The organism is Hahella sp. CCB-MM4, assembly GCF_002260525.1.
Classification (GTDB): Bacteria; Pseudomonadota; Gammaproteobacteria; order Pseudomonadales; family Oleiphilaceae; genus Hahella.
The window spans coordinates 173,015-227,134 of the sequence record NZ_MRYI01000008.1 but is presented as its reverse complement, the minus strand read 5'-3'; the positions used below and the strand labels follow the sequence as shown (position 1 = coordinate 227,134).

The following is a 54,120-nucleotide window of genomic DNA, read 5'->3' as shown; positions in this document are numbered from 1 at the left end:
TGTCTTTAGAGATTTGGCTGCCTCACGGGCAAATGCTTCTAATTCTTTCCGGTTCATTGTCTACCTATCCTTAACCCTGTAATAGGGTACTAGTGATAGGCAGATACACAAATTAAATTACAGTCTCCTGAAAATTGACTACTTTGACAATGACCGTAGCCTAACACTTGAATTACCGCCTACCATAGACTTCGATGGCGAGTATGTCTCAAACAGTATTACATTAAGGTGTACAGAAGTAGAGAAGGTCAGCTAATCATTCACACCAATGCGGCACATCATAGACATTTCTATCCTGATAATTTAACTCACCATAGCATCTGCCATTACTCTCATTTAAGTGCACATTTAGAACAACAGGGTCAGGTTTTACATTCTATTGAACCAAACATAAGACCTGACCCCAACAGCTTCACGACCTGCCTTAATTCCACTCAGGGACAATGTTATCCGCCTTTTTGATTGTATGTTTATTATAGAAAAGCACCGTATCGGCCGCCGCTGATGTCTTGGCAACACTGATGGCATATTTTCCGACAAGCGCTCCATCACCATGTATGGTATTTGACGGGATATAGAAAGCGTGTCCATGGGGTATATTAAAAGCAGTGAAGCTGAATGAATTCGCCGTATTCTGCTTCCCTATAATGATATAACCGCCGGATTCGCTTGATAGGGGTGCATGTATATGGGGGAAGTTATGCCTTTCAACAAAAAAGCCTCCTCCTCCATGCTCTTGCGTCAGGAAGTCTGCTCGGTAATTGTCTTTATAGTCATAGCTCATCAAAACGATGTCATATTCATCGGAAGTAATCGTAAACGTCTCATCGTTCTTGAGTAATGTAATGCCGTAGAACTTCACGTTCTCTTCATTGGCTATCACCGCAGGAATTTTAAAGTCGTCAGGAACCAAAATCGCTCCGAGCCCCGCAAAGACATTCGCATCACTACCCGCGATCACTTTAATCCCCGCCTCTTGTGCCTGCTCAGCGGTATACCAGCTTGCTTCCACGGTCACTCTATCCGGAGAAGCGCTGGGAACAATGCCAACGTCCTCCGTCAATGACAATTTCCATCGGGTTTCACCCGCATCGATGAAAGACATTCCTGAGAGAGTATCCAGCACAGCATCAGAAGGATCTTTCACCGAATACCGAGTAATAATATCGCTTCTAAAAACGATCTCCCGCTCTTCGGTCATTTTAAAGTGTGCGGGGACATGCTTGCATCTATTCATGTACTTCTCCTTGTGACAATAAAAACAGATATCGATGTTGGGTGGTGTCAGGAGGGAGTTGTTTGCATTCGGTATGCAAACACGCTATTTGACACAGTACCCAATACCCCTGCGAGGTCAGTGGTCAAATGAAATGTTTGAAGGTTAAGACACAGGCTTATATAGCGGTATATTGAACGCTTATGCTTTCTATCATTGGAACATCTGTGGAATCTCAGCTCCCGCGTAGCTGACAGCGGGAAAAGAAGTTTGATTGCCATCCTGTCTGCCCTATTCCATTTATTTTGCACTGGCTCATATTTCTTTTTAGCAGGTTTAGGTTATTAAGCAAGACAGTTGCTTTCGTTTTAAGACGGATGAAAAAGTGGAATGCAAGTCAGTCCTTTAAATTGACCGAATCCTCTAGATAGTCTTCTACATCGTAATTGACATATTCGTTGAATTTTTCCAACAATCCATGGAACTCAATTTCGGAAATCCCAAGAATTTCACCTCCGGCAACACCATTTATCAGTTTTTTCTTGTACAGCGAAACAGCAAGGAATTCCGCCATTTCCTTTTCGGTCAGTCCGGTTGTGGCAGCTATATCGTCGGGTATTTCAATTTTCACTTCTTACCTCCAAGTAAAATACATTCCGTGAGTTTAAGGTACCCTTCGATTGCCGGGCAGTAAACCCTTCTGAACTTTATCTAGCAGGAACAATACGGTAGCCCCCCTGTAGGGGCGAACCTATGTGTTCGCCCAGGTATCAACTCAGCAATTAAGGGCGGACACATAGGTCCGCCCCTACAACAGGTAACCTCCAAGGCACAAACGTAAGACCAGCCTTCGGATTGTCATGCAATATTTCGCTATCTCTTCCTTACGAAATACACACTCATATTTTTAGATCGAATCTGTATACCTCTAATACGACTTACAACAAGAATCGCCACAGCTAAAATAAGATTGCTGACAGTAAAGGCAATAATTATAAGGTACGCGAGCTCCCAGATTTGATAAAAAGCAGCTAACAATAGAACCGCCAGAAAAATATAAAATACAATTTCATGGGGTAACGCTAGCCGCCTATTTGCTCCTCTACAGATAAACAATACCTGACCAATTGACTGAAGAATCCCTAATAAAACACCACACTTGAACAGCCAAAATGCCCAATTAAATATAGCAGTTGGGCCCCATAACAATACCAAACTATAAATGCCACCTAATGTGATAGCTATATGCATAGGCCAGAGAACAACACCAATCGTTTTGCTCATTTCTTCTTTGTCTAGGCAATCACTAGTTGGTGGCTGATATGGATCAATCACTTTTTTATACTTCCATACGAGTTATTTTTGGCATAAAAAAAGCACTATAGGGTCAGGCGATAAATCTCACATTCGACCGTGTCAAATGTATGACCCACTCGAAAAAGTTCAAAGAGTATTCTCTTCACCTACTAAATCTCATCAAGCACACCATCTTCATTCAGGATTGGCTGTGCCCATTTGTAGAAATCTGATTTAACTTCGTCCCATGGCCAAACGCCATCAGTGGTGGGCCAGATTATCTGGAGCATTTCAAAATCATCTCCATGATGAAGCCACAATCCCCACCCAAAGAATTCATCAAAATGCTTTTTGGCGACTCTTACGAAACACACATCAAAATTTTCAAGAAACCCCGAATAATACTTACCCGGCTCAAACACTTCGCCCTCAAGTAGGCGATTTTTGTAGTTATTCGCCATGGAATGAGCCAACTCTGACTTCAACCCTAGAATCACAACATCGGGCTTATTCTGCTTCTTATTGATACCAATAGAGTAGGTAAATGATGGATCACCTTCACCTTCCATGACATTTAGAACATGGCATCCATATTCTTCAATATCATCAAGTGCTTTTTGGTCTCTCTCATCCATATCGATACTTCTCTTGAAATTCAGCATCCGCATTTTCGGGTGGATTGGATCACCACGGAATAGTAGTCCGGGGATATACCTTTCCCTCTAGATGCCCTTCTTCCTGATACCGTGTCAAATTGTATGGCCGGCCGCTGGAGAGCGGCTCCTAATTACGTTCTTCCTCATTTCTTTTCTGGGCTATCCATACAGGAACAACGCTGATGTTTATCTAAACCCTCGAAAAGCTCTTCATACTCGCCGCTTGCCTCAACAAGTGAATACATGGATCCAACACAACCGTTTTCAATCCCTTTGAGCAGGCAACGCTCAAACTCTTCCCCTTCATCATTCGATAGAAGCTCTGCCTGATAATGGTTCGCCTTAACCTCGTTGTAGGGACGCATTTTGTCTATAGCAAGTTGAAGGTCATCAAGTTCAATATCAGCAATAGCATCACTGAATGCTGCAAACATATTTATTAAAAATATTTCGATTATTAAAGGGTCGTCGGTACGCTTCAGTTCACTAAAGTCAAGGTTATATATGGCTTCATATATATCATCAGGGCTCATTTTAAATACTCCATTGCAAGTTACCAGCCTGCATAGTGTTAGCGATTGAACATATGTTCTAGTATTTCTAACAGCCGTATACAAGTCTATTCGAGTTCCCCCCTGGCACAAAACTTGTAACCCACACCCCAATACGACAATTTCTTGCCGCATCGCCGGCAATATCGCTCGAACAGTGAACAAACAGGAAGATAAACATGGGTCTTATTCGCACTCTCGTCGACTATGGCCAACAAGCTTACGATGGCCTGAAACCACCTGCTAAGACTGCAGATCAGCCGGCTCAATCGGCAGTTGAAGATATCAACTATCCGCAGATTAAATTGTCAGGTGAAGTTCAGACAGACCAGAAGCCCAAGCTTTCAGTGAAGGAATTCAGGCAGTCTCTGGGGCAAGACACTGCCTTTATTCAGATGACCATCAGGCAAAAGCTTGCCGAGTATGGAGCCAATCCGAGAGCCAATGTTCAGCTCTATCGGGATGATACCGGTGCAATCCGCTTGAACGGCAATCTGCCGGCGGAGACGGCTGCCAATATTGAGCAGGACATTAACCGCAATCCGGATTTCAAGCATCGTTATCTGCGTATCAGTCAGAATCAGCCGACGCTGGAATATATCCAGAACAACCTGAATATCCGCCAGACTTACGGTAGCAATAATAGTCTCTTTGATTCGTTGATTTCGGCGGACCCGGCCAATAATTCGCTGCAGGATCTGACGACCCGTTTTTCAAATCTGGGTAAAGGGCAACGTCAGGGGAATTATTCGGAGGCTGACGAAAAACCGGCGAAAGGCTTTTCGATTTCGGTATAAGGGGAGACAACTCCCCTACTTCCTTTTTGCGCGAGTTTTTCTCACACAATATTTTTCTTCTCTAGCGCTGACTCATTCCTGTCACCGCATTTTGAACCACTATCCATAGATAGCAGACCTACTCCTCAAACGGAGTGGCATCGCCAGCGCCCCGGCGCATGATGACCGGGACTTCTTCAGACAGGTTGATCACCGTGGTCGGTTCCATACCGCAGTAGCCGCCGTCAATTATCAGGTCTACTTGATGCTCCAGGGTTTCCCGAATGTCATAAGGGTCCGTCATGGGGAGTTCATCGCCAGGCAGAATCAGGGTCACACTCATGATGGGTTCGCCCAGCTCTCGCAACAGTTCGCGGCAAATTTCATTGTCCGGGACGCGAATACCAATTTGGCGGCGCTTGGGGTGCAATAAACGCCTGGGCACTTCTGAAGTGGCACTGAGAATAAAGGTGTAAGCGCCTGGTGTGGTGCTCTTGATCAGCCTGTATTCGGTATTGCCCACTTTAGCGTAGGTGGCCAGTTCGCTCAGGTCACTGCACACCAGCGTAAAGTTGTGTTTGTCGTCCAACCGGCGAATCGCTTTGATCTTTTCGGCGGCATTCTTTTCCCCGATGGCGCAACCGATGGCATAACCGGAATCCGTGGGATACACCACCACACCTCCTTTCCGGATGATTTCACAGGCTTGTTTGATAAGACGTGATTGGGGGTTTTCCGGGTGGATCTGGAAAAACTGGCTCATTTTTATTCGCTACGTTTTTTAGTGGTTATTTATAGAAGTCAGTGGTTGTTGCCAGGAGTGGATCAGGCACGTTTATCGTGCTTGCTTCCGCCCATACAGTTTGGAGAGGCAGGCGCGTTACCGGTTTCAACCCACTCGTCAGGTGTGTAAGTATGCAGCGCCAATGCATGGACACCATTTCGCATGAATTCTCCCAAGGCCCCATAGACCTTCTGGTGACGCTGCACTGAACGCAATCCTTCAAACTGATCGCTGACGAGTACGACTTTGAAATGGGTTTCAGAGTTGGGCGGCACACTGTGCATATGGCTTTCATTGACGACTTCCAGGTGAGAAGGCTGAAAATCATCATTCAAAGTATTTTCGATTGATTGCTGGATAGTCATGATTATCAAGATTGTCCTGTCTGTTTGATCCGCTGTGCCACAGCGATTGCTTTTTCTCGACTGCAGGTGAGTTTTTCTACTGCGGGCATGAATCCCGCCAAAGTACCGCCAGCCGGGATCAGATATGTCCATCATTGTAGACCACTGGCTCCCGCGGTGTCCCTATATTCCGCCATAAAACGCGGTATTTTCCCCGTCACAAAGCTTTGCAGTTCCTTACATAATGAAATTGCTTATTTATTGCTCTGGTAGTGAACTGTGTAATGGCGATAAAGTGTCTTCAAGTCAGGAGGGGGAAATTTTTCCCAAATTTGGCAAAAAAATAGCGAATACCAGTATTTGCTGCCACAATAAAATAATGAAAAACAACAATAACTTGTCTGTAATTCAGGCAATTGTTCATCCACTACTCAAATCTATAAACGACCATGATGAAGATAGCGCTCCTGGAAGACGACCCTAACCTGGCCGAACAACTGCTTGGCCATTTGAAAGACTCGGCAATTATGTGCAAACACTATAGCACCGGAAAAGACTTTCTCTATGCCGTCACCCATGACAGTTTTGATTTGTTGATCATGGACTGGCAGCTACCGGATATGGAGGGTATTGATGCCCTGAGAAAACTCCGTCAGCAGCTCGATTGGCCGATTCCCGTATTATTCCTGACTCAGCGTGAGGCTGAGGAAGACATTATCAATGCCCTGCAGGCAGGTGCCGATGACTATATGGTCAAACCGGCACGTCCGGGCGAACTGCTGGCAAGACTCCATGCACTGGTTCGCCGCAACAAGAAAGAAACCACGCAATCTGAAGAAGAGATCTACGGTCCGTTTCGCATCAACCATAAGAAACGCACCATCCATCTTAATGATGAACCCCTGACGCTCACTGACAAAGACTTTGAACTAACGGCATTTTTGTTTGAAAACAAAGGCCGCCTGTTATCCAGAAAATATCTGCTGGAGCGAGTCTGGGGAGTAAACAGCGATATTAACACTCGCACCGTTGATACCCATATGAGCCGTCTTCGCCGTAAGCTCGGGATCAAGCCGGAAAACGGTTTTCGCATCAAAACCATTTACCAACATGGATATCGACTGGAGGACGCGGATTAATGAAGGGATCGGTTCGCAGCTCCAGCCTGAGGATGGTTACCTCAGAGATTATCACTACACCAGGGACTATGGTTATATTAGGGGCTATGGTTATATCAGGGACTATCGTTACACCAAGGACTTTTCTTACACCAAGGACTAGGGTGTCAGCAGTACGACGACAATGAGTCGTCGGATGGGTAGTTTATGAAGCACTTATTTCATTCCCTGTTCTGTATCCTGCTCCTGTGGGCGACCTGTACTGCCCAGGCGGTCGAGCCACATCAGGACTGGGTGTACACTGCCCGTCCCAATGACACCCTGCAAACCATTGCAGAAAAATACCTGATGCCGGATCGCCACTGGGATGCCCTGGTGAGATACAACAAACTCGACGGCAGCGGTAGGTTAAAAGCCGGTACCCTGATCAATATTCCGGTAGCCTGGCTGAAGCACTACCCACAACCAGCCACCCTGATAGTGACTCACGGTGATGTCTGGCTGCGGCGTGCACATACCACCAACTATATTCCCGCGCTCCCCGGCAGCAAGCTGAATATCGGCGATGAGCTGAAAACACAGGAAGGTCAGGCACTGGTTAAGTTTGCCGATGGCAGTTCCCTGTCTGTCGCCTACCAATCCATTGTCATTTTCAACACCCTGACTCATTTCAGCGACACCGGCATGGTGGACACCCGTTTCCGGTTGCTTAAGGGCAGCATCGAAACCAATGTCACTCCGCGAAAAGGTCCGGCCGCCCGCTACGAGGTGACAACGCCCTCAGCCGTCGCGGCAGTCAGGGGGACTGCGTTCCGGATGAACGTCACGGCAACAGTGACGGTAACCGAAGTCACCAAAGGGGTGGTGGAAGTCTCCAACAACGTTACCTCCCGCAGGCTGACCAAAGGCCAGGGAGCCGTGGTGTCTGAATCCATCACCTTCGGGGATCTGCCATTGCTGCCGGCTCCGGATGTGAAGGCTCCGGCGACGATGTCAGAACTGCCGTTCCAGCTGACTTGGGCAGTTCTCGATGGTGCAGTAGCTTATCGGGTGGAGTTGTTCACGGATGATCCGGATACATTGCCCATCCTGGCAGAACGTATCGATTCTCCCAATATCGAGCTTCCCAGATTGAATAACGGGGAATACCGGCTTCGTATCCGTGGTATTGCGGCTGACGATCTGGAAGGCGTGGATACCGAAGTGAAATTCAGGGTGGAGCAAAAAGCGGCTCCAGCCAAATTATTACAGCCCCTTTCCGGTGCTTTTCTGGACATCCCTTCCCCAACATTCAGCTGGAAAGTTGAGGCTCCATACATGCTGAGCAGTCTGGAGATCTCACACGACCCGCAATTTACGGAGCTATATTCCCGCTCCCCTTTTTCCGCGACCGATAATACTCAGAGCGACAGGCCCCTATCCGCGGGAAAGTACTATTGGCGTGTTGTCACCCTGGTCGGGGGGGACAACTTCAACTATAGTCAGTCACGTCCTCTGACGATACAGGGGCGCCTGGATCCAACCGAAGTCATTGCCGTCAATTATCTGGAAGACCAGGCCAAGGTGTTCTGGAAAACCGTCCCCGACGCGCTGGGCTATCATGTTCAACTGGCAGAAGATGAATTGTTTACCCGTGTCATACGCGAATATGAGATTGATAAAACCTATGCCAATGTATTGCTTGAACCAGGCAAGACCTACTGGATACGAGTCAAAGGGCTCGGCGACGATTTACATGCATCAGAATTCGGACAGGCCCAGATTATTAAAATTCAATCGCGCTGACAGGAAAATCATCAAGGATGAGCGATAAGCCCTCCTCCAGACTCCATCCACACACCGGCAGCAGTCGCCAATTTCCCGTTTCAGAGCGCTATCTTTTTGCCGCAGTGCTGGTGGCCCTGTGTTACACCCTGCTGTTTACCGGTTGGACTCAGCGTCTGGATTACCTGATTTATGACGGCTTCCTTAAGCTACAGCCACTGAAGACTTCGACCTCCAGCGCTATTGTCGCCATTGACGAAAAAAGCCTGCGGGAGCTCGGCCGCTGGCCATGGGACCGCTCCATTCATGCCGACCTGATTACCAAGCTTCGTGGCGCCGGAGCCCGTGCCGTGGTCTTCGATATGCTGTTGACCGAACCCGGACCTCCCATTGCGGACCAACTCTTCAAAGTCTCCATGGAGGAGGCTGGGAACGTACTTCTCCCGTTACATATCGACTTTATTGGCTCCAGCGGCCGTCTGACAGAAATCCTTCCGGCCCAACCCTTTGTCGAGTCCGCAGCGGCCCTGGGGCATGCACAGATTGAACTGGATGCAGACGGCATTGCCCGTGGTCTTTATCTCTATCAGGGCTTGGGAGACACCTTCTGGCCAAGCCTGGCCCTGGCTACCTATGAGACGGTCACGGAAACCAAATATGACATCACCCACAATATCGAACATGCGTCGTCAGGCGGACAGTTTAATGTTCGTGAAGCCTACCGGCTGATTCCTTTTGTCGGACCTCCCGGGAGCTTTGCCACCCTGAGCTACAGCGACGTTCTGAACAGCGAACTGCCACCAGACTATTTTGCCGGACGGGTGGTGTTTGTCGGAGCGACAGCAGCCGGTCTGGGGGATTTTATCGCCACGCCGGTGTCGGGCAGCCTGTTCAATATGCCGGGCGTGGAAGTTCACGCCAATATCTATGAAGCATTGGTACAGCAGCATTTGGGTGCTTATGTTGAAATCGAATGGCAGTACCTGCTTTCTCTCAGCCTGGTTTTAATCGCGGTGCTCAGTTTCCCGCGGATTTCACCGGACCGGAATCTGCCCATGACCATCGCCCTGGCGTCTGGAGTGCTTGCTTTCAGCTATTTCCTGTTGACCGTGGATCATCAGTGGTTTCCGCCTTCAGCCGTTCTGGTCACCCTGCTGTTTGCCTACCCTTTCTGGAGTTGGCGACGTCTGTCGCGGCTGAATCGCTTCCTGCGCCAGGAGCTGGAAAGGCTGGCTCACGAGCCTCGGGTTCAGCGGGGCAGTTCCTATGACTCTCCCCAGCAATGGGCACAGCACCTGGCCCGGTTGATCAAGCCAGCCCGGTGGGAGTTCCAGGATCTCAAAGAGAACATGGAACCCAGTTTCATGGTGTACACCGCCCAGCACTATGCGGAAATCACTTTGCCGGTCAATGATCATGATCGGCCAATAGCACTCTATCTCAGACTGGAAAACAAACCGGCCCTGTTGACGGCTACTGTCGACTACGTCAAGCGCCTCTACCCGGCACTTTTGGAAGGCACGACCCTGCCCCGGCTTTCAAACGAGTTAGTTGACCGGCGCATTATGCAGGTGCATCGCGCCATCGCGGCCATGCAGGAAATGCGGGAGTTTATTTCCGATACCGTCTCCAATATGGCAGACGGCATCCTGGTAAGCGATGAATTCGGGCGTATCCTGTTCCTCAACAACCATGCTTTGCGATGGCTCAGTCCCGGTGCACAACCCGGGGAATTTATTGCCGAATACATGCCGGTGACCAATACCCTCTCTCCCGGCGATTGGGAGACTATTATCCGTCAGGTGATCATGCAGGATGAGAAGCATGCTGAAGAGTTGTATCTAAATGACTCCGCTGTGCTGGTCTCTCTGGTTCCTATCCGCTTCCGGCACCGTTTCAGTACCGGAATCATCATCAATTTCTCGGATATTACCGCCATTCACGAAGCCCAGCGCAAGCGACTGGAAACCATTAACTTCATATCCCATGATCTGCGGGCTCCATTGTCCTCACAGTTAGCGCTGCTGGACAATCTGCGCTCTACCCTGCCGGAGGAGTTTGCCCCGAAACTCGACACTGCCCAATCCCTGACGGAAAAAAGTCTCGCTATGTCGGAGCAGTTTCTGCAGCTGGCGCGCGTCGAGGCGGCAGATCATATTCATTTGTATGAGTGTGAACTATTGGACGTGGTGGACAATGCTGTTGATGCCATTACTCCACTCACCCAAAAGCAAAATATCCATATCCGGATTGTCGGCGAACAGGATTCTGTGCCCATCATCGGAAACGCCGAACTGCTGGAGAGAAGTATCCAGAATCTGCTGCAAAACGCAGTGAAATTCAGCCCCCAGAAATCAGAAATTGTTATCGAGATCAAAGTCGCCTCGGAATGTGCCTATGTGGCAGTGCATGACCAGGGGCCGGGCATCGCACCGGAGGAAATTCCGACGCTGTTCGATCCATATCGCCGAACTCGCAGCTCCGAACAACTGGGGGTCAGCGGTAGTGGTCTGGGTCTGCGCTTTGTCAAACTGGTCATGGATCGGCACGGAGGCGAGGTCAAGGTGGATAGCCGGCTCGGCCAGGGCACCAGTTTCACCCTGATTATTCCGCTTAAAACGGGCGAAATGGCTGACTCAGAGGATTGATCAGCACCGGCAGTTTACTCAGTTCTGGTTGTCTATCTTGCCCTTTCGCACTTACTTGCCTGTCGCTATCTATTTGCCAGATCTTAGCTATTTGCCAGATATTAGCTATTTGCCAGACATTATATATTTACCAGATATTATTCATTTGCCAGACAGCACTCACTTACCCGGCAGGGCTTACATTTCACAGTCTTTGACAGAACCTGTCTTCATTTCGTCCCTTCCCCCAACCATACTTTAAGTACACCTGATCGGATCTGAAAAGACAGACTTGAAAAGCCTATCAGGGATGTCAAAACCGAGCGCAATTGTGGAATTGCATTAACTTCAACCATTGAAAGGACGTCGAGGTTTCATTGTGAACGGAAGACCTGTGCTGCGATGGTCATACAATATGCAACACTTTTCTTTTCTGACACTTGCCTTTATCGGATTTGGATTCACGGTCCTCAGCACGGTATTCGTGCATAGGGATCATCCTGAGCAGACCACAATTTACGATTTCTCTGTACCGAGAGTCGAGCTTCAGCGTCAGTCCACCCAATATCTTGATACTGGCTGCGCCTCTTCAGACCGTTGTTTGCAGAGTCTGGTGGGAAGGCCTCTATTAAGCCAATATTTCCAAACCAATACCGACCAGGCTAACCTGGACGACATTTTCAAATAGGTCGCCCCTTCAGATATCCTCCAGAATAATCCGATAACGTGAATGACTGGAGCCTTCACGAGGAATCGGGAAGCCCCAGGTACATATACGATTCCAATTATTTATGGGCAATGGGTTTCTCAGTAAACAGATAATCCTTTAACTCTTTATCGAAGGTCGGGTCTTTCCGGCGAATCCACTCCAGGACCATAGCCGCATGTTCCTTTTCCTCATCCCGGTTATGGGCGAGGATGGCTTTCAACTCTTCATCCTTACAGGCATCCACGCGCTGGTTGTACCAGTCCACAGCCTCCAGTTCTTCCATCAGTGAAGTGATCGCTCTGTGCATATCGCGCGTTTCATCAGACAACTCATTAATCGGCTCATGGTAACCTTCGTTCGCCATTGGCTCCTCCGTTTACAGATTTCATTGTCTATGGTGTACTTTCCAATTAGGTGAACCCCGATGAGGACTACCCTGATATAAACAAACCAAAACAGGAACACCACAAAGATAAACACCTTTAGTATGAACAACCCCGGGGTGATTGCCAAACCAGGCCACCGGGAAACCTTCATACTGAAAAGCGCAGCAAAACTGAGCAGCTGAACTGAGAAGCAAAACAAAAACGATAAATCGGCCAACGGCCAATTGCAGGAGTATGTTGAGTCTTGCACGAGATACCCAAATACCGAATTCTCATCGTGGACGATGAGCAGGACATTCGCGAAGTCCTTGAGGACTGCCTGCAACAGGCAGGTTATCTGACCACAGCAGTGGCCACCGGAACAGAAATGTTCCAGGCCCTGGAACAGGATATTTCGCTGCTGATCATGGATTTACGACTAAAAGGCGAGGACGGCTTGATACTGGCCCGCCAGGTCAGAGAACAGAGCACTATCCCCATTATGATGCTGACCGGAAAAGGTGACGAGACCGACCGCATTCTCGGCCTGGAACTGGCTGCAGACGACTATCTGATGAAACCTTTCAATGTCCGCGAGCTGGTGGCCCGGGTTAATGCCCTGATTCGCCGCAGTACCCGACTATCTGCCAATGGAGGGGATTCTCCCGGCTCCGAGGTCACCCAGGAGCATGACTGCCTGATGTTCGGCAACTGGATTCTGGACCTGACCGCCAGAGAACTCAGACACCAGGGTGGCCAGATCATTGACCTGACCTTCGGGGAATTTGCGCTGCTGGAAGTATTGGCCAAACATCCCAAGCGGGTGTTTTCCCGGGAGGAACTGCTAGAACGAACCCGTGGAGACCAGACGGATGTCTTTGACCGAACCATCGACGTTCAGATCCTGCGCATCCGACGAAAAATAGAGCCCAATCCCAAAACCCCGATGTATATCCGCACGGAACGGGGCATTGGTTACATATTCAGCCAACCGGTGCAGAAGAATCGATGCTGAGGATCAAAACCCGCAGTATATGGACGCTGTTGGTACTGGCCCTCCTCACCCTGAGTATGGGGCTGGTGGGATGGCTCGTCACCCGCCAGACCGCCGATACGGTATATCGTTTTGAATCCCAGACCCTGCCTGAAATCAGCACGGCATTAAACCTGTCCGAGGGGGTCGCGCAACTGGCAGCCCTTTCCCCCTATGTCGCTGACGCTGCCAGACCTTTCCTGCTGCAGAATGAACGTACCCGTCTGGAGCAGAAATTCCATGAACTAAAACTGGTCGCCGCGAATATCAGAGACGACAATTTTCGCTCTGAACTCGAAGAACGTTTGAACCGGTTGTTCGGCTTCGTCAGCGAGCTGATCACTATCGTGGAAGATGAATTGTTTCTGCGGGAGGATGTACTGGCACTGCGTTTCGATATTGATGACCTGACGCTTGGTGTTTCTGCTGCTGACTCTACCGCCAACTCAGATCAAGAAAGTGCCCCCGATTCTGCCCTAATGGCCTTCGTCGGCACGCTGGATCACCTGACCCAACCGGATCAACTCCGGCTGGCCAATCCGAACGTCGTGGAATTTCAGGAAGCCCGATCAGCGTTGGCAGGGATAGACAATGCCACCGTATCCGCCAAGGCAGAGAACCTTTTAAAGACAGTCCATCTTTCCCATCAGCGACTATCGGAGTTTCGCCGTCGCAAGCCCTATCTGATTGCCTCCATCAGAGCACAATCGGAGGAGTTGACCGGCCAGGTCAATCTGTTTGTCGGGGATTTGCAAAAAAGCGTGGTCCGGCAGCGTGAGTCTGTGGCGGAAGCCGTCAACCAGGGCCAGGGCTGGATACTGCTGATGTCGCTGTTGATGCTGGGAGCCTTCATCTACAGCGCCAGATTCAACTACGGCGTAACCCGTGACCTGGAAGCCGTCACCCGGGACATGACAAAGCTTGCCGAAGGGAATACGGATACCCCTGAACCAACAATTGACCGGTCAGACGAGATTGGAGATCTGGCCCGTTCCTTCAGTGTGTTCCGCCGGGACGCACTGCAGATGAGAAAGGTCAGTCAGGACCTGAAAGCCCAGACCAAATTGCTGGAAACCGTGTTTAATCAAATCCATGACGGGCTCAGTGTATTCTCCCGGGATCAACGACTGATCGCCTGGAACCGACGTTATCTGGAGATTTTTGAACTCTCGCCGGACGAAGTGTATGCCAACATGGGTCTGTCTGAGGTGCAATCCATCATGTCCCGGCAACCGCATCGAAACCTGACGATAGACCGCCACCCCATTGATATGGAGGATCTCAATCTGGCTCGCCTGGAGTCCGCCCAGACCTTTGAGCGCCACTACGATTCCGGCAAGGTCATCGAGTTTCGCAGTCAACCCATGCCGGAGGGAGGCTTTGTCACGCTCTATCGTGACCTGACTGAAAGGCGCACCATGGAACAGCAGTTGATCCAATCTCAAAAAATGGAAGTTCTGGGACAACTGACCGGAGGTGTCGCCCACGATTTCAATAATCTGCTGGCCGCCATATTGGGTAGCTTACAGTTACTAAACCAGGGTCCGGAGCTTGAGGAAAATCAGCAGCGTCAGATTCAACGGGCACTTCGCGTCACCGAAAAAGGCGTTGCCCTGGTGCAACGTTTGCTGGCATTCAGCCGCAAACAGCAACTATATCCCGAAAGGACCAACGTGGATGAGTTACTGGAAGGCATGATGGATCTTATCGAATACAGTGTCGGCCAGAATATCGATGTCACTACAGACCTGCAGGCGGCAACCGGTGAAGTATTTGTCGACCCCTCACAATTGGAGAATGCCATCCTGAATCTGGCACTCAACAGCAGCGCTGCCATGCCCGAGGGTGGCAAGCTGATATTCCGCACCCGAATACTCCCGCAGGTAACAGAAGATAGGGGGCAATCCAGAAATGAACAAAGGAATGATCACGAACTTAAGAACGGAGATACGGTCAGTCTAACGGTTGAAGACACCGGAAGCGGAATTCCCAGAGATTTGCAGGAACGGATACTGGAACCTTTCTTTACAACCAAACCGGTAGGGAAAGGCAGTGGCCTGGGGCTCAGCATGGTATATGGCTTTGCCACCCAATCCGGGGGACATCTGGATATCGATTCTGCCCCCGGAAAGGGCACCCGGATATCACTGACTTTCCCTCTTGACCGACATATCACTGCGCCCATGCCTTCCGAACAGGATACCTTTCTGAGGGTTAATATCCCCTCCAATGCCCGCATTGCCGTGGTGGAGGACGATCCCGATGTACAGGCCACCATCGTGCAACAGTTGGAGACATTTGGCTTTTCAACGGACTGTTATGAACGTGCGGAAGATCTGTTGAAGGTGATGTTTGCCTCCTCCGATGGTGTATTCCCCCTACCCGATATGGTTATCACCGATATCAACCTGCAAGGCACCATGAGCGGTGTGGATTTGTTAGCCGAATGCCGACAGCGATTCCCCGATCTGATCGTAGTGTTAACTTCAGGCATGCCACGGGAAATCCTGGAAAGCCGTTATGGGTTAAAGGCCAATGATCCGCTTCTACCCAAACCAATATCTCAGGCAACGCTGAAGAAACTGTTCCAGCTATCTTAAGATCTTGCTTCGTCCTTACGCCTGGCGGCTTCATTTCCCCCACCTTCTACTTTATTAATCCTTGCCATTAGTTCTTACAATTACCCCTTGCCCCGCGCCACCTATTCATTTGATAAATAAAAGATTTATCAATTATTACAATTGTTACAGAGTTTCCTGTTTTATTGAAATTTCCCATTAGCAATCCGGTGAGATGCTGTCCTCAGCTCCTTAAAGGGCTTCAAAACACCGTATTCATGCAATTTGTATTCATGCAACTAGTGGAGAATAAAAATATGAAACTTGCTAAATACAGCTCAGCCTTGGCCTTGTGCACCGCACTGGCCTCACCTTTTTCACTGGCCGCAGATAAAGTAATTGTCGGCCTGATCACTAAAACCAATACCAATCCTTTCTTCGTCAAAATGAAAGAAGGCGCTCAACAGAAGGCCGCTGAGCTTGGCATGGACTTGAGAACCTTCGCTGGCCGCTACGACGGAGATAATGATTCCCAGGTTCAGGCGATCGAGAATCTGGTCGCCTCAGGCGCTAAAGGTATTCTGATTACCCCCAGTGACCCTGCCGGAGTGGTCCCAGCCATCGAAAAAGCCCGTAAAGCCGGTGTGCTGGTCATTGCATTGGATACACCGTTAAGCCCCGCGTCTGCTGCTGATGCAACATTTGCCACAGATAACTTCAAAGCCGGTGAATTAATCGGTCAATGGGCTCGCCAGCAGCTCGGTTCCAATGCCGATAAAGCCAAAATTGCCCTGCTTGATCTTAATGCCAGCGAAATCACCGTAGACGTGGCACGCAACCAGGGATTCCTCAAAGGATTCGGCATTGATTTGAAGGATCCCAATGATATTGGCGACGAAAGTGACCCTCGTATTGTCGGCAACGATGTCACGCTGGGATCTGAAGAAGGCGGCCGCCGTGCCATGGAAAACCTGATGCAGAAAGATCCTGGCGTCAATGTGGTTTACACCATCAACGAACCTGCCGCTGCAGGAGCTTACGAGGCCTTAAAAGCCTTCGGTATGGAAAAGGATGTGTTGATCGTTTCGGTTGATGGCGGTTGCCCAGGTGTCCGTAACGTTGAAGCCGGAGTCATCGGTGCAACCTCCATGCAGTTCCCTCTCAAAATGGCATCCATGGGTGTCGAAGCGGTGAAAAACTTTGCCGATAGCCACCAGAAGCCCTCTGCTACTCCCGGTCTGGATTTTGTGAATACCGGCGTTGAACTGATTACCAATCAGCCGTCCTCAGGCATCCCCTCCTCGTCTTCCAAAGACGGCCTGAACAAGTGCTGGGGTTAATCGCTTTTCCAGCGTAAACCGGCGCGGTGGTGGATATGCATCCCCTGCCGCGCCAACCAAACACTGCCTCCAAACCACTCAACAACACACGTGGCGGGACTTAACATGAGCGAGATACTCAAACCTACGCCGACCGGGAGCCAAATGCTGGACCATGAAAGGGTCGCCGACCAAGCTCAGGGCAATGTTGCCCGCTTTGATCAGCAACTCTCTCCCATCCAGCGTATCCACCGGATTCTGCACAGTAATCCTACCGCAGCCCCCATCATGGTACTGCTTCTGGCTATCGCGGCATTCAGCATCATTGTCGGCGACCGCTTTTTGCATCCATTCAATCTTTCCCTGGTGCTTCAACAGGTTACCATCATCGGTATTCTGGGGGTTGCCCAGACCTTGATCATCCTCACCGCGGGTATTGATCTCTCGGTCGGGGCCATCATGGTACTGACAACAGTGGTCATGGGACGCTTCGCAGTGGAATTCGGCATGCCTCCGGCGCTGGCCCTCCTGGCCGGTTTTGCCGTCGGCGCCCTGGCCGGTGCCATCAACGGCGCATTGGTCACCCGGCTTAAGCTACCGCCCTTTATCGTCACCCTGGGCACCTGGAATATCTTCTTTGCCCTGAACCTCTGGTATTCCAAGAGCGAGACTATCCGTTCACAGGAAATCGAAGCTGTTGCACCATTACTGCAGTGGACCGGACACACCGTAGAATTTCTCGGCGCGCGGCTCTCCTATGGTTCATTGATGATGGTCGGTCTCTTTGTCCTGATCTGGTATGCATTGAACTGGACCGCCTGGGGACGCCATGTCTATGCCACCGGGGATGATCCGGACGCTGCCAGACTGGCAGGCATCAGAACCGATCGTATCCTGCTCTCCGTGTACGTGGTGGCCGGTGTGGTATGTGCCTTTGCCGCCTGGGCACTGATCGGGCGAATCGGCTCCGTCAGCCCACAGGCCGGATATACCGCTAACCTGGACAGTATAACGGCAGTTGTTATAGGCGGAACCTCTCTGTTTGGGGGACGTGGGTCGATCTACGGCACCCTGATCGGTGCACTCGTAGTCGGCCTCTTCAGAAACGGCCTGGCTTTATCCGGCGTGGATGTGCTCTGGCAGGAATTCACCGTTGGAATGCTGATAATTGTCGCCGTCGGAATCGATCAATGGATCAGGAAGGTGTCATCATGAACAGATACGAACAAACCCCGGTACTTCAGGCTAAAGGTCTGGTGAAGCGCTACGGCCGTGTCACCGCCATCGACAACACCGATTTCGAACTGTATCCGGGAGAAATCCTGGCTGTGATCGGTGATAACGGCGCCGGAAAATCTTCCTTGATCAAGGCATTGTCTGGGGCTCTGGTGCCCGATGCGGGGGAAATCCTCGTCGATGGCAAAGCCACGCTCTTCAAGAACCCACTGGACGCCCGGTCTCAAGGCATTGAAACGGTTTACCAGAATCTGGCCGTGTCCCCAGCCCTGAATATTGCTGATAACCTCTATCTGGGCAGAGAGATCCGCAAGCCTGGAATATTAGGCCGTGTATTTCGCATGCTGGATAAGAAGAAAATGCACGAAGCGGCCCGCAATAAGATGTCCGAACTTGGGCTACTGACCATACAGAATATCGGCCAGGCCGTTGAGACCTTGTCCGGCGGACAACGCCAGGGTGTAGCTGTGGCCCGTACCGCCATGTTCGGCAGTCGCGTAGTGATTATGGACGAACCCACTGCGGCACTGGGCGTCAAAGAATCCCGCCGAGTGCTGAATCTGATTCGCCAGGTCCGGGATAAAGGCCTGCCGGTGGTCCTGATCAGCCACAACATGCCCCATGTGTTTGAAGTTGCTGATCGAATCCATATTCATCGCTTGGGCAAACGCATTGCCGTCATCAGCCCCAAAACCCATAGTATGTCTGATGCCGTTGCCATCATGACCGGGGCGATGGAACCGGACCAGCCAGGTAGTCTTCAGGCCTGATCGGAGTATGCTAACCTAAAGCCTGCGATGGGCTTGAATCACCCGAGATCAATCCGATACCTGACTGGAAACGGGTGTCGGATTTTTACAACCGCCTAAATATGGGATGCCGCTCTCTATGCGCTGGCTGTCATTACTCCTTTTACCGCTTCTGGTGGCTCTACTGCCAGTGGAACACGTCTCCGCAGACAAAGCTCAACAGCCTGCCCTGCAATCCGTAGGAGTCAGCGTGTCTGATCTGGGAAATCCTTTTTTTGTGCGGATTGCCGAAACCGTAAGGCAAAGGATACGGGACAAATTCGGCACCTCAGTCCGCATCATGGTGAAATCCAATGCCTATGACGAAGCCCGGCTGGAGCAACAGATTCAGGAATTCATCAAACTGAAAATGGACCTGATCATTTTGGTCGCGTCAGATCCCTATGCCATCGAACCTTATATCCGCCAGGCCCAACGCGCCGGGGTCAAAGTGGTTGCGGTTGATGTGAACGCTTCCGGTGCCGATGCCACCGTCACCACGGATAATGTCCAGGCGGGGGAAGTTGCCTGTGAGTACCTTGCCGATCAGCTCAACGGCAAGGGGGAAATTGTCATTATCAACGGCCCACCGGTTTCCTCAGTCGTCGAGCGCGTCGCCGGCTGTAAAGCCGTTCTGAACAACTATCCGGATATTTACCTGCTATCTGACTCCATTAGTGGCGGTGGAAGCTATGAAGGCGGTATGGAGGCCATGGCGCTGTTAATGGAAAGCTACCCCAATCTCAATGCGGTGTTTGCCATTAACGACCCTACGGCCTCTGGCGCGGCTGCCATGGCTCGTCAATCCGGTCGCGGCAACTTTATCATTGCTTCAGTGGACGGTGCGCCTGTCGCGGTCAACGCCCTGAAAGCCAAAGATCCGGTTTGGACCGCTTCGGCAGCCCAGTTCCCGGCCACCATGGCCAGTACAGCCGTGGATCTCGGCATCGAACTGGTTGCGGGTCATCAGCCGGCCCAAACCAAAATCCTGATCCCCACACAACTATTACGGGATAATAATGTCCACCTCTACCATGGTTGGGATTAACATACTCCCAGGCATTTGACAGAATTGCCCGTTTAAGAAGCTCATTCAGATTGGAGATACTATGCAACCTGTTCTTTGTTTTGGTGAGGCCCTGATTGATTGCCTCCAGACTGGACAGTCAGACGTTGATGGATTGTCGCTCCCTCAATTCACCCATTTCCCCGGTGGTGCGCCAGCGAACGTCGCCGTCGCGATTGCAAAGCTCGGGGGAGCAGCCTATTTTGCCGGGCAAGTCGGCAAAGATACCTTCGGAGACTTCCTGAAAGCCGCTCTGGAGCGTTATGGCGTACAAACGACCCAGTTGCATCAGCATCCCACAGCCCCCACCCCTCTGGCCTTTGTTCTGCTGGATGACGAGGGAGAGCGCAGTTTCAGTTTTTATCGTACAGATACCGCTGATCTCCTGTTTGATGCTTCGATGATTCAATGGGATCAGTACTCGCAGCCCGGAATTCTTCATTTGTGCTCCAATACCCTGACCGAAGACGGCATTTACCAGACCACTCTGGAAGTGGTCAACAAGGCCAGATCACTGGGTTGGAAAATCAGTTTTGATATTAATTTCCGTCAGAATCTCTGGGCGCATCCAGAGCAGGCACCGGATCGGGTTTCAGCCATCGTAAAACTTTCTGATGTGATAAAAGCCAGCGGTGAAGAACTGGAGCTGCTGTATCCAGACCAGGAACTGTCTTCACTGGTTAAGAGCTGGGTGGAAGACAGGCTGATCGTCATCACCGACGGAGGCAAGGCGGTAACGGGTTATTACGACGATACCGAGTGGACCATAGAGGTCCCCAAAGTCAAGGTGGTAGACACCACCAGCGCTGGTGACAGCTTCGTCGGAGGCCTGTTATTCAAGCTCTCTCAACTACCTGATTGGGACAATTCCGGGTTCATGGAAGCGGTAAATTTTGCCGTCCGTTGCGGGGCGATCACCGTGACCCGTCCTGGTGCATACCCTGCACTACCATGGGCCAATGAACTGGATTGAGATGGCGGTCAAAAAATACTCTTTTCATTTACCAAATTTGGTGTATGATGAATGTGGCCTGTGGATCAGACCTATTTATGCAACATTGAGCGCTGAACACTTCGCTACACCGCTTCATCCGAGATATCCAGCTTTTGTTGGGTATCGGTCAAACCAAATGGACGAATGTCCAACCGGGTTTGGGAAATGTAAGTCCGTTGTTCTGAAGTTTGTCATCCCTGCTTGTCTTCATAAGTATCTCTACCCTTCCGGCCAAAACACGCGTAAGCGTACGTAATATTTTGATATAGAAACTCAGGAAACATCATGTCCAAAGCAACTGGAACCGTTAAGTGGTTCAACGAAGACAAAGGTTACGGCTTTATCACTCAAGACAACGGCGGTGCAGACGTATTCGTTCACTTCCGTGCCATCGTAGGTGAAGGCTTCAGAAAACTGGCTGAAGGTCAAAAAGTATCTTTTGACATCGAACAAGGCCAGAAAGGCCCTCAAGCGGCTAACGTAGTAGCCGAGTAATACCCAACAGCAAACAGCTCTCCTTAAAAAGAGAGGATCTCCGGGTCCGGCTGTTTCTTTGCCCCAAAAAGCTGTGAGTGCGGGCACCAGAATTTCGCAGGGGAGGCTTTGTGCCTCCCCTTCTTCGTTTCAGCAAGCCAACCACTCCACGCAGTCAGCTCCCCAAGTTTGATTTAACCCTAACCACTCCTTTGGTTTCACGATAGCCACTCCATTGATTTTACGTTAGCGACTCTGCGGTTTTATCACGATCCTGTCATCTCTATTTCTGCAATAGCCGTATCAGCGCTGTCATAGCACGAGAGAGTTCACCAAGCGCTTCCTGATTATCGGCAATGACAATCCATTTATCCTTGTCCACCGGGTGCCATAACCAGCATTCCCGACGCTCAAAATTGCAGTCGCTCTGAACATAGGGGTCAACCCCAAAAACGGGCAGTCTTGACAGTGTATGGCTGGCATTACCTGATTTCGTATAATCCGTCTCCTGCACCACCAATTCATCCTTGCTGTTGGTACTGATACGGAATACCCGTCCCTCATTCTTATCCAGATGACGGATACGCCCGGAAACATAGACATTCTCTTTCAGAATACTGTTGATATGCTCCAGTACGGCTTTCTCGTCACTATTGGTGAGATACAGCTTTTTCAACTCGGCCAGGTACTGATCATTTTCACTTGTGACCACCTGACTCCAGTCGATTTCCGGCTTGTTAGCCGGTGTTGATTCGGCTCTTTCGGTATCGAGTTCCGTAATCATACGAAGAGCTTTTTCGTAATACTCTCCTTCACTTCCCGCTCGATTGACATACTCGACCAGAGCATCGCGGGCCGCTTCACGTTCTCCCGAGTTGGCATCGACCAGCCCCTTGAAATAGAAGTATTTCACTTCGGGATCGATCGCCAGTTCCCCAATCCTGTCCAAAGCGGATTTAGCTTTGCCGTAATCCATGGACTTGATGCTTTCATCCGCCACCAGCAGGAGCCGTTGCATTTCATGCTCGGGTGCCAGTGTTGCACTTACCGCCTGCCCTGCCGTCCCCAGCACCAGTATTTCTGCAAGCAATACTGCGAATATCCATTGCTTCATAACAACTACCTCATAGCTCAACAACCCTAGGGTCTGTTGACGTTTCATCAGACCTTAAGAATAGCGCCTAACCGGAAGAATCCAACCCCTCTTGTGAATTGGCCGTCAGACATGTAGAAAGATTAACAAAAGCCGGTCCTGATATGTCATTGAATCGTCATGCCTCTGACATAATCTGGAGTCCGCTGTTTCGGCTCTAACCCAAAATCAAGAAACGAACCAACGTAGCGGCGGAATATGTATCCTAAAATTCACTATCCTATTCAGGAACTGAATAAAATCCAGCAATTGATTGAGCTGGGAGGTCAGTTTGTCGAGCATGAGATACTGGAGACCGTCTATTTCAGGGGCTATCAGTTACCTCTCTACCTCCTGAAAGTTGGCTCAGCCACTCCAGACAAACCCGCACTGGCCCTCACCGGCGGAATTCATGGACTGGAAAAAATCGGTTCCCAGGTCATTCTGGCCTATCTCGAATCTTTGTTAAAGCAGCTCACATGGGACGAGTCCCTGCGGGAAGAGCTTAAACACGTTCAGCTTTATTTCCTGCCCGCGATTAATCCTGCCGGAATGATCCGTAAAACCCGCGCCAACGGCAATGGTGTCGATTTGATGCGTAATGCACCCATTGATGCAGAAACCCGGGTCCCCTGGCTGTTGGGTGGGCAGCGCTTCACCACCAGAATTCCCTGGTATCGCGGTGACCAAAACTATATGGAGCCAGAGGCCGTCGCACTGTGTAATTTTGTCCGGGAACGTCTTATGCCAGCGCCTTTCAGTATGGCCTTGGATTGCCATTCGGGATTTGGATTCAACGATCAGCTCTGGTTCCCCTATGCCTACAGTAAAGAGCCGATTCACCATCTGCCGGAGGTCTTTGCTCTACGCAATCTGTTGTTTGAGACCTACCCTAACCACGTTTACACCTTTGAGCCTCAATCTCAGGTGTATACCACCCACGGCGATCTCTGGGATTATCTCTATCTTGAGGCCCAGGAACGTCAACGGGTGTTCCTGCCTCTGACGATGGAGATGGGCTCCTGGCAGTGGATCAAAAAGAACCCCCGACAACTGGTACAACTGTTGGGCTTCTTTCATCCGATCCTGCCACATCGAATCCGCCGGGTACTCAGAAGGCACCTGACTTTCATCGATTTTCTCAAAAACGCGGTAAGGTCATTTCAGAATTGGGTTCCCAACCCTCAGCAAAGGGCTCACTATGAACTGGCAGCACTGGCACTGTGGTACGACCAGAACCCTGCCGGTGACGGAGACTGAACGGTATGCCTTCCGGTTCCAAAACCACTCTGGTACTGCTCAGGGGCTGGATGAGAGATCAGCGCCACTGGGAGACATTCCCCAAAGTCCTCTCGACGACATGTCATGAGAAAGGTCTGGATTATAAGCTGGCGATGGTGGATATACCGGGGAACGGCCATCGATGCCAGGAGCACACTCCCGCTTCCATTCCAGACATGTATCAACAATTGCAGGAAGAGTTGGGACACTCCACCCCATTAATCCTGATCGGCCTTTCCATGGGAGGAATGATAGCCCGTCAATGGGCGACACAGAATCCCGGGCAAGTCCATGGCCTGGTGCTGATCAATTCGAGCATGAGACCATTTGCCAGGCCATGGGAAAGACTTCAGCCAAAGGTCTGGCCCCAACTGCTCAAACACCTGGGCAAAAGTCTGCGGGAGCGGGAAAAGCTAATTATGGAACTGACTCTTTCACCCGAGAACAGATCCTCCGAGCGTCTTGAGACCTGGATTGACTGGAGTCACAAATACCCGATCTCCTATCACAATGCCTGCCGCCAGTTATACGCAGCAGCACGTTACAAATGTCCGACCACAGCGGCACCTGCATGCCCAACGCTGGTGATAGGCGGCAAGAATGATCAACTGGTCAATCCCGTGTGTTCAAAACGGATGGCTGACAGCTGGAATTGCGACTTTGTTCAGCTACCCGGAGGGCACGACCTTCCGGTTGAACATCCCGAAAGGCTGGCAAGACACATTGTCGACTGGCTGAAAAAGCTACCCTCCTGAGGGGGGGGCGGCATATTTCGCCATATTTGGTCACCACAATGACGGCCGCTGCCCTGTTGCCCCCATATTGCCCTGTTTAAATGGTCCTCACTAACCCAATCAAGTGAGGACAACATGATCAAACAAGACTTCTCCCCCAAACCGTTTTGGAAATTCGGCATCGCAGTCACCGCTATCTCCCTGATGACCGCCTGTGGCAGCCAGTCGCTGACAGAAACACCGGAATCCACTGCTTCCGAAAGCTACAGTGCGGCGGACAGCTACAGCATGGCAGATAGTTCAGAGTCCCAGAACACCCCGTCAGAGGCTTACGATGCCTCCTACCAGGAAGACGAAGATGAGCTGATCGGTTATGGGCTGACGACACCACCAAATGCGAATTCCAGCACAGAACCGAACCATTTCTCATCTGAATCGAGGGGTTCCGACGAAAACGACGCTTTACAGATAACCGATGGCAGCAATGAACAAAACACAACATCCCCGGGGTTTGAAGAGGACAAGGATATGACAGTATTAGTATTGGACGATACGGTAATGGCAGCACTTGAAGCTCAAACCAGGGGCAATTCAGACCAGGAGGTCGACAGACTGATGACCATCGAGCCACCACAGCCCCGGATTATCTATTACGGATTTGATCAATCCACACTTGATACCATGCAAAAGGCTGATATTCGCAAACATGCCGACTTTCTTGCGGTACACCCCAATTACCATATCCAGCTACATGGCCATACCGATAAACAGGGCTATCCCGCTTACAACGAAAAGCTGGCAAAGCAACGTGCTCAACGTGTCGCTGACGAGCTGATTGCTGCGGGTGTAAAGCCTGAGCAGATTGAAGTATTTGCCTGGGGTAGTCGTGATCCTCTGCTGAGTTCCGCACAGCATGACAAGAATCGTCGGGTGGAAATGATTTACCTGAGTGACCAGGTGGCTTTCGGCAACAGTGACACCAAACCTGCCAGCACGAACCAGGTGGTGGGCATTGCTAACTAAGCCGAACAGGATCGATATCTCTATCAGATATCGGTCCATTTTCCGGCCTTTTGTTTTCCCGGCCCTTTGTTTTCCCGGCCCTTTGTTTTCCGGGATCGCTAAATTAGGACTTCAAACTGGATATGCCCTACTGCTTTGGCATGGGCATCGGTTTTTCATAGTAGTAGCCCTGCAACAGAGTGATCCCCAGTTCCACCAGCATCTTGGCCTCTTCCTCATATTCGACACATTCCGCGATACAGGTCATTCCTTTAAGTCTTGCAATATTGACCAGTGACTCTATGACCACAGTGGCAATAGGATCATGCAAAATGGAGCGGACGAACTTGCCGTCCAGTTTCACGTAGTCCACCGGCAGCTGGCTCAAATAAGCGTAACTCGCGGTACCGCTACCAAAATCGTCCAGAGCAAACCGGTAGCCCAGGGAAGTAAAATGTTGAATGATCTCCCGGGTGCGACTCATGTCTTCCAGCGCCACACTCTCAGTCACCTCAAAGCATATTCGGTTTCGGTTGATGTTGTATGAATCCGCCCAGCTTTCCACATCGCCAAAGAAATTGTCGTCGTTGAAGGTCGCTCCACTGAGGTTAATGTTATAAATCTGACTGGTGGGAGGCAGCAGACAAATCTTCCTGAACAGGGTTTCCGTTACCCAGCGGTCGATGACAGGCATGTATCCAAAGCGCTCAGCAATCGGAATAAAACTTCCCGGGGCGATCACCTGTTCTCGTTGTGCCAGCCGAATCAGCACCTCTAATCCAAACACTGACTCCACGGAGCCATCAGCTTTGACCTGAAAAATTCCCTGCTGATAGAGCTGAAAGCTTCCCGACGAAATGGCGCTCTTGATCTGGGATATCCACTCAAGCTCTCCTTTGTAGCGGAGCATTTCCGAGTCTTCCGCACGGAATACACTGATTCGGTTTCTCCCTTTCTCCTTGGCCTTGTAACAAGCGATATCCGCTCTGGACAACACGGCTTGTTGAGAATAGTCATCACGATTGAAGTATGTGAGGCCGATGCTGCAGCCAAGGGAAAAACACAGATCTTCATGGCGGAATTGAAAGTCCGAAATAAAGCGATGAAGATCAGCCGCCAATCCTTCCGCCTCGGACTCGGTGCATCTTTCCACCATCAAAGCAAATTCGTCCCCTCCGAGCCGTGCAAGCAGCGCACTGGACCCTATCAGCTCCGCCAGTTCCAGTGCCAGAGCCTTGAGCATCAGATCCCCAACCTCATGGCCACAGGTATCGTTGATTAACTTGAACTGATCCAGATCGATATAGAAAAGTGCTCCCTGGGAGCGGGGACCATCCAGCAATGGACTTTCCGGGTCCTGTAATGATGAAAGTGCCTGTTTCAGTGCTTCATCCAGCGCACGCCGGTTGGGAAGATCGGTCAGCGGATCATGATTGGACTGGAACTCCAGCAGGCGTCTGACTTCAATATCCGCGGTAACGTCCCGTATAACAATGACCGCTCCTCCAGCCTTTTCCCCCTGGTCCGTCAACACCGGACATATCCTCAGCTCAAGAACACTGGTACGCGAATCCTCCCGTTCCAACTGACACAACTGATTCATTTCCTTGCGCTGCGCCACCATGTGATAGGCTTCGACCGGCCTGACCCTTTTTTCCGAATGATTCAGACTGTAAAACCGGAAATACCGGTCAAAGCTATGGCCCTCGATCTCTCTACCTTCCACTCCCAGGATTTTCTCAGCCATAAGGTTGGCAAACACTATGGCGCCGTAGTCATCCACTTTGACCACACCGTCCGAAATTGACTGCAAGGTGGTCTGCAACCGCCACTTATCACTGTCCAGAGACACCGTCATCTGACGATTGGATTCCATCATGACAGCCAGCATGTAGCCTGTGAGGCAGCAGGTGCCGACAAATGCCATCTTGAGACTCAGCAGAAAGTCCGTAGCTTCTCCACCCCAACCTTCGCCAAGCACCAGCACCGCCATTAATGCCAGACTGAGACTGGCGCCATGTTTCCCCATTCGGATGGATGAAAAGACCACATACGGCAGCAGCAGAAAGAAAAACATCCAACCGCGTCCGGGAAACCATAGATAGGCAAAGATGAAGAAAGCCACCAGCAAGCAAGTCAGTGACATCCAGCCCAGGAACAAATCCGGATTATTGGGTCGCTTATACCACCAGAACCATATGAGCGGCGTAATCAGCATCAGCCCGACAGAATCCCCCAGCCACCAGGTGATCCACACCGGACCGGAGTCTCCGACCGTCACCAGCCCTGACAGCATCAAACCCGCAAGTCCCACCGCAGCCGACGCGAGGGGCGCAACCATGCAGACAATACCAAAGAACTTCAGCACCTGGCCGATACTGTTGAAATCCTTGTCGATACGATTCAGTTGGATCAGCATCATGGCAGCGACAACTTCCGCCATCATACCGATGCCTCCGGTAAGGCCTGTCCAGAAAGGTTGATCCAACACCAGTGCCGCCAGAACCTCACCGACCAGCGTAACCGGCAGCCACCGCCAGCCACTGTACCAGACCATGGCCAGGGCCAGCCCGGCAGGAGGCCATAAAGGAGATACATCGCCGTATATGACTTTAACGAAAAGCCCCAGATGGGTTGCCAGGTGGTAGACGATTACCAGTAACGTGAATTGGAGAAAATATCGGCCCAATATGCACAACTCTCCATAAGATGCGACAAATTCAAATGGTGGCTTATGTTACAGAGCCTGCTGAATGGCGCTCAATCACGGCAGGACGCCACATGCCCGATGTCATATAAGTAATGACCTGAAGTCCTATAACTATAGCAGTTGAACGACAAATTGCTGGCGCAAGACGGGACAATGGACTATTTCTAAAAGACAGCTGCGAAACCAAGTTATGAATTATGGATACACAAAAGGCTGACAAATGAATTTCGATCAATATTTGACAATTCTGGCAAAAAACGACGGCTCCGACCTCTACCTCAGCACCGGCGCCCCTCCATGCGCCAAGTTCCACGGCAAACTGAAACCGATTGACAAGAATCCACTGCCGCCCGGAGAGATTAAATCTATTGCTGAATCCATCATGGATGAACAACAAAGGGAACAGTTCGAGGAAGAGCTTGAGATGAATCTCGCCTACAGCATCCCCAGTGTCGGGCGCTTCCGGGTCAACATATTCAAGCAACGAAATGAAATTTCCATCGTCGCCCGGAACATCGTCACGATCATTCCCAACGCGGATGATCTGGGACTTCCTCCAATACTCAAAGAAGTCATGATGTCGAAGCGGGGGCTGATTCTGTTTGTCGGGGCCACCGGCTCGGGTAAATCCACTTCATTGGCGGCCCTGATCGATCATCGCAATTCCAACAGCGGTGGCCACATCATCACCATTGAAGACCCGGTTGAATATATCCACAAACACAAGAAAAGCATCATCAACCAGCGGGAAGTGGGTGTGGACACCCGCAGCTATCATGCGGCACTGAAAAACACGTTGCGACAGGCTCCTGATGTTATCCTGATCGGGGAAATACGTGACCGGGAAACCATGGAACACGGGCTGGCCTTTGCCGAAACCGGCCATTTGTGTATTTCCACCCTACACGCCAACAACGCTAACCAGGCTCTGGACCGAATCATCAACTTCTTCCCGGAAGAACGCCGTCCCCAATTGTTGATGGACCTGGCACTCAATTTGAGAGCCTTTGTCTCCCAACGCCTGATCCCTACAGTGGATGGTAAACGCGCGGCCGCCATTGAGATTCTGCTGGGAACCCCCACCATCAGCGAATTGATACTGCGTGGCGAGATAGAAAGCATCAAGGAAGCAATGCAGAAGTCAGAAAACCTGGGTATGCAGACGTTTGATACAGCACTCTTCAAACTGGTACAGGAAGGACGGATCAGCGAAGAGGAAGCACTGCGTAACGCGGACTCGGCCAACAACCTGCGCCTGAGGTTGAAACTGCATGGCAAGCAGCAGGAGACAGCTCCAGCAGCCAGCGCCCCGCCTTCGCAGGAGGAAGCTCCCGCACCAGCGCCGGCTCCGGCGCCCAGCAAGCCTTTGTCAGGTTTATCCCTGAGTCTGCAGGATATCGAAGAAGACGAAGACGATAACGAAAACAATATATAAAACAGGAAGTATCCATGAAACCTCTGAGTCCGGTAGACCAGGTATTTCTCTGGTTGGAAAAACGTCAGCAGCCCATGCACGTGGGTGGGTTGCATATTTTCAGTTTCCCCGAAGGCGCCGGGAATAAATACATGACGGAACTGGCCGAAATCATGCGCGCCTACACAGATCCCCAGCCCCCCTTCAACCAGAAGCTGCACTTTAAACTGGGACAATACTATTGGGAAACGGATAAGCAGTTCGACCTGGAGCACCACTTTCGCCACGAGGCCCTGCCAAAGCCCGGCCGCATCAGAGAGCTGCTGTCCCACGTATCAGCGGAGCACAGTAACCTGATGGACAGGGAGCGGCCTTTATGGGAAACCCACCTGATTGAGGGTATTCGCGGCCGTCGCTTTGCTTTCTATCATAAAGCCCATCACTGCATGGTGGATGGGATCGCTGCGATGAGAATGACCTTGAAGTCCTACTCTTTCGATCCCGAGCGTTCAGATATGCCACCGATCTGGGCGATGAAATCAGACAAACGGCCACGCAATGAGGTCACACCGGGTGATACGATTCAGAGCATTGCGCATTTTCTGGAAGGCGCCGGAAAGCAGATCGCCACCATCCCCACCCTTGCCCGTGAAATGACCAAAGCCATGGCGAAGTCGCGCAAGAGTGATGAATTCGTCTCTATTTTTAATGCCCCCCAATGTGTTCTCAACCAGAAAATCACCGGTTCCAGGCGCTTTGCAGCCCAGTCTTACCCGATTGAACGGATTCGGGCCATAGGAAAAGTGTTCAAGGCGACCCTCAATGACGTGGTTCTGGCGGTATGCGGAAGTGCACTGAGGAATTACCTGATCAGCCTGCAGGAACTGCCCGATCGCCCGCTGATTGCGATGGTGCCCATGTCCATACGCAAGGATGACAGTGATAGCGGCAACCAGGTCGCCATGATCCTGGCCAATTTGGGCACCCATCTGGCCGACCCGACTCATCGGCTTGAAGTCATCAAGCATTCTGTCTCGGAAGCCAAACAGCGCTTCAAACAGATGAGCCAGGAGGAGGCAGTCAACTATACGGCGCTAACGCTGGCACCAACGGGCATTAACATGCTGACTGGTCTGGCTCCCAAGTGGCAGGCATTCAATGTCATCATTTCCAATGTTCCCGGGCCCGACAAACCCATGTATTGGAACGGCGCCAAGCTTGAGGGATTGTATCCGGTATCCATCCCTGTTGACCGGGTTGCTCTTAATATTACCTTACTGAGCTATGTGGATAATCTGGAATTCGGACTAACCGCCTGCCGACGTACCCTACCGTCAATGCAAAGGCTGCTGGACTATCTGGAAAGCGGTATCAAGGAATTGGAAATCGCAGCCGGGATCTAGCCGCGTGCCGAAAGGCGTGGGAAACACGCCTATTCTCTGGGTATATCGCCTGGGGTATCGATATCCAACAATACGCCGGCATCGCCGACCGGCTGCCTGATCACGCTATCGGCATAACGCTCAAGTAACGACCGGGCTCCCCGGTCGCCTTGCAGTGTCTGAATGGCCTTAAAGAATGAATGACCAAAAATGACGGGATGTCCTGCTCTGGCAAGACCGTCCGCCTCCTGATACTCCGGCAGAATAATATTTCCGGCATCAGCCACTGATGCCAGCCTCTTCAAAGTTGAAACATCGATAAATGGCATATCTGCCAGAACAATTCCAGCCCAATTCCAGGATACGACCTGAGTAATCCCCCAAGCGAGGCTATGCCCCATACCCTGCTGAGCCTGGGGGGCAATACCATATTCCAGTCCCTTGCGTTCCAGTATTTCATAGACTTCAGGGGTATCTTGCCGGCACACGGCAAACACTGGAATGCCAGTGGCTACAAGATGATCCAGTGTCTGCTCCAGTAGTATCCGGCCGTTATCCAGCCGCGCCAGAAGTTTATTGCTTCCGAAACGGCTCGATTGACCGGCACAGAGTATCAGCCATCCCATGGCTGCTTCAGCTCAACACAATTGGCAGTTTACGAATACGCTTACCTGTCGCCCTGAATACGGCATTGGCAACGGCTGGAGCGATTGGAGGTACACCAGGCTCCCCGATACCGCTACTGGATTCCTGGCTGGGAACGATAACGACCTCGATTTCAGGTGTTTCATTCATCCTCATGACCCGGTAATCGTGGAAGTTGGATTGCTGCACCTCTCCGTCCTGGAAGGAGATCTGCCCATACAGGGCCGCTGACAGACCAAATATCACGGCACTCTCCACCTGCGCTTCCACCATATCCGGATTCACCACCTGACCACAGTCAACCGCACATACCACTTTATGAACCTGGATTTGATTGTTCTTAACAGACAACTCCACAATCTGGGCCGCATGGGTCATAAAGCTTTCATGGACAGCCACTCCCCGGAACACACCCTTGGCAGGAGGCTTGCTCCAGTCTATCTTTGCTGCAGCAGCTTTCAGAACCCCGACGTCTCTGGGTCGATCGGCCAGCAGTTTCAATCTGAAAGCGACCTCATCCCCACCACTCTGGAGAGCCAGCTCATCAATAAATGACTCAACAGCAAAGGCCGTATGGGAATGTCCGACCGAACGCCAGAAGCTGACCGGAATCCCGGCATCAGCCTGAGCGTGGGAAACCTCGATATTGGGGATCACATAAGGCAACTCTACGGCACCTTCTGTTGGTGACGAGTCCGCTGTCGTTAACGCCGCCAGTTTTGCGCCAACCTTCACCATGAACTGCGGCGCCCAGCCTGGAACAATCGCTCCAGCGGCATCCTTGGCATAGTGATCGAGGATCCGAGGACAGGCAATTTCGTGTTTCCAGGCGGAAACCTGGTTGTTTTCATCCAATGCCGCGGTAAGGCGGTGAAGCGCTGCCGGACGAAATACACCATGCCGCGTGTCTTCTTCCCGGGACCAGATCAGTTTGACCGGTCGGTCGATATGAACCGCGATGGATACGGCTTCCGCCACAAATTCCTGGGTCAGACGACGGCCGAATCCACCACCGATAAAGGTAGAGTGAACCTGGATATCCGACATCCCGAGTCCGCTCTCCCGTTTTGCCACCGCGCGTGCGATATCCGGAACCTGGGTAGAAGCGTAGACATCACAACGTCCGTCGCGAACCCAAGCCGTACAGTTCATGGGCTCCATGGGAGAATGACTGAGAAACGGGGCATGGTATTCAGCCGTGAGTGTTTTAGTCGCCTGCGTGATCGCCAGTGCAACATCACCTTCCTCCCGCTCCTTTGAGCCCCCCTTCTCCAACGCTTCTGCATATAGGGAAAATACATCGTCATCCGATGGTTTACCGATGTCTCCAGCCTCAAAAACCGTTTTCAGCTTGAGCTGGGCCTGCCGGGCCTGCCAGTATTGTTCCGCTATAACGGCAACTCCACGCGGCACCTGAACGACTTTGATCACTCCCGGCATGGCAGCGGCATCCGAGGCATCGAATGACTTCACCACACCACCCACCATGGGCGGGCGGCTGATCACGGCATATACCATTCCCGGTAACTGGGTATCGATACCAAACTCTGCAGTACCAAAACTTTTCGCTTTGGCATCCAGCCGTTTGTTGTATTTGCCGATATATTTGAACTGACCCGCAACTTTCAATGGAACACTGTCCGGCATTTTCTGATGTCCGGCCAATTCAGCCAGTTCACCGTAGGCCATCGAACGCCCCTGCCCGTCCAGACACTTTCCGTCCCGAGTCTGAACATCACTTGCCGAGACTTCCCATACCTGAGCAGCCGCCGCAACCAGCATGGCACGTCCGACGGCCCCGGCCTCACGAATCAGAGGGCTCATCACGCGCATACTGCTACTGCCGCCAGTCATCTGCAGGCCGTATTCCGGATGCTTGTAGGCTTCATCAACCGGCGCAAATACCACCTCGATGGACTCAGGATTCACATCCAGTTCTTCAGCCAGCAGAGTGCACATACCGGTATAGGTACCCTGGCCCATTTCCACACGGTCCAAAGTAAAAATCACGCGATTGTCGGTGGTAATCTCCAACCAGGCATTCGGTCGCAGCGAATCTTCCTTACTTCCGGCAGGAACAGAAGCGCACCCCGGCAGATTCAGGGCTATCATCAAGCCACCCGCTGCGGAGGTGGATACTTTAAAGAAATCCCGACGGTTAAGAGAAACCTGGTTCAAAGCCTTGTCTGTCTGCATCATATTCTCCATCGTCTTCACCTATCTTTGCGCCAGAGCATCAGGGCCTTGTGCCGGAGCATCAGGGCCTTGTGTCGGACCATAAGAGCCTTGAGCCGGGGCTTGAGAGCTTTGAACGGGGTTCTGCACAGTGACCTGAGAGGTCGGAGAAAACTCGACAACTGATGCCTGGAGATTTTCGGCAGCCACCTTGATCGCTTTCTTAATTCGGGGATAGGTGCCGCAACGACAGATGTTACCGGACATGGCATTCACGATATCGCTGTCGGAAGGATTTGGATTCTGCGCCAGCAACGCACTGGCGGACATCAACTGGCCGGACTGGCAATAACCACATTGAGGAACATTCAGGTCCTGCCAGGCCTGTTGCAACGTATGAGGATTCTGTTCATCACCGATGCCTTCTATAGTCGTGATTTCCATCCCTACGACGGAACTCACCGGCGTGATACATGAACGGATCGCAACACCGTTCTGATGCACGGTACAGGCACCACACAGTCCCATGCCGCAACCGAATTTGGTGCCCGTCATTTTGAGTTCTTCACGAATAACCCACAGTAACGGGGTTTCGGGTGATACATTCACTTCCCGTTCTGTGCCATTAATTTTTATTTTCATCATTGATCCTCAGCATTCCAGGCCAGCTGCCAGTGGACGACATGTCGAGCCATACTAACTGACCACCGGTCACCTGTCTAGCAATCACCTGACTGCCCTCCAACGGTCTGGCTGTTAACGGCCAGGCCATCAACAAGGAGTACGCCGAGGATCAATGTCCGGTTATGCGGATAACCTCATAACCGGTTCAGCCCTTTCTGGGTTTAGTCGGCAACCGGCAGTCCGGGAACCGGGAACACAAACTCAGATTCCACAGGAAAATGGTCCGAGAGATCCCAGCTTCCCCAGTGCTCTGAAGTCACCAGACGCGGAACCCGTAACCGGTTATAGCTGTATAGGGGTGCCAGATGCTGGTTGGAGTAAAGCACATAGTCCAGAAATTCGTTGTAAACATCATCCGCATATACGTTGACCAGACCGGCATAACTGTAAGGATACTCACCCAAGGCTTCCGGCTCTGAGGCATCCAGAATGCTCAGCATGTCTTCTCTTTCTGCGGGAAAATGAATTCTGTCCACGTTGAAATCCCCGGCCATTAATACCGGTTCACCCGCCGGAATATTCTTACTGTCCACAAAACGCTTCATCTGCGCCAATTGATCCATCCTGACAGCAATATCCTCACTGGTGGTGTAGGCATGAGTGTGGGTACCAAACAGATGATAAATCTGTCCGCCTTTATTGATTTTCGCGTAGTTGATCCCTTTGGAAGCAAAGCAGCCATCGTTGCGGCAGGCATCATATACTTGAGTGTCCTGCTCCAGCACCGGCCAGCGGCTGGCAATGAAAGACCCACCGGTCAGAATCTTACCCAGCTTGAAAGGGATTTCCGTCAGATAGGGATACTCTTCCTGCAGACGATCCCGGAATTCCGCCGTCAGAATAGGATCAAACACCTCCTGGAATACGACGGCATCATAGCCTTTCATAAGATCAGAAATACCATGGAGACGGTCATGGGTGTTCTTGGCTATCAAACCGGGAAGTAACGCCCAGGTGTTGTAGGTAAGCACTTTGAAGTTATTGGATACCGGTTCCCGCTGAGTCGGCTGCCAATCGTTGTTGATCACATAGTAGATGTCATCCCCAGAGGTTCTTGCCACCTGGGAACGGAATGCCAGGGTTGAGGGCTGGTCTTCAAATGCCATGGGAATATTGTGAATGTCCCGGTCGTAATACCAGGGATCAGACTCAGCCGTGAGCCACATCTTCGAGAAATTCCAGGTACCTTCCAACTTCTGTCTCAACACCACGTTTCCGGTAGGGCCACTGACAACCGAATCAAAATAGTAGGTCTTGCCCCACTTGATCCCTTCGTCCCGGTTAAAACGTAAAAACTTTACTGTCGCTAGCGGAGCCACTTCATAAGCCAACTGCTCCCACTCATTCCCTTCCACCACATTATCGTGCCCACTTTGTGTGACATCGATAGTCAGCGTATCCATCGTGCTGTTGGTGAGATAAATATAGGATTCAGCCTGCGCCTGCCCGATCAGCAGCACAGACAGCATAAACACAGCGAATATTTTCATTCAGATCTCCTGAGGCTTTAATTATTGTTGTTGCGCAGAAGAATGTTACAGAATGTAAATACGCGTTTTCGGAACAAACTCACATATTGAACGGCGTTCATTTAACTCTGTTCAACTTTGTGAAAACAATCGCTAAGATCACTCCGGGTATGGACAAGTAAAAGACAATCAATAAGCAGGACGACTCAGACAAAATGACATCATTTCCCCCTTCACCACTCATCACAAGTGGTCAACCTCGTACCGGCAGACTGAGCCAACCGGTCAGCGCAATTAACTACCTGGACTTCGACTTTCGCAATGCCATGGATAAGCCCTACCCTTCCTGGCGTCGAAAAATGCGTTTTAACCAGTTTCATTTCTTTGGCATTACCGCACCGACACTCTATGTAGGCATGGCCATTGTGGACTTGAAATGGGCAGCCAATGCCTTCGTCTATGTTTCTGACACGGTTTCCGGGGAATATCAGGAATACAGTTTTATTGCGCCATTCGGTCTAAAAACCAGTATCGGGCTGACGCCGGAACAGAACGACTCCCGTTTTGAAAACCGCCAGGCCGCCTTCACCTTCAAGAGCGATAACCATGGGCACTTCGTGAGAGTAAGAGTTAAGGGAAAGTTGGACCTGGAGGCTCAATTGGATTTTCCCAACCCTCATACTCCTCTGAGACTTTGCTGTCCGGCAGGCTATAACGGTTGGGTTTTCACACAGAAATCGGCAGGCCTGGAGGTCACAGGAACATTGAAAACCGGTGGTCAGAGCATCGATCTTCAGGAGAGAGGGTGCCGAGGTTCATCTGATTATTCCTGCGGCTTTATGCGTCGGGAAACCGTATGGAAGTGGACCTGTATCAACGGATCAGATCAATACAATAATCCGGTGGGACTTAACCTGGCCAATGGCGTGAATGAAACCGGTATGACGGAAAATACACTCTGGCACCGCGGCCAGACCATCACTCTCCCGCCGGTCCAATATCACTTCTCCAGAAGCAGGACGGACAGCGACTGGGTGGTGTGCTCTGAAGACGGGTCAATCAATCTCACATTCAGCCCGTTGGGGAAACGAACCAGTAAAGAGAACTTCCTGCTGATCGCCTCAAATTTCAGGCAGTATTTCGGGCTCTATTCAGGAACACTGCAACTGGCCTCCGGCGAGGTGCTGGAACTCTCTGCCCAGCCCGGTTTCGCCGAGGACCATTATGCAAAGTGGTAACGAGTTACCATTAATAAAAGTGGTGACTAGTTACTTTTAGTGATAGTGGCTAGTTACAGGTGATTAGTTACTATTAATTGTGGTTAGTTACCACCGACTAATTGTGGTTAGTTATCACCGACTAATTGTGGCTAGTTATCACCGACTAAGAGTGGTTAGTTACCACCAACGGGCGGAATCACATCAGATCCGTCAGTGCGCCGCCAGATAACCTTGGGAGGCGACGCCTTGATCTGGCCGTTGGTATTCCAGATTTCCTTGGGTTCGTTACGATCCGGGCTGTCCTTCCAGATTTCAGGGCCTTGATAGCTGCCGTCAGAGGCGCAACCGGCCAATACCAATGCTGAAGTGAATATTACAGTTGAGGCTTTCGCTATCAGTATTTTCTTCATTGATTCAGTATCCAAACCATTAAATTATTCAATTATCAGTACACAAAATGACAAGTCAGGCCGCCTACCTCAATCCGAAACGCTCGCGGTTATTCTGTTTTTCTTCATCGCTCTTACGCAACAGAATATAAACGGCACCGGTTCCACCATGGTGTTTCTGGGCAGTATGGAAAGCCAGAACCTCGTCAAACTCAGGCAGCCATTTATTCACGTAGGTTTTAATCACAGCTTCCTGATTCTGGTTGCGGTCACCTTTTCCGTGCAGGATCATCACCGTGCGAAGACCGTATTTCAGACAGTCCTTAATAAACTGAAAGACTTCTCTGCGGGCTTCGTCCACGGTTTTACGGTGAAGATCAAGACGGGCTTCGATCTGGTATTGCCCCAGCCTCAGCTTACGGTATACACCATGCTGAACACCATCTTTCTTGTACTCCAGTACATCGTTACTTTTAAGCAACTCGATATGTTCATCTGTTGCCAGGAAATTTAAATCCAGCAACTTATGTCGGATTGCCGACTGGCGCCGGGCAATCTGCCCCGGGGTTTCTTCACGGGATTTCTTAACATCCGCCTGATTATGGGGGGCCAGTGGTTTCACATCCGACATTTCGGAAGTAAAACTATCGTCGGGTTTATCGGGCACGGGTCACCTCACTTCATTCCCCGGTATTCTATCGAACCCGTTATGGAAAAGCAGCGATAAGGCGCTTAAAAATCAGTAATTGAACCAACCCGTGCAAATTTCAGGCACTGAGAGGTTTCTCTTCCAGGTTGACCAATGCCACTTGATTACGTCCCCCCTGTTTAGCCTTGTACAGCGCCTTGTCCGCCGCCCCCAGCAGACGCTCGACCGGTTCCCCGGCTTGCGGAATACCGTAACCGATACCCACACTGATGGTCAGTTCAATAGACACCCCTTCCGCATCAACAGGCTTGGCAGCCACCGCCTTGCGCAGCCGCTCACCAACCTGAATGGCTCCCTCCTCATCCGTATCGGCCAGAATAATGGCAAACTCTTCCCCACCATATCGGGCAATGCAATCAGTCGGGCGCTTGATCTGATTTTCCAGAACCCGGGCCAGCGACTTCAGGCATTCATCTCCCGCCAGATGACCATAGGTATCGTTAATATTCTTGAAGTGATCCGCATCCAACAGTATCAGCACCAAAGACTCCCGATTACGCTTGGCCCTCGACCACTCCACCGCAAGCGTCTCATCAAAGTGACGCCGGTTGCGCACCTGGGTCAAGCCATCAATGGTATTGAGCATTTTCAACTTGGCGTTGGCCGCAGACAGTTCTTCAAGCGCACTCTGGAGTTCCAACGTGCGGGTTCTGACATTCTCTTCCAACCTTTGATTAGCATCGTTCTGCATTTCGAGAGCCCGCTCCTGCACCTCCCGCAGCTTGATTTCATTGATCAGTGCTTCTTCCTGGGCGATCAACCGTTGCCGCCGTTCTTCATTCATCCGGTCGGCCACGGCAAAGGACAGCAGTATCACCTCGATAGCCGCCCCCAGCTCCGGACCATATTCAATCAGATTGGTTCGCGGCAATAACCCCAATTTGGCCATCAAAGCAACAAACATTCCGATCAGGAACACTGTCCAGGCAAAGGTATAAAACTTCCCTGCCTTCAAGCCCCTTTTCCAGCCATTAAGCCCAAACAGGAACATCACCACACAACCTGCAGCGGCGGTAAGAATCCCTGTCACGACACTGATCGAATAGGGAATGACAAAACTCAGCAAGCTCTGGATCAGGCCCGCAACCAAAATAAAATAGAAACCGGACTGAACCAGCCGTCCAGCCTCCCGGAGCATAAGAAAATATCGGGCAAACAGTGCTCCCAGGGAGACCGCCATTCCAGCAAAGAACATCAGGCTTCGCTCATTCCAAAAGGGCGATTCCTGCCAGAGAAATTGATAACTGTAACCACGCAACGCCAGTTGTGTCATCGCCAGACAGCAGACATAGGCCGCGTAATAGAAAAAGACCGGATCCCGGCTACTGATAAACAGCATCAGGTTATAGATGGCGATCGTGATCATGATGGCAGCGAAAAAGGTATGCAGCGTCAACAAGTCCTGATTGGCTTTCTCATGCGCGGTCCGATTCCAGATATTGAGAGGAACCTGCAGTGACCCGTCGGTCTGCACCCGAAACATCACCCTGAGCGTCTGACCGGCTTCCAAAGGAACCGGAAACAGGAAGTTACGGTTATAAACGGGACGTTCGGAGAAATAGTAATGATCTCCGGTGATATAGGTCTGCTTGATGGTATCCCGATCAACCACATAGAAGTCGATGCCATCCAGCAAGGCATACGCGATTTCTACCAATATTGTCTGATCAACGGGACTCACCACGTCAAAGGTAAACCAGAAAGGACGGGGGTTTATTCCGAAATTGGGTGTGTCCTCGTTGACCTGGGTCCAGCCACCTTGACGAAAGTCGTCCAGAGCCTCACGAAGCCGGGCGGTTTCATCCAACCGGCTGGTGTAGTACCACTGGGTCCCCGGTGATATGGGGAAATTGTCACCGGCGATCACGACCGGCGAGGCCGAAACATTTACCGAAATCAGCCAGCACAATACCGCCACACATCGAATGACTGCCTGTAATTGTTCGAATAACCGTAGTTGAACAAATGACCGTAGTTGAAAAAATGACCGTAGTTGAGCAAGTGGCTGTAATTGAACAAGCGACTGTAATTGAACAAACGAAAGCAATCGCGGATGGTCCCGCCAGGAAGACCGAAGACTCAACCACAACAAATGCCGCCGGTTGACCCGCTGAAGATTCTTACTCATGCAGCTGGTTGTTTCCCTGAGTGAAGACATTATTCATAGTCATTACATCAAACGGCATCCGATCTGGTTTTTAGCCGTCACCCACCATAAAGACTAGAACATATGACATAGAAAGACAGATAGGAATATAGGGTATCTAAGTGGCAAAAGAAGTCTGAGGAATATGACACACTTTTACGTTACCACTTGGTCTTGCGAGGTTATTGTCAGATGATCCGGATACTCAAAGTATCTTATGGAGCACGATCCGCTAAGGATTAGGGACTTGCAGAAAAGTCAGGCTATAGAGTAACTGAAGGGATCTGACCGTCGGTAATAGTTACGCTGACGTCGGAAAGCTTTACCCCGTCAAGCTCCCTGATGAAGGCCTGACTGGCCTTGCCCAGCACACCACGTAACCGGCATGAGGACCGTATGGGGCAATAAATACCGTCACAGTCGATTGCCGCCAGGCAAGGCTCCATATCCCTGACGACATCTCCGACGCTGATGCTCTCTGGAGAGCGTGCCAGACTGATACCCCCCTGTTTGCCGCGAGTGGATACCAGATATCCCATCTGAGTAAGTTTCTGGCTGACTTTGTTCAAATGATGAAGATTCATTTCGAAGGATTCAGCCAGATAGCTTAAGGCGACTTTCTCCTGAACCGGTCGGCCGGCCAAATATATGAGCGTGCGCAGGGCATAATCGGTAAATCGGGTTAATTGCATATGTTTCCATGCCTGATGCCGGCGTTCTTTTCTCTCATCAACATTCGAATCAACGCTCGACGCCGGGCACCTTCATCCTATAGCTCTCTGTGACATGCCAGCATGTCACACATTAGTAGATCCCTGTGGCATGCCTGCATGTCACACATTGGTAGCTCCCTGGGGCAGCCTGCATGTCACACATTCGCCGGCGCTTCAAAAGCATCGGCGAGAATGGCATTCATCGATGCTCCCTGCAGAAAACATTTCTTCTGCAGTTTTCGCACGGTATCGGGTGCTCCGCACAGGAAGACCCTCCAGTCCTTCAGATCCGCATGCCGTGTACTGACCACTTCAATAACGTCCCCTTCCAGCATGCCGGGTTTGGCACGCCGACGGACAACCGGCCGAAAATGCAGTTGCGGAAATGTGTAGGCAAGTTCCGTCAGCTCCTTCACCAGATACAATCCGGATGGATCGCCGGCGGCGGCATACAGATATATTGGATAGGTATGGCCGTTACCCAACGCTTCTTTCAATACGCCGTATATCGGGCTCAGCCCCGTTCCCGTTGCGACCAGCAGTAAAGGATGGCTGAGGCAATCAGGAGTATAAAAGCACTGTCCGCGAGGTTGGCTGATCAGGCATTCCTGACCGTTGACCAGCGTTTCATCCAACCATTCGCTGATAATTCCCCCTGCACGTTTGCGGATATGAAGCTCAATATAACCATCCCGTTGCGGATGGCTGGCAATGGAAAAGCTCCGGCCTTCAGTATCACTGCGCCACAAGGTCGTATACTGGCCAGGAAACCAGTCGATTTCCGACTGCAGACGAACCCGAAGAATATCCTTGGTCAGTCGGGTTTTGTCCAGCAGCCGGGCTTTGACCCGTGCGGATTCCAGAGGCAGGGACAAATCCATGTCAGATATCGGATAACACTGACAGGCAAGAAATAGGTTCTGGGCTTTTTGCGTTTCCGTCAGCCCTACCTGAGCCTTAGCCGGGACATCCCCGGTCTCAGCACGCATCATGCAGGCATGACACACCCCTGCACGACAACTGCTCGGAACAGGCTGGGCAGACTGCTCCATCGCCTCAAGAAGACTCTGATTTTCAGCGACTTCGATCTCCCTGCCCGCCATTCTGACTCGTGTCATCTTCATTTCTCCCGATTACTTCCTAGGTTTTCCTGTGGCTTCCTATACCGTCCTATGACTTCCTATACCGTCCTATGACTTCCGAGTTGTGAACCAACCGCCTGTGTGTATCAATAGAAGAAGATGACTAGCGGTTCAGAACGTCATTCCGGACACTTTCAGCAATGCCGGCAATCTGGGCAATGTCCTCGTCAGCCACTCCCAATTCCTTCAAAGTAGCTCCGAGATTTTCAATCACTGCATCCACATGAATGTCGTTCAAACCTTTAAGGTTCTTGTGTGCCTCACGCATGTCCTTGCCTGAATAGCTGTTCGGACCGCCAAACACCATAGTCAGGAAAGCTTTCTGTTTTTGTGCCTGTGCCGCCATATCCACACCATCGAAATACTCACTGATGCGGTCATCCGCCAGTACTTTGCGATAGAAAATGTCAACGGCTGCGTCAACGGCGGGAGCCCCGCCCAGTTTTTCGTACAAACTCATCCCAGTCTCTCCATTATTCGCGATAGTGTTTCTTCAATATGATTTAGCGTTGTCTGACAGCCTCGTGACAGGCTGCGATTTATTGCATTTCATTTACCAGTTTACATATTGGTCAATAGCAGGTTCCGGGCCATCCATGATTTCTCCTTTTATTTCATAAGTTTGCTTTATCACGCCTATTGCTGGGGACCTTGACAGTATAGGTGAACGCACCAACTTGATCCTCCATAGAACACAACGTTTTACAAGTCGCACCATCATGGTTAACCGACAATAGGCCGAATCCCCCCTAGCCTTCAGGCATCCTTCTCCGCTAATATCTGAGCAGCACCAACCCTCCTATTCATTAAAACCAACCCATCCTTCCGACCCCTTTTGCAGATATGGAAAGTTTGCAGAAATGGAGAAAGGGTGTGTCCGTTGCAGAAATGGAAGAAAGGGGTGTGCCCGATTATTTGCACACAACTTGAGCGACACATGATCCAGTACGAAATCATTCGATCAGCAAGACGAAAAACGGTCGTCATCGAGGTTCACCGGGACCAGAGCGTCAAGGTCCGGGCACCATTGAAAGTGAGTGAACGAGAGATTGAGCGGTTGATCAAGCAGAAAAGCCAATGGATCAACCACCAGCAGCTAAGGCAAGCCTGCCTGCCGCAAAAAGAAACTCCTCCAGGGTTTGAGGACGGCAGTGCGCATTATTTCCTCGGCCAGGAATATCCTCTACGCTGGACCCCGGGAGTCTTCAGAAGCTCCCTGATTGATGGGGAACTCTGCATCCCCTTCCCTGATCGAAAGTCTGAGACGCATGCTGAGCACCACGTCAAACACTGGTATCGCCAGCAAGCCCATAAACTCTTTTCCGAAAGAATCGATCACTGGATGCAGCAGATGGACCATTGGGGCGTTGCACGCCCGGAACTGAAGCTTCGGTTCATGAAGCGCTATTGGGGGAGCTGCAGCAGCAAGGGCGTTATCACCTTAAACGTCCACCTTCTCAAGGTGCCCATGCCTCTGCTGGATTATGTGGTCACCCATGAACTCAGCCATTTGAAGGAAATGAACCACAGCCCTGCATTTTATACCTGGCAGGCGTCACTGGTACCAGACTGGAAGCAACGACGGGAAGAGTTAAAAACCTGGGAGTGCAGAGTTCTGCTATAACGCCTCTGCACTCTCGAACAACTCTACACTCTCGAACAACTCTACACTCTGGAACAGCTCTACCTCCTGGAACAACTTTGCACTCTGGAACATCTCTGCATTCAGATGATCCCACGAGATACCCCGGCGATCGTCATGACCTGAATGATCACATGCCCCAAATGATGACATAACCATACGATCAATAGCTGTATTGAAGCGTTTTGCGTGCAGTCTGCTCAACCGGAACAATGCCCTGTCCGGGGATATTAGCCACCATCCTGATAAACCGGTTCTGCACTTCCCTATAGGGCAACAGAGTGGCAGGATCCAGCAAGATTTCAGTTTTACCTTCGATCATGGCCTCCACGTCCTCCGGCATATCTGTATCGCTATTCTCACGTAACCCCTGAGTCATCTTATGGGCTTTTTCCAGAATCGTTTCAGCCGCCGCTTCCAGATCTCCGCTATATTCCTGCTCAATACGGAAGCAGTCTTTGTCGCCACACTTTTCCCATCCCAGGTAACGGGTGACTGTTTCAAATTCAACCGTATCGCCGGTGGGTAATTGAAACGGTGAAACCTTGGTTTCTTCCGAGCCGATTTCAACCGTCTTACCCGCCAGGCCTCCAAAGCGGCCGTTCCATTCCGTCATTTCCTTCGCTTTGAGTCTCTCCGCAGACACCGCTCGTGCAATCTTCTCAAGTACCTGCTCCGGGATCTTGTCCTTCAGCTCATCAAGCACTCCTTCGAATCCCACGACATCCTGTATTTTTCCATCCTGATTAATCCGATATTCAAGTGATCTTTTCAATGTGGCACTAATCAGAGGATTCCCAACTTTTCTGCCGTTTCTGAACAAACTCAGATCCGAAACATCATGAAATTCAGACCAACCCGCTTCATTTTTTTTGATAGTGACCGCTTTTCTGAGTTTCATTTCCTCAGTCAGGATTTGAGACTTCCCAGAGGCTTGAGCTTCTTTTTTCTGGACGGCTTCCAGTTTGACTTCATAAGTCAGACCGTCGGGAGGATTGTAGGTAAAGGTCACTGTGTCTTCAGCCAGAACGGCAGAGGAAACAAGACAACAGAGTGTTACAGGAAGCAGACCCGTGCGTCTGGAAAATAGGGAAAACATGGCAGTTCCTTAGAAAATTATCGATGCATTTCGCCACAAGATTGTCGGTCAAGATTACTAAAACCCTACAATTCTCACCAGCAATTCAGGGTATGGTGACTAAACTTGATACAATATTCACTTAATTACAGCGCAATATGGCGGAAGACAAAAGAAACAGTCCGAGGATAAAAGCGTCGTTCCAGGTGGAGTTGACTCATCCTGAGTTCGGCACAATCAAAACCAAAACCCGCGATATCTCGGAAAATGGTGCTTTTGTCATTGTTAATGAAGAGCAGACGCCGGAACTTCACATGCGGGTGAGTATCCGTGTGCTTGGACTGCCCGGCGAACCAGGCGCCCCTGTGGAAAGCGAAGTTGTAAGAATAGAACACGAGGGTGTGGGTGTTAAATTTATTCAGGACGACCAGGAAGAACTCGAAGACGATATGGACGATGAATTCCTGATTTGAACCTCCCCTTGAACTCCCCTGTTACTCGGCTTCTTTATCATCCTTTTTCTTCTCTTTCTTCACCTTTAATTTCTTGACCTTGTACCCTGTTCCCGGCCAGGCCGCGTCAATTTCTGCCGCCTGTTGCTTGGCGGTAAATTCTTCCCACAGAATGCCGTTACTGTCCTTATCACAAGTAAACTGTGGAACATCGTCCATTTCCCAGCCAATATGCCGTAATTTGCCGACATCACCCGGTGATGCTTTACGTATGGAGAAGTTGAGTTCTTTTGTGCGCCACAGGGCATATTGACCATCCACCACAACGTCTGCGGCCTGCCCAATGCGTTCATTGTATTCCTCGACAGAGGCATTAACGTCCTGAACAGCGATTGCCAGATGAAAAATGCGGCCCATATTTAACTAACCCTTTGCTTGTGCTTATATTTGAGATTCTACAGGAGCCTCTGTCACCTGCCTTTCCCGGGGTCACAAGACTAGGCTCTGAAGCTACTAAACTCAATAGGTCATATTTCTTATACGGCACCATTTCATCTTAGACAGTGAACTTTGTCTACAACCAAAGGTGAATAGGATTCATCCGCCACCGGGGCAAGAATGGGTCAAAAAAGAGTCAGGCGATGATAGAAAAAAAACAAACATCCGGCGACATGGCGACCAGTAAGGCCGAGATCCCGGCAGTAGCCGGTGACAAAGCGGATTCCGTCCCCAGGAACATTCGTGCTTTGATCGATGCTCTGCGCCAGTACCCGCCCTTCAATCAGATGGACGACAGGGAACTCATAACACTGCTGGAAAAGTCCACCGTGGAGTATTTCCCTGCAAACACCATTATTCTGTCCCCGGAAGACGGCGTACCATCGCGTTTCTATATTGTAAAAAAAGGGCATATCGCCGGGGAACGACTCATGTCGCGGAACGGGGATGTTCATCCGACGTTCGACATCGGTCCCGGAGCCTGTTTTCCGATCGCCGCACTTTTAGGCGAACGCCCTACCCGGACAGTCCATAAAGCCTTAGAAGATACCTTCTGCATTTCCTGCGATAAGGAACACTTCACTCATATCGTTTCCACCAGTAGAGTGTTCAGGGACTTTTGTCTGCGTGGCATCAGCGGATTGCTGGAACAGGTTAACCGCCATGTACAGGCTCAGGCCCAGTTTAATCTGGGTGATGAATATTCACTTGAGACTCCCTTACAGGATTATCTGCACCGGGAAGTCATTTCCTGCTCCCCCGACACCAGTGTACGTCAGGCGGTAAAAATCATGGATGACCGGGGAATCGGCTCCATGGTGATCACCGACCCGATGATGACCCCTCTGGGTATCTTTACCCTGAGAGATCTAAGACACCTTGTGGCCAATCCCGATGCCCGGCTGGATGCGCCAATATCCGAGGTAATGAATCGGGACCCGATATCTTTACCATCATCTGCCACCGCTTTTGATGCCGCCCTGGTGATGGCCAAGCATCATTTCGCCCATGTGCTTATCGCTGATGATGCCCGGCTGAAAGGCGTTGTCTCGGAGCGGGATCTGTTCTCTTTGCAGCGGGTAAATCTTGTTCATGTCGCCCGTACACTGGCCAATGCTCCCAGTGTGGAAAGCCTGGCAGAGATGCAATCGGATGTCGCCCTGTTGATTCAGACCATGATCGCCCATGGCGCCAGCGCCGAACAGATCAATCGTATCGTTTCCCTGCTGAATGATTACACCACTCGACAGGTCATCAGACTGGCAGTGAAAAAGATCAAACACCCTGACGTGGAATTTGCCTGGCTAACGTTCGGTAGTGCCGGACGTCGCGAACAGACGCTACTCACTGATCAGGATAACGGCATCATTTTCAAAGCCGCTGATCCGGAAGAAGCAGAACAGATCAGAGCCGGACTGCTACCTCTGGCCCAACAGATCAACCAGGATCTCGACCGCTGTGGTTTTACCCTGTGTCAGGGCAACATCATGGCCAGCAATCCGAAGCTTTGTCTCAGCATGGATGAATGGAATCTCTGGTTTAACCAATTCATTGATGCCGCCACTCCACAGAACGTCCTGAATTCCTGCATTTTCTTTGACCTACGCACCCAATGGGGACCGGAACATCTGGCAGAAGACATGTTCACAAATGTCCGGCAGCGTATCAAACAGAACTCCATCTTCCAGAAAATGCTGGCAGGTGCTGCCTTGGAAAGCCGCCCTCCGTTAGGTTTGTTCAAGGGGTTTGTCACCAGGAAAGAAAACGGCCAGGAAGGAGTGGATTTAAAAACCCAGGGGCTCACGCCATTTGTCGATGCAGCGAGAGTTCTGTGTCTGGCACATGGCCTCAAGCCCACCAACACCCTGCATCGGCTACGGCAACTGGTGCGGGCTAACGTGGTGGAAGAAAAGGATGCCGACGCATGGGAAGAGGCTTACAGCTTTATCCAGTTATTGCGGTTACGGCACCATTTAGCCCAAAAAAGTCACGGTAAGGCGCTATCCAACCTCGTGGATCCTGACGATCTGAATCAATTGGATGAGAGAATTCTTAAAGAAGCCTTCCGGCAAGCCCAACGATTACAACGAAAACTGGCCTGGAATTTCCAGCTTTAGGCACGATGGCACATGATATCTTACTTCCAGCCCCTGGCATTTCAATTCAACACGGACCGACAATCAGGCAATCGCATGCAAAACATCACCAGTAAATGGCCTCCTCCAGAGGCATCAACAATATTGAACCAGATTCGATGGGTTGTGGTGGATGTGGAAACCACCGGACTGAATATTCGCAAAGACCGCGTGATTGCCATTGGAGCCGTTGAAATCGATCAGATGAAAATCAACCTCAAGCAATCTTTTGAACGGGTGTTTGACCCCGGTGTAGACCTGGAACACGAGAATGTTCTGATACATGGACTTTCCCCTCAGGAACTGCAGCAGGGGACCACGCCGGAACAGGGTCTTAAGGATTTTCTGGATTTTGCTGCCGGTTCTCCCCTGCTCGCTTTTCATGCCCCGTTCGATAAACATATGCTGGAAAAGGAGAGTAAACAGTGGCTGGGGGTCAGTGCCAGATTACCCTGCTACGATGTGGCGGATTTTTGTCTGGCCCTGTTCCCGGACCTGAGCAAACAGTTGCGAGGACTCGATGCATGGCTGGAACATTTTGGGCTGGAAGCTTCCGAGCGCCACCATGCCACCTGTGATGCGATGGCAACGGCAGAGCTCGCGTTGATTTGTCTGCAAAAGGCTTACAGTGAAGGCATTGATACCTGGGGACAACTTATCGATAGAATCAGCACTGCCACCAAGCTTCACAGAAGCCGACATACGTTTTAGCTGTTCTGGCAATTCCTTTAGTTGTAAAGGCAAGTCCTTTAGCCGTTCAGGTTCCCTTTCTCCGTAACGAATAAAAAAGCCCTCCTGGAAGGAGGGCTAACACAACCATCTGAATGGAAGAGACGAAAAAGATGTCATCCGTTCGCAAGGAACAAAAATACGGCTATCCGTTTGAAAGTACAGTTATCTGTTTGAAAGAAAGTGACTGCCGGGTCATCCCCAGGCGAGGTTGAGCACTTTCAGCACTTCATCAAAGTCCGCCTCGGCGGGATTGAACATGATAGAACCGTCATCCAGCGCCATATCGGCAATTCTGGCCAGTTGATCACGCCCGACCTTACCGGTTTCTTCCAGAGTTCTCGGTAGTTTGCAGCGCTCGTATAGTTCATCACGAAGATCCCTGATGGTCTCAATAGCCTTCTCCGCCCTTTGTCCTTCAGGGGTTCTGGCATAAACCTCAGCACCGGCCAAAGGCAACAGGAGCTCTGACAAAGCTTCCCGGCTCTTATCTTTGGACAGGTTATATTCCAGTACATACGGCAGGAACAGACTCATACACAAACCGTGTGGTAAATGACAGATTGCACCCAGAGCATGTCCCAATGAGTGAACCAGCCCTACCATACTGTTGGAGAATGCAATGCCGGCCATCGTAGACGCCTGGGCCAATTCCAGACGACCTTCCACGTCTTTGGGGTTATCCATCACGTTCAGCAGGTTATCGCTGATTTTACGGATCGCGGATAGCGCGTAAGCATCACTGAGCGGGTTCTTCGCCAGGCAGGTGAATGCTTCCGTCGCATGAGTCAGGGCATCCATCGCGGTGGCAGCGGTAATATGCGGAGGCAACGTCAACGTCATACGTGGATCAATAATGGCCGCATTCGGCAATAAAAATGGCGATCCGAAAGGTAGCTTCACCCCCTTGGATTTGTCGGCAATGATGGCGACAGAGGTAACTTCAGATCCGGTCCCGGCAGTAGTGGGCACCACAAAAAACGGCTTAAGTGGACGCTTTAAAACACCGGCTCCGGAATACTTGGCAATATCATCTCCGCCTTCAGATACCAGGACATTCACCCCTTTACTGGTATCAATCACCGAGCCGCCACCCACGGCAATAATGGAATCCGCTCCGCTGTTGCGATACAGCTCGGCAATCTCTTTGACCACTTCGGTTGATGAATCGGGAGGAACATCGTCAAACACCGCGACCATCGCAACTCCGCTTTCGTCACATGCGGTTGTCACATAATCTGTCAGGCCTGCGCCACGCACCCCCTTATCCGTAATCAGCAAGGGCCTGGATGCACCAAGAGCACTCAATTCAAAAGGGATGTGCTCCAGAGCGGCTTCTCCGGCAATAACCTTCACCGGACAGAAGAATTCATAAAAACCTTTACTCATGCGAATTTCACCTGTTGCGAGATAAAGTTAGTGGCCACGCGCAGATAGATTCTGGCTCCATGAAGCACCTTTTCCGGCAAAGGAATATGCGGATATTCCTTGATCGCCAGTTCCGCCACCAGTTTGGGCAGAATGTAGGCTTCCAGACGATTCAAAGCCCGGGTCATGCGTATGGCAAAGGAAATGTCTCCATCCACAATCATCCGGTCGTTGGCAAACGCCTGCGCCGTACTCTCCTGGAATGACAGAATGCGGAAAGCGTGTTCCAGGTGTTTGATATAGATCGTGAGATCAGGTTTTTCAGTGGGGATATCGTCCAAAAATTCCAGGCTGTTGTCCGCCGTTTTGCGAAGCGCAAATCCGGGCCCGTTGGGCAACACCTGCATGGAAAACACAAAGCCTTCGGGAAATGCGCTGGAGATTTTCTGAATTTCCTCGTCCTGCTCGGAAATCGCCTGCAGTGCACGCCCGACAACCTGCATCATGGTAGTGACATAGAGACGCTTTGACTGACTCATCGCCAACGTCTTGATTTGCTGTAACGACATAACCGCCCGACACCTTCTCAATGATGTTGAAGACACATTCTTATAGATTTTTGTACTGCTGCTCTATTCATTGCGGCCGGGAACTGATCCCGAAGCTCAAGGAGCTGGTTTAAGACTGACACCCTCGCAATTAGAGTTTTTACTCTATTCCCTAAATTTCATCGAGTCAAGAGACTCATTTCTCACTGGCTGCAATGTCTGATCCAATAATCCTTCGTCTGTTCATCGGCAGGGAAAAAGTGCTCTATGCGAATGCTCTGAGCCGTCACATCCAAAGGAGTACCAATGGTGGCGATCGTAGAAAACATATTCAGTCGCGTATCTCCAAGGCGCAAACTGAATGAGACTACCGGTTTATCCAGATTTTCCACCCGGTGTTGCTTCCAGTCTGATGGAATTCCCGGAAGCTCAAGCGCCTGCTTCAACAGCAGGTTCTCCCTGTCCCGATAGGGTCCGGAAAGGTGTTCCTGGTAAATCCTTTGCAGCATATGGCGGGCCAGTTGGTCCCAATCTTCCACAAAAGGTTTCAAGCTGTTTTCATCCAGAAAAGCAAGCAGCACATTAGGGCGTTCAGCAATCTTTCCGCCAAGTGCCACCATTGCCTGAATCAGGTAAAACTGGGCCGCATTGCCATTGACCAGGTTGTAGTTCTGGTCAAAGACCATGGCAGGATAAGGCATGTGCGAGACCAACATATGGTCGAGCGCCTCTTTCACCATTCTCATTTCCGGGGCATACAGGTCCTGCTGGGTAAACACCTGGCTAAACCCCGCAGCAGACAGCAGACGGTTGGTTCCCGCCAGATCAGCACCGAGCACCTGGGCCAGGTGTAGCACCATCTGCTGGCTGGGCATGGATCTTCCCGTTTCCAGAAAGCTGATATGTTTCGAGGACACGTTGGATTCCAACGAAAAATCCAACTGACTGAATCGCTGGGCGACCCTCATCTCACGCAATAAAGTTCCAAACGCACTCACATGATCCTCCGTTTATCAGAAAAACCGATCTGACTTCATCCGCCTGTTGCTCCGGCTTCCCAATATTAACCTCAAACACCGTCATCTATTCCATTACCTGACAGGTAATTGCGGCCGCTACCTGTATTGCCGTTTGATGATAGGCACACAGCAGTAGTGACAATCAAATCATTCGTAGACAGACAACACAGTCGTAGACAAAGCAGAAGACAAATATAAGGAACTGAAAATGAAAAATAGCGGACAATTACTGGAAATCAGCCTTGTTTCGAGATCAGAAAAACCATCTGATCATTTGAGCAGAATCCTGATGTTTGATGGGGCATTATCCCTGTTGCTGGCAGTTGACCTGATGCTGTTCTCAGATCTTGTGGCCGGGCTGATGGGCTCAGTGCAAGCCAATATCTATTTCGCATTGGGCGTTGCATTGGCGATTTGGTCTGTCGATCTTTTTCTACTGGCGGCAAATGAGCGCTTCAGAAGCCGGTTTACTCATCTGACCGTCTGGGCCGACTGGATTTGGGTAGCCGCCACCCTGGCGGTGATTATGGCATTCAACGATCTCTGGACGGGATTCGGAATCGCTACCCTGACAGCCATAGGGGTTCTGGTAGCAGGTATTGCCCTGATGAAAACCCGGGCACTTCAGCAACTCGCCGGGAACGACGGATAAAACCCCAGAAAAAAGACAAAAAAAAGCACAGTATCCTTACTGTGCTTTCCGGTGTTAGGACGCTTCCTTTATGCCAATTCCTATGGCCCTCTATTCATCCATGCCGCTTCCGTGCATCGTATCCTTACGTCATTTCGCTGTCCTTACGGTTAGATATATTAGTGATCTCCAGTATCCGGGGAAAGGCTACTTCTCTGGATTACCTGTAAGACATATCCTACGAATCTGAGAGATTTGCTCACTTATTGTTCAGGTACTTCACCCGTTCTGCATGACAAATTGGAGGCGCTGTCCGCTGGATTGATACAGTAGTGATGGCAGGCCTTAAACACTCTTGACGAAAAGCCTTTCTCACAGGCTACAGACAATGGCACCTGACGGTTAACAACTTGCCCCAGCCTATGTGCCCCACCCTCAAAAAAAACGATTCCGGCGCCGCTGGTATCGATGACCGACCATAGCTCCGGCCGACTTTGATATTTGACACTGGCCAGACCATCGGAAAATTCCGTGACCTGATAAAACTGAGGTTGAATAGCCCATTCCGCATATTGATTGACATAACCCCACTTCCCGTCCAGGACTGCCGGCGCCAACCCATTAACAAAGCGTCCTTTTACTTCAATCTGACGGGGCACCATCGCCAATCTCAGACCCTGGTCATTGATAATCCATGAACGCTCCTCAGGTTCTTCAACATCCAGCAGAACATAGGCCAATCCTTCGCTGAAGTCAGAAGCTTCGGTAAATTGCGGCGTCAATAACAGCCGTTCCCTGTCCATACTGAAATAACCCCATAATCCCTGGTACTTTACGGCAACGATGGTAAATCCTTCCTGATGGCGGATTTCGTCATATACCAGCGGGACAACGATTTCCCCTTTCTGGTCGATCAGCCCACACCCCAGTCGATCATCCCGTCCCACTGAACATACCTTGGCGTGGGTACCGACAAATTCGGCCTCACAGCGATCAAACCAGCGACTTCCAACAGCCGTGCCGTCGGGACGGGTGTAGCGACATTTTGAACCTGCCCGATAAAGCGTGGCATAAGGCGGACTCGTATCCTCCACGGCACACTCTTCCGTTCCTTCAGGCAGACACTGGAGTTTCATCACATCCACCACGTAAGGCTCCACTCCTTCGGCTTCAGCAACGCCTCCCCACGCAGAAACCATCAGTACCATCAAAAAACCTGTGAAAGCCTTGGCAAAATCGAATAGAGAGTGATTGCACCTCTGCTGGCCCATAATTTCAAAGCCATCGACGCCATCTTTGGACAAACTATCAGTCACTGGCAAGCTCCAGAATTATCCGGCGGTTTCCCTTTCCTTTATTCTCGATTTTGGTGACCTGCACATGGCCGATCTCACCAGTA

General features: G+C 50.8%; 51 protein-coding genes and 1 pseudogene (1 of these 52 running past the window's edge). 24 read left to right on the top strand and 28 right to left on the bottom strand.

What is annotated here, in order from left to right; all coding sequences use genetic code 11:
• Window positions 1-424: 424 nt before the first annotated feature.
• The 5 genes from BTA51_RS15850 to BTA51_RS15830 form a co-directional block, all read right to left on the bottom strand.
• Window positions 425-1,237, bottom strand: a complete 813-nt coding sequence (locus BTA51_RS15850; protein ID WP_094708899.1) for a hypothetical protein — start codon at window positions 1,235-1,237, stop codon at window positions 425-427.
• A gap of 376 nt (window positions 1,238-1,613) precedes the next feature.
• Complete coding sequence (locus BTA51_RS15845; RefSeq protein WP_094708897.1) at window positions 1,614-1,847, bottom strand: UPF0175 family protein; 234 nt, start codon at window positions 1,845-1,847, stop codon at window positions 1,614-1,616.
• A gap of 242 nt (window positions 1,848-2,089) precedes the next feature.
• Window positions 2,090-2,551 carry a hypothetical protein gene (locus BTA51_RS15840; RefSeq protein ID WP_094708896.1) on the bottom strand — a complete coding sequence of 154 codons (462 nt, stop codon included), beginning with the start codon at window positions 2,549-2,551 and terminating at the stop codon, window positions 2,090-2,092.
• A 131-nt stretch (window positions 2,552-2,682) separates the two neighbouring features.
• The gene (locus tag BTA51_RS15835; RefSeq protein ID WP_094708935.1) at window positions 2,683-3,147 is read right to left on the bottom strand and encodes a DUF4262 domain-containing protein; all 465 of its coding nucleotides are present in this window, start codon (window positions 3,145-3,147) and stop codon (window positions 2,683-2,685) included.
• A gap of 164 nt (window positions 3,148-3,311) precedes the next feature.
• Complete coding sequence (locus BTA51_RS15830) at window positions 3,312-3,701, bottom strand: hypothetical protein (protein ID WP_094708894.1); 390 nt, start codon at window positions 3,699-3,701, stop codon at window positions 3,312-3,314.
• Between the two features lie 197 nt (window positions 3,702-3,898).
• On the opposite strand from BTA51_RS15830, the gene BTA51_RS15825 reads away from it, so the two are divergent.
• Window positions 3,899-4,516, top strand: coding sequence for a hypothetical protein (locus BTA51_RS15825; RefSeq protein WP_094708892.1), 618 nt, complete (start codon window positions 3,899-3,901; stop codon window positions 4,514-4,516).
• 118 nt (window positions 4,517-4,634) lie between these two features.
• Here the strand turns inward: BTA51_RS15825 and BTA51_RS15820 are convergent, their stop codons facing one another.
• Together BTA51_RS15820 and BTA51_RS15815 are read right to left on the bottom strand one after the other, a co-directional pair.
• On the bottom strand, window positions 4,635-5,258 hold the full coding sequence (locus BTA51_RS15820) for an L-threonylcarbamoyladenylate synthase (protein WP_094708890.1): 624 nt from the start codon (window positions 5,256-5,258) through the stop codon (window positions 4,635-4,637).
• 62 nt (window positions 5,259-5,320) lie between these two features.
• The gene (locus tag BTA51_RS15815) at window positions 5,321-5,644 is read right to left on the bottom strand and encodes a BolA family transcriptional regulator (RefSeq protein WP_094708933.1); all 324 of its coding nucleotides are present in this window, start codon (window positions 5,642-5,644) and stop codon (window positions 5,321-5,323) included.
• A 428-nt stretch (window positions 5,645-6,072) separates the two neighbouring features.
• Between BTA51_RS15815 and BTA51_RS15810 the strand changes: the two genes are divergently transcribed.
• The 4 genes from BTA51_RS15810 to BTA51_RS15795 all read left to right on the top strand — a co-directional run bounded on the left by BTA51_RS15810 (window position 6,073) and on the right by BTA51_RS15795 (window position 11,820).
• Complete coding sequence (locus BTA51_RS15810) at window positions 6,073-6,762, top strand: response regulator transcription factor (RefSeq protein ID WP_246841061.1); 690 nt, start codon at window positions 6,073-6,075, stop codon at window positions 6,760-6,762.
• 186 nt (window positions 6,763-6,948) lie between these two features.
• The gene (locus tag BTA51_RS15805) at window positions 6,949-8,526 is read left to right on the top strand and encodes a FecR domain-containing protein (protein WP_094708888.1); all 1,578 of its coding nucleotides are present in this window, start codon (window positions 6,949-6,951) and stop codon (window positions 8,524-8,526) included.
• 17 nt (window positions 8,527-8,543) lie between these two features.
• Complete coding sequence (locus BTA51_RS15800; protein WP_094708886.1) at window positions 8,544-11,153, top strand: CHASE2 domain-containing protein; 2,610 nt, start codon at window positions 8,544-8,546, stop codon at window positions 11,151-11,153.
• A gap of 394 nt (window positions 11,154-11,547) precedes the next feature.
• Entirely contained in the window at window positions 11,548-11,820 is a 273-nt protein-coding gene (locus BTA51_RS15795) for a hypothetical protein (protein ID WP_094708884.1), read from the top strand.
• Between the two features lie 97 nt (window positions 11,821-11,917).
• On the opposite strand, the gene BTA51_RS15790 is transcribed toward BTA51_RS15795, so the two are convergent.
• Window positions 11,918-12,205 carry an encapsulin-associated ferritin-like protein gene (locus BTA51_RS15790; protein WP_094708882.1) on the bottom strand — a complete coding sequence of 96 codons (288 nt, stop codon included), beginning with the start codon at window positions 12,203-12,205 and terminating at the stop codon, window positions 11,918-11,920.
• 266 nt (window positions 12,206-12,471) lie between these two features.
• Here BTA51_RS15790 and BTA51_RS15785 point away from each other — a divergent pair, with 266 nt between their 5' ends.
• From BTA51_RS15785 to BTA51_RS15750, 8 genes are all read left to right on the top strand, one after another.
• Window positions 12,472-13,221 (top strand): response regulator, encoded by a 750-nt coding sequence (locus BTA51_RS15785; protein ID WP_168188196.1) that lies wholly within the window; start codon window positions 12,472-12,474, stop codon window positions 13,219-13,221.
• Window positions 13,215-15,839: a PAS-domain containing protein gene (locus tag BTA51_RS15780; RefSeq protein ID WP_094708880.1), complete on the top strand. Its 2,625-nt coding sequence runs from the start codon at window positions 13,215-13,217 to the stop codon at window positions 15,837-15,839. The genes BTA51_RS15785 and BTA51_RS15780 overlap by 7 nt, the downstream gene beginning before the upstream one ends.
• A 275-nt stretch (window positions 15,840-16,114) precedes the next feature.
• Window positions 16,115-17,137 carry a sugar ABC transporter substrate-binding protein gene (locus BTA51_RS15775; protein ID WP_246841060.1) on the top strand — a complete coding sequence of 341 codons (1,023 nt, stop codon included), beginning with the start codon at window positions 16,115-16,117 and terminating at the stop codon, window positions 17,135-17,137.
• Between the two features lie 105 nt (window positions 17,138-17,242).
• Window positions 17,243-18,331 carry an ABC transporter permease gene (locus BTA51_RS15770; protein ID WP_094708878.1) on the top strand — a complete coding sequence of 363 codons (1,089 nt, stop codon included), beginning with the start codon at window positions 17,243-17,245 and terminating at the stop codon, window positions 18,329-18,331.
• Window positions 18,328-19,122, top strand: coding sequence for an ATP-binding cassette domain-containing protein (locus tag BTA51_RS15765; RefSeq protein ID WP_246841059.1), 795 nt, complete (start codon window positions 18,328-18,330; stop codon window positions 19,120-19,122). Before BTA51_RS15770 ends, BTA51_RS15765 begins: the two co-directional genes overlap by 4 nt.
• Before the next feature lie 118 nt (window positions 19,123-19,240).
• Complete coding sequence (locus BTA51_RS15760; protein ID WP_246841058.1) at window positions 19,241-20,188, top strand: substrate-binding domain-containing protein; 948 nt, start codon at window positions 19,241-19,243, stop codon at window positions 20,186-20,188.
• 61 nt (window positions 20,189-20,249) lie between these two features.
• Window positions 20,250-21,179: a carbohydrate kinase gene (locus BTA51_RS15755; protein WP_094708872.1), complete on the top strand. Its 930-nt coding sequence runs from the start codon at window positions 20,250-20,252 to the stop codon at window positions 21,177-21,179.
• Between the two features lie 306 nt (window positions 21,180-21,485).
• Entirely contained in the window at window positions 21,486-21,695 is a 210-nt protein-coding gene (locus tag BTA51_RS15750) for a cold-shock protein (protein ID WP_094708870.1), read from the top strand.
• A gap of 262 nt (window positions 21,696-21,957) precedes the next feature.
• Here BTA51_RS15750 and BTA51_RS15745 read toward each other — a convergent pair whose 3' ends face one another.
• Window positions 21,958-22,788, bottom strand: coding sequence for a hypothetical protein (locus tag BTA51_RS15745; protein WP_094708868.1), 831 nt, complete (start codon window positions 22,786-22,788; stop codon window positions 21,958-21,960).
• A 237-nt stretch (window positions 22,789-23,025) separates the two neighbouring features.
• On the opposite strand from BTA51_RS15745, the gene BTA51_RS15740 reads away from it, so the two are divergent.
• From BTA51_RS15740 to BTA51_RS15730, 3 genes are all read left to right on the top strand, one after another.
• The gene (locus tag BTA51_RS15740) at window positions 23,026-24,066 is read left to right on the top strand and encodes a M14 family zinc carboxypeptidase (RefSeq protein WP_094708866.1); all 1,041 of its coding nucleotides are present in this window, start codon (window positions 23,026-23,028) and stop codon (window positions 24,064-24,066) included.
• A gap of 5 nt (window positions 24,067-24,071) precedes the next feature.
• Window positions 24,072-24,842: an alpha/beta fold hydrolase gene (locus BTA51_RS15735; protein ID WP_094708864.1), complete on the top strand. Its 771-nt coding sequence runs from the start codon at window positions 24,072-24,074 to the stop codon at window positions 24,840-24,842.
• Window positions 24,843-24,956: 114 nt separating this feature from the next.
• Entirely contained in the window at window positions 24,957-25,844 is an 888-nt protein-coding gene (locus BTA51_RS15730) for an OmpA family protein (RefSeq protein ID WP_094708862.1), read from the top strand.
• A gap of 127 nt (window positions 25,845-25,971) precedes the next feature.
• Here BTA51_RS15730 and BTA51_RS15725 read toward each other — a convergent pair whose 3' ends face one another.
• Window positions 25,972-28,512 (bottom strand): EAL domain-containing protein, encoded by a 2,541-nt coding sequence (locus BTA51_RS15725; protein ID WP_246841057.1) that lies wholly within the window; start codon window positions 28,510-28,512, stop codon window positions 25,972-25,974.
• A 241-nt stretch (window positions 28,513-28,753) separates the two neighbouring features.
• Here BTA51_RS15725 and BTA51_RS15720 point away from each other — a divergent pair, with 241 nt between their 5' ends.
• Both BTA51_RS15720 and BTA51_RS15715 read left to right on the top strand, forming a co-directional pair.
• Window positions 28,754-29,968 (top strand): PilT/PilU family type 4a pilus ATPase, encoded by a 1,215-nt coding sequence (locus BTA51_RS15720; protein ID WP_094708858.1) that lies wholly within the window; start codon window positions 28,754-28,756, stop codon window positions 29,966-29,968.
• A 14-nt stretch (window positions 29,969-29,982) separates the two neighbouring features.
• Window positions 29,983-31,350: a wax ester/triacylglycerol synthase family O-acyltransferase gene (locus BTA51_RS15715; RefSeq protein ID WP_094708856.1), complete on the top strand. Its 1,368-nt coding sequence runs from the start codon at window positions 29,983-29,985 to the stop codon at window positions 31,348-31,350.
• Window positions 31,351-31,379: 29 nt separating this feature from the next.
• On the opposite strand, the gene BTA51_RS15710 is transcribed toward BTA51_RS15715, so the two are convergent.
• From BTA51_RS15710 to BTA51_RS15695, 4 genes and pseudogenes are all read right to left on the bottom strand, one after another.
• The gene (locus tag BTA51_RS15710) at window positions 31,380-31,955 is read right to left on the bottom strand and encodes an NTP transferase domain-containing protein (RefSeq protein WP_094708854.1); all 576 of its coding nucleotides are present in this window, start codon (window positions 31,953-31,955) and stop codon (window positions 31,380-31,382) included.
• A 7-nt stretch (window positions 31,956-31,962) separates the two neighbouring features.
• Entirely contained in the window at window positions 31,963-34,182 is a 2,220-nt protein-coding gene (locus BTA51_RS15705; protein ID WP_246841056.1) for a xanthine dehydrogenase family protein molybdopterin-binding subunit, read from the bottom strand.
• Between the two features lie 165 nt (window positions 34,183-34,347).
• Window positions 34,348-34,794, bottom strand: a pseudogene (locus BTA51_RS15700) ((2Fe-2S)-binding protein); the annotation flags it as partial.
• Window positions 34,795-34,994: 200 nt separating this feature from the next.
• The gene (locus BTA51_RS15695; RefSeq protein WP_094708850.1) at window positions 34,995-36,323 is read right to left on the bottom strand and encodes a sphingomyelin phosphodiesterase; all 1,329 of its coding nucleotides are present in this window, start codon (window positions 36,321-36,323) and stop codon (window positions 34,995-34,997) included.
• Between the two features lie 194 nt (window positions 36,324-36,517).
• On the opposite strand from BTA51_RS15695, the gene BTA51_RS15690 reads away from it, so the two are divergent.
• A complete protein-coding gene (locus tag BTA51_RS15690) occupies window positions 36,518-37,540 on the top strand; it encodes a DUF2804 domain-containing protein (RefSeq protein WP_094708848.1) in 1,023 nt (340 codons plus the stop codon).
• A gap of 155 nt (window positions 37,541-37,695) precedes the next feature.
• Here BTA51_RS15690 and BTA51_RS15685 read toward each other — a convergent pair whose 3' ends face one another.
• The 6 genes from BTA51_RS15685 to BTA51_RS15660 form a co-directional block, all read right to left on the bottom strand.
• Entirely contained in the window at window positions 37,696-37,932 is a 237-nt protein-coding gene (locus tag BTA51_RS15685; RefSeq protein ID WP_094708846.1) for a hypothetical protein, read from the bottom strand.
• A 64-nt stretch (window positions 37,933-37,996) separates the two neighbouring features.
• Window positions 37,997-38,578 carry a DNA endonuclease SmrA gene (gene smrA, locus BTA51_RS15680; RefSeq protein ID WP_094708844.1) on the bottom strand — a complete coding sequence of 194 codons (582 nt, stop codon included), beginning with the start codon at window positions 38,576-38,578 and terminating at the stop codon, window positions 37,997-37,999.
• 100 nt (window positions 38,579-38,678) lie between these two features.
• Entirely contained in the window at window positions 38,679-40,748 is a 2,070-nt protein-coding gene (locus BTA51_RS15675) for a diguanylate cyclase (RefSeq protein ID WP_168188195.1), read from the bottom strand.
• A gap of 281 nt (window positions 40,749-41,029) precedes the next feature.
• Window positions 41,030-41,458 (bottom strand): Rrf2 family transcriptional regulator, encoded by a 429-nt coding sequence (locus tag BTA51_RS15670; protein ID WP_094708840.1) that lies wholly within the window; start codon window positions 41,456-41,458, stop codon window positions 41,030-41,032.
• Window positions 41,459-41,634: 176 nt separating this feature from the next.
• Window positions 41,635-42,597 (bottom strand): 2Fe-2S iron-sulfur cluster binding domain-containing protein, encoded by a 963-nt coding sequence (locus tag BTA51_RS15665; RefSeq protein WP_168188194.1) that lies wholly within the window; start codon window positions 42,595-42,597, stop codon window positions 41,635-41,637.
• A 127-nt stretch (window positions 42,598-42,724) separates the two neighbouring features.
• Window positions 42,725-43,081: a group 1 truncated hemoglobin gene (locus BTA51_RS15660; protein WP_094708836.1), complete on the bottom strand. Its 357-nt coding sequence runs from the start codon at window positions 43,079-43,081 to the stop codon at window positions 42,725-42,727.
• Window positions 43,082-43,558: 477 nt separating this feature from the next.
• Between BTA51_RS15660 and BTA51_RS15655 the strand changes: the two genes are divergently transcribed.
• The gene (locus BTA51_RS15655; RefSeq protein WP_094708834.1) at window positions 43,559-44,245 is read left to right on the top strand and encodes a M48 family metallopeptidase; all 687 of its coding nucleotides are present in this window, start codon (window positions 43,559-43,561) and stop codon (window positions 44,243-44,245) included.
• Here BTA51_RS15655 and BTA51_RS29945 read toward each other — a convergent pair.
• Window positions 44,240-44,422: a hypothetical protein gene (locus BTA51_RS29945; RefSeq protein WP_141215610.1), complete on the bottom strand. Its 183-nt coding sequence runs from the start codon at window positions 44,420-44,422 to the stop codon at window positions 44,240-44,242. The genes BTA51_RS15655 and BTA51_RS29945 overlap by 6 nt on opposite strands.
• A gap of 4 nt (window positions 44,423-44,426) precedes the next feature.
• Window positions 44,427-45,362, bottom strand: a complete 936-nt coding sequence (locus tag BTA51_RS15650) for a hypothetical protein (RefSeq protein ID WP_094708832.1) — start codon at window positions 45,360-45,362, stop codon at window positions 44,427-44,429.
• Between the two features lie 137 nt (window positions 45,363-45,499).
• Here BTA51_RS15650 and BTA51_RS15645 point away from each other — a divergent pair, with 137 nt between their 5' ends.
• A complete protein-coding gene (locus BTA51_RS15645; RefSeq protein ID WP_094708830.1) occupies window positions 45,500-45,814 on the top strand; it encodes a PilZ domain-containing protein in 315 nt (104 codons plus the stop codon).
• Window positions 45,815-45,835: 21 nt separating this feature from the next.
• Here BTA51_RS15645 and BTA51_RS15640 read toward each other — a convergent pair whose 3' ends face one another.
• Entirely contained in the window at window positions 45,836-46,210 is a 375-nt protein-coding gene (locus BTA51_RS15640) for a hypothetical protein (protein ID WP_094708828.1), read from the bottom strand.
• Window positions 46,211-46,434: 224 nt separating this feature from the next.
• On the opposite strand from BTA51_RS15640, the gene BTA51_RS15635 reads away from it, so the two are divergent.
• Together BTA51_RS15635 and BTA51_RS15630 are read left to right on the top strand one after the other, a co-directional pair.
• Entirely contained in the window at window positions 46,435-48,408 is a 1,974-nt protein-coding gene (locus BTA51_RS15635) for a putative nucleotidyltransferase substrate binding domain-containing protein (protein ID WP_094708826.1), read from the top strand.
• A 75-nt stretch (window positions 48,409-48,483) separates the two neighbouring features.
• Window positions 48,484-49,137, top strand: a complete 654-nt coding sequence (locus BTA51_RS15630; protein WP_094708923.1) for a PolC-type DNA polymerase III — start codon at window positions 48,484-48,486, stop codon at window positions 49,135-49,137.
• A gap of 213 nt (window positions 49,138-49,350) precedes the next feature.
• Here BTA51_RS15630 and BTA51_RS15625 read toward each other — a convergent pair whose 3' ends face one another.
• The 3 genes from BTA51_RS15625 to BTA51_RS15615 form a co-directional block, all read right to left on the bottom strand.
• On the bottom strand, window positions 49,351-50,544 hold the full coding sequence (locus BTA51_RS15625) for an iron-containing alcohol dehydrogenase (protein ID WP_094708824.1): 1,194 nt from the start codon (window positions 50,542-50,544) through the stop codon (window positions 49,351-49,353).
• Window positions 50,541-51,092 carry a hypothetical protein gene (locus BTA51_RS15620; RefSeq protein ID WP_094708822.1) on the bottom strand — a complete coding sequence of 184 codons (552 nt, stop codon included), beginning with the start codon at window positions 51,090-51,092 and terminating at the stop codon, window positions 50,541-50,543. The genes BTA51_RS15625 and BTA51_RS15620 overlap by 4 nt, the downstream gene beginning before the upstream one ends.
• A gap of 182 nt (window positions 51,093-51,274) precedes the next feature.
• Window positions 51,275-52,069, bottom strand: a complete 795-nt coding sequence (locus tag BTA51_RS15615) for a helix-turn-helix domain-containing protein (RefSeq protein ID WP_094708820.1) — start codon at window positions 52,067-52,069, stop codon at window positions 51,275-51,277.
• A gap of 229 nt (window positions 52,070-52,298) precedes the next feature.
• Between BTA51_RS15615 and BTA51_RS15610 the strand changes: the two genes are divergently transcribed.
• Window positions 52,299-52,742, top strand: a complete 444-nt coding sequence (locus BTA51_RS15610; RefSeq protein WP_094708818.1) for a hypothetical protein — start codon at window positions 52,299-52,301, stop codon at window positions 52,740-52,742.
• Between the two features lie 242 nt (window positions 52,743-52,984).
• Here the strand turns inward: BTA51_RS15610 and BTA51_RS15605 are convergent, their stop codons facing one another.
• Together BTA51_RS15605 and BTA51_RS15600 are read right to left on the bottom strand one after the other, a co-directional pair.
• Window positions 52,985-54,037: a WG repeat-containing protein gene (locus BTA51_RS15605; protein ID WP_094708816.1), complete on the bottom strand. Its 1,053-nt coding sequence runs from the start codon at window positions 54,035-54,037 to the stop codon at window positions 52,985-52,987.
• On the bottom strand, window positions 54,030-54,120 hold the final stretch of the coding sequence (locus BTA51_RS15600) for an alanyl-tRNA editing protein (RefSeq protein WP_094708814.1). It continues 617 nt past the right edge of the window; 91 of the gene's 708 nt are visible here — the last part of the coding sequence; its start codon lies beyond the right edge, outside the window; its stop codon occupies window positions 54,030-54,032. The genes BTA51_RS15605 and BTA51_RS15600 overlap by 8 nt, the downstream gene beginning before the upstream one ends.

Bases quoted from the DNA above. Each gene is read 5' to 3' on its own strand.
- BTA51_RS15695 (WP_094708850.1), bottom strand. From the start codon at position 36,323: ATGAAAATATTCGCTGTGTTTATGCTGTCTGTGCTGCTGATCGGGCAG.
- BTA51_RS15760 (WP_246841058.1), top strand. From the start codon at position 19,241: ATGCGCTGGCTGTCATTACTCCTTTTACCGCTTCTGGTGGCTCTACTG.
- BTA51_RS15740 (WP_094708866.1), top strand. From the start codon at position 23,026: ATGTATCCTAAAATTCACTATCCTATTCAGGAACTGAATAAAATCCAG.
- BTA51_RS15650 (WP_094708832.1), bottom strand. From the start codon at position 45,362: ATGTTTTCCCTATTTTCCAGACGCACGGGTCTGCTTCCTGTAACACTC.
- BTA51_RS15660 (WP_094708836.1), bottom strand. From the start codon at position 43,081: ATGAGTTTGTACGAAAAACTGGGCGGGGCTCCCGCCGTTGACGCAGCC.
- BTA51_RS15810 (WP_246841061.1), top strand. From the start codon at position 6,073: ATGATGAAGATAGCGCTCCTGGAAGACGACCCTAACCTGGCCGAACAA.
- BTA51_RS15715 (WP_094708856.1), top strand. From the start codon at position 29,983: ATGAAACCTCTGAGTCCGGTAGACCAGGTATTTCTCTGGTTGGAAAAA.
- BTA51_RS15780 (WP_094708880.1), top strand. From the start codon at position 13,215: ATGCTGAGGATCAAAACCCGCAGTATATGGACGCTGTTGGTACTGGCC.
- BTA51_RS15635 (WP_094708826.1), top strand. From the start codon at position 46,435: ATGATAGAAAAAAAACAAACATCCGGCGACATGGCGACCAGTAAGGCC.
- BTA51_RS15670 (WP_094708840.1), bottom strand. From the start codon at position 41,458: ATGCAATTAACCCGATTTACCGATTATGCCCTGCGCACGCTCATATAT.
- BTA51_RS15655 (WP_094708834.1), top strand. From the start codon at position 43,559: ATGATCCAGTACGAAATCATTCGATCAGCAAGACGAAAAACGGTCGTC.
- BTA51_RS15705 (WP_246841056.1), bottom strand. From the start codon at position 34,182: ATGGAGAATATGATGCAGACAGACAAGGCTTTGAACCAGGTTTCTCTT.
- BTA51_RS15800 (WP_094708886.1), top strand. From the start codon at position 8,544: ATGAGCGATAAGCCCTCCTCCAGACTCCATCCACACACCGGCAGCAGT.
- BTA51_RS15710 (WP_094708854.1), bottom strand. From the start codon at position 31,955: ATGGGATGGCTGATACTCTGTGCCGGTCAATCGAGCCGTTTCGGAAGC.
- BTA51_RS15610 (WP_094708818.1), top strand. From the start codon at position 52,299: ATGAAAAATAGCGGACAATTACTGGAAATCAGCCTTGTTTCGAGATCA.
- BTA51_RS15830 (WP_094708894.1), bottom strand. From the start codon at position 3,701: ATGAGCCCTGATGATATATATGAAGCCATATATAACCTTGACTTTAGT.
- BTA51_RS15645 (WP_094708830.1), top strand. From the start codon at position 45,500: ATGGCGGAAGACAAAAGAAACAGTCCGAGGATAAAAGCGTCGTTCCAG.
- BTA51_RS15765 (WP_246841059.1), top strand. From the start codon at position 18,328: ATGAACAGATACGAACAAACCCCGGTACTTCAGGCTAAAGGTCTGGTG.
- BTA51_RS15685 (WP_094708846.1), bottom strand. From the start codon at position 37,932: ATGAAGAAAATACTGATAGCGAAAGCCTCAACTGTAATATTCACTTCA.
- BTA51_RS15825 (WP_094708892.1), top strand. From the start codon at position 3,899: ATGGGTCTTATTCGCACTCTCGTCGACTATGGCCAACAAGCTTACGAT.
- BTA51_RS15850 (WP_094708899.1), bottom strand. From the start codon at position 1,237: ATGAATAGATGCAAGCATGTCCCCGCACACTTTAAAATGACCGAAGAG.
- BTA51_RS29945 (WP_141215610.1), bottom strand. From the start codon at position 44,422: ATGGTTATGTCATCATTTGGGGCATGTGATCATTCAGGTCATGACGAT.
- BTA51_RS15835 (WP_094708935.1), bottom strand. From the start codon at position 3,147: ATGGATGAGAGAGACCAAAAAGCACTTGATGATATTGAAGAATATGGA.
- BTA51_RS15805 (WP_094708888.1), top strand. From the start codon at position 6,949: ATGAAGCACTTATTTCATTCCCTGTTCTGTATCCTGCTCCTGTGGGCG.
- BTA51_RS15625 (WP_094708824.1), bottom strand. From the start codon at position 50,544: ATGAGTAAAGGTTTTTATGAATTCTTCTGTCCGGTGAAGGTTATTGCC.
- BTA51_RS15690 (WP_094708848.1), top strand. From the start codon at position 36,518: ATGACATCATTTCCCCCTTCACCACTCATCACAAGTGGTCAACCTCGT.
- BTA51_RS15675 (WP_168188195.1), bottom strand. From the start codon at position 40,748: ATGAGTAAGAATCTTCAGCGGGTCAACCGGCGGCATTTGTTGTGGTTG.
- BTA51_RS15620 (WP_094708822.1), bottom strand. From the start codon at position 51,092: ATGTCGTTACAGCAAATCAAGACGTTGGCGATGAGTCAGTCAAAGCGT.
- BTA51_RS15775 (WP_246841060.1), top strand. From the start codon at position 16,115: ATGAAACTTGCTAAATACAGCTCAGCCTTGGCCTTGTGCACCGCACTG.
- BTA51_RS15730 (WP_094708862.1), top strand. From the start codon at position 24,957: ATGATCAAACAAGACTTCTCCCCCAAACCGTTTTGGAAATTCGGCATC.
- BTA51_RS15665 (WP_168188194.1), bottom strand. From the start codon at position 42,597: ATGACACGAGTCAGAATGGCGGGCAGGGAGATCGAAGTCGCTGAAAAT.
- BTA51_RS15720 (WP_094708858.1), top strand. From the start codon at position 28,754: ATGAATTTCGATCAATATTTGACAATTCTGGCAAAAAACGACGGCTCC.
- BTA51_RS15735 (WP_094708864.1), top strand. From the start codon at position 24,072: ATGCCTTCCGGTTCCAAAACCACTCTGGTACTGCTCAGGGGCTGGATG.
- BTA51_RS15745 (WP_094708868.1), bottom strand. From the start codon at position 22,788: ATGAAGCAATGGATATTCGCAGTATTGCTTGCAGAAATACTGGTGCTG.
- BTA51_RS15795 (WP_094708884.1), top strand. From the start codon at position 11,548: ATGCAACACTTTTCTTTTCTGACACTTGCCTTTATCGGATTTGGATTC.
- BTA51_RS15750 (WP_094708870.1), top strand. From the start codon at position 21,486: ATGTCCAAAGCAACTGGAACCGTTAAGTGGTTCAACGAAGACAAAGGT.
- BTA51_RS15790 (WP_094708882.1), bottom strand. From the start codon at position 12,205: ATGGCGAACGAAGGTTACCATGAGCCGATTAATGAGTTGTCTGATGAA.
- BTA51_RS15640 (WP_094708828.1), bottom strand. From the start codon at position 46,210: ATGGGCCGCATTTTTCATCTGGCAATCGCTGTTCAGGACGTTAATGCC.
- BTA51_RS15820 (WP_094708890.1), bottom strand. From the start codon at position 5,258: ATGAGCCAGTTTTTCCAGATCCACCCGGAAAACCCCCAATCACGTCTT.
- BTA51_RS15770 (WP_094708878.1), top strand. From the start codon at position 17,243: ATGAGCGAGATACTCAAACCTACGCCGACCGGGAGCCAAATGCTGGAC.
- BTA51_RS15815 (WP_094708933.1), bottom strand. From the start codon at position 5,644: ATGACTATCCAGCAATCAATCGAAAATACTTTGAATGATGATTTTCAG.
- BTA51_RS15755 (WP_094708872.1), top strand. From the start codon at position 20,250: ATGCAACCTGTTCTTTGTTTTGGTGAGGCCCTGATTGATTGCCTCCAG.
- BTA51_RS15630 (WP_094708923.1), top strand. From the start codon at position 48,484: ATGCAAAACATCACCAGTAAATGGCCTCCTCCAGAGGCATCAACAATA.